Raw genomic sequence first — 52326 nt, 5'->3', positions numbered from 1 at the left:
CACCAAGACCGCAGCCAACCCCGCACCAACACGTTCCATCACCCCGAAAAACTGCTCCGCGACGGAGACGACGACGACGAAACGGAGTAACTCCGTCAACCCAGGGCCAAACCTGGCCGATCACCTGATCGGGGTCTTGTTGAGGTAGTGCACTGTGAGCACCGGTATCAGCACCCGCGCCGTGTAGGACAGCGCCGTCCGCTCATCGAGGGTGTGGGCTGCAGATCGTGGAAGCCGGTGAATTCTGTGCCAAGCCGCTGCATACCAGGACGTTCGACGGCCTTCGACGGCAATACATTACGCGGTGCCCATGATCGGCCCAGAACCCAGCCTGCCGACCTCGATGGATGGCAACTGGTCGTCGGCGGCCGCCACCGCGAAGGGGGTGGCGGCGGTATAGAACGCGTCCTCGGTCATCAGTCCTCGCTGCGCCAGCTCGATGCGGTTCACCTCGGTGCCCCATCGGTTGCCGAAAAGGCGTTTGAGTTGCCCGGGATCCGGGCGGCGCACGTTCAAATGCGGCTTCTGCCTGGCTAATTCGTCCCGCTGCGCGAGGGCGCGGGCGACCATGGCGCGCCATTCGGGCAGCCGAGGGTCTGCCCGCAGCAGTTCGAGGAAGTGCTGGACCGCGGGGAGCGACCGGGCGAAAAAGAGGGTGCGGGTGGTCAGGCGCGCCGAGACCGCAATCGGATTGTCGCGCAGGCTCTCGTTCTCCTCGGCGGTGAGCCAGTGTGCCCTGACGTGCTCGGGAAAGCCGGACTCGTCGATGATGCCGGTGGCCTGTGCATAGCGGTGGGCGACGGTCTCTAGCGAGCGCTCATAGCTGTCGGCCGCTACCTCGGCGGCGGCCCGCGCCGCCCGCTCGCACACCGTGCCGCCCTGGTCGGGGTGCGTCAAACTCCAGTGCCAGGCGGCCACCTGCTCCAGCGCCGGGACGTATGCCCATCGATCGCTGGCGCACACGCTCAGCAACGAAAGGACGTCAACGTCACCGACGTCGACGGCCGACTGGGCTCCGCTGTCGGTGGTGACGGGAACGGGTGTCGCAGGTGCCCACCGCTGTCGCCAGCGCTCCGACCATATCGTCGGAGGTGGGCCGGGCCGCACGGCGCCACCGCGCTTGCCCCGGACCACCTCGCGCAGGGCCAGAACCGCGTCGATGTGTTTGATGTCGACCCGCAGCGACTTCAATTGTGTCGTCAGGCTGCGGATTTCGGGAGCGCCGACAGCTTCGAGCAATCGATTCCAAGTGCGCTGGGTAAACGGGGTGCTGCGCGCGGTTTCGATCAACTGGTCAGCCAAAGTTGCTGATATCAAATCGGATTCGACAGCCCGCGCAACGGTATGGCGAATGTTGACCAGGGCATCGACAAATACCGGATAACCGTCGTCGGGGTCGCCGTGCACCATCCCGACTTCGTCGTCGGCCTCGAGCAGCCCGTCGCGGTAGCCCTCGAAGACCCAGCCGTAGCCCTCCATGCCGAACGGGTGCAGCTCTGCGGCGCGCAACGCTCCCATGCTCGACGAACCGACCACCCGCACCCCGCCGTCGATGAGGGTCAGCAGTTCCTTGTGCCGCACCGACGCCTGCTGGTAGAAGAGCCCGTCGACGATGAGCAGGGTGTCGCCGGGTCGCAACCCGTATCCGAGAGCCTGACCGAACGCGATCGGCGTCACCACTTCGGCATTGGGCACCACGGCATGAATATCGTCGGCGCCGATCGTTGGTCCCGCGGTCACGACGACCCGGCCGTGAGTTGTCATCCGTGCTCCTGTAACGGGGTTCGCAGCGGCGAATGTATGGAAGCCGACAGTCCGGGGGCGACGACCTTGACCACGGGCACGCAGGCGTCGTCGAAGTCGCAGACGACCGCGAGGGGCTCGACGCCCGACCGGACGGTCACGGCGGTCGCCGCCGCGGCGAGCAGCTCGGTCAGCGAGTTGCTGTAGTCGATGTGCCACGGCGTGGCGGGCGCGGCGGGCATCGGCTGCATCGATCGACGAGCCGGTGCATACGTGTGCACCCGGGCGAACCTGTGGTAAATCGCCGAAGGGAGATCTTCGCGAGCCCCGCTGATGGCCGTCAGGCGCGATTGCGCGGCCTCGGTGATCGCCCGGGACAGCGCCACGTTGGGGTCGTGGTGAAGTCCGCTGCCGCTGAAGGGAATCTCGGCCATGGGCGAGGTGATCTCGGCGGCAAAGCAGTAAAACCCGTCCCAGGTGTCGATCCGGGCAACTTGCAGTTCGCTTCCGGCGCGGTGAATCATCTCGACCAGTTCGGCGCACTCCGAGCGGGCGACGTCGTCCAGCGCTACCTCGAACAAGGTCGATCCCGGCGCGGCCGCGGCCATGCCATGGCGCTCCATGATCTCGTAGAGCCCGTGCAGGGTGGCTTCGTGGTAACTGTTGCCGGAGGCCAATCCCGTGGTGTCCATCCCGAACATCGGCGGTCCCCAGGAGTCGCTGACCGCCACGTTGACGACGGTGGCCAGCCACGGCACCAAGGTTCGGCGGCCGGTCAGCAATGTCGTCGCGACCATCCAGTCGAGTTTGGCGCCGGGATGGTAGAAGCTTCCGGCGGGCCGGTTGAGCTCGGCCGGGTCATAGGTCAGTTCCCGGACGAGATCGGTTGTGCTCCTGGATAAAAGGTCGGGAGTGATGCTCTCCACGTGCCAGTTTTCCAGCGATTCCATGACGGCCGAGACCTGGGCGGCGCGGTAGGTGGTGGCCTTGCCCTGACTGACCGACAGCGTCAGTGAGGCGGGCCGCACGGCCTGGACGGTGGGAATTCCGAGATCGTCCAGCCAGGTCAGGTCGGCGACGCGGGTGATCCCGGCCTGTTCCAGCACAGGCTGAACCGCCTGCCAGGTTTGATCGGGCGAGATGATCCGGTGAGTGCCCGCCCGATATCCGATTGTGGTGGGGTCGGCGTGACCCAGCACGCGTGGCGGCCAATGTGACCAGTCGGGGCCGGCGTTCATCAGTTGCTGGGTACCGAGCCCGGACAGTTCCGACATGGCTTTTCACGCTACTTAGTTGCCGGGTTTCCGGCGGGACATTGCGACGGGCGCAGAAGAAAATCCCAGCGGGATCTCATCGCGGAGGGGGAGGGGGGCAGCGATGAGACCCCGCTGGGCGGGTGATTCGGCGGGGATCCCAGACTTGGGGGGTGGGAGGCGATGGGACCCCCGCCGAAGTTCTAGTGGTTGGCGGCCTCGGTCTCGCAGTACAGGAGTTCGTGGAACATCTGGGAGAACCCCTCACTTCCTTGGCCTCAGAGCGGGTTCGTGATGTTTCGGTTCCCGCTTCGAGACCAATCTTCCGAGGCTTTGCAGCCCGCTGCTATCCCACAACTGGCTAATAACCGGGGGAAAATTCGTGTCCCCCAGTGGCAGGGTCCGCGTGTCCCCCGATCGGGGGACAAGGCGCCCGGCACGCCAGGGCCCGTGAAATCGCCGTCACTAGGCGTTCGTGGCTAGGCAGGTCGGCTGCGAAACGGGTTAGTGGGCAAACTTTTACCGCACCGTGTTGTGAATGTGACCGCCGCCCAGCAGTGTATTCAGCGATTTGTGTGGCACGTGTCCAAGAACCGACAGATGAGAAGGCGGAGATGACGGCATCGGTGATGACCCTTCGACTCTTGGCCTTGGCTGCCGGGGTGCTTGGTATGTCCGCGACCATGGCGGCCCCCACGCACGCCGACATGATGGGTAATGCCTTCCTGACGGCCTTGAACAACGCCGGCATCTCATATGGACAGCCGGCGGCGGCGATGGCGATCGGCCGCTCGGTGTGTCCGATGGCAGTCCAGCCGGACGGGACGTTCGATTCCGTCGTCGCCAGGATGGCCGAAGACAACGGGATGTCTCATGACGCGGCAGCTGCGTTCACCATTGTCGCTATCGCGACGTATTGCCCGGCGGTGCTCTACCCGCTGTTGCCCAATCGGCTACAGGCCTAGGCCTGGCATGGACCGACTGTAGACCGATTGTGAAGACCGATTGTGAGCTGATCGGATGTGCCCGTAACCTCTAGCAAGTGGTCGACGACAGGCATGACCGCAGCGGCGAGCGACGGCCGCGACCGGCATCGGATGGTGTGCCGCGGCGTGGCCCACAGCGAAAGCGTGACGTTGCCTGGTCGGGTCCGGGCCGGGCTCGCCCGGTTCAACCGCGGTCGGCACCTCCCGAGGCAACCCGCGAGTCCCGGGACGGGCCGGCCATTCCGCCGGGAGTGGACGCCAAGCAACTGGCGCCGGAGATCCGGCGCGAGCTGAGCACCTTGGACCGGGCCACCGCCGATGCGGTGGCGCGGCACCTGGTGGCCGCCGGGGAGCTGCTCGACGAGGATCCCGAAGCCGCCCTGAGCCACGCGCGTGCCGCCCGGGCGCGCTCCGGCAGGATCGCCGTCGTTCGCGAGGCCGTCGGGATCGCCGCCTACCGCTGCGGTGACTGGGCTCAGGCGCTGGCCGAATTGCGTGCGGCGCGGCGGATGGGCAGCCGGTCCCCGCTGCTGGCCCTGATCGCCGATTGCGAACGCGGTCTCGGCCGCCCGCTGCGGGCCATCGAACTTGCGCGGGGACCCGAGGCGGCCCAGCTCAGCGGCGACGACGCCGACGAGCTGCGTATTGTCGCCGCCGGCGCGCGCGCCGATCTCGGGCAGCTGGAGCAGGCATTGACCGTGTTGTCGACGCCCCAGCTCGATCCGGCCCGGACCGGCTCGACGGCGGCGCGGCTGTTTTACGCCTATGCCGAGACGCTGTTGGCGCTCGGACGTCGCGACGAGGCGCTGCGCTGGTTCTTACGCGCGGCGGAAGCGGACCTCGAAGGCGTCACCGACGCCGAAGACCGGGTCGCCGAGCTGGGTTGAGCATCAGGTGAAAAGTCTTGCGCAGCAGTATGATTGCCTGCTGATCGACCTGGACGGGACGGTATTTCGCGGCCGGCGGGCCACCGAAGGCGCGGTCCAATCGTTGGCGGAGGTGACCAGCCGCAAACTGTTTGTCACCAACAATGCGTCGCGCAGCGCCGACGAGGTCGCGGCGCATCTGCGTGAGCTTGGTTTCGATGCCGCCGGCACCGACGTCGTCACCAGCGCGCAGAGCGCCGCGCGGGTGCTGGCCGGAAAGCTCCCGACGGGTTCAGCGGTGCTGATCGTGGGCACCGACGCACTGGCCGCCGAGGTCGCGGCGGTGGGGCTGCGTCCGGTGCGTCGCTGGGACGACGGACCGGTTGCCGTGGTTCAGGGCCTCTCGATGACCACCGGCTGGCCGGAGCTTGCCGAGGCCGCACTGGCCATTCGCGCCGGCGCGCTGTGGGTGGCGGCCAACGTCGACCCCACCTTGCCCACCGAGCGCGGCCTGCTGCCGGGCAACGGATCACTGGTGGCGGCGCTGCGAACGGCCACCGCTGCCGAGCCGCAAGTGGCCGGCAAGCCGGGTCCGCAATTGATGGCCGACGCCGTAGTCCGCGCCGATTGCCACGCGCCGCTGGTGATCGGCGACCGGCTCGACACCGACATCGAAGGCGCGCACGCCGCCGGGCTGCCGAGCCTGATGGTGCTCAGTGGGGTCAACAGCGCGCGAGACGCGGTGTTCGCGCAACCTCGGCAGCGGCCCACCTACCTCGGCCACGATCTGCGCTGCCTGCACCAGGATGGCGAGCTGCTGGCGATAGGGTCACAGCCGGGCTGGCGGGTCGACGTGGCCGACACGACGGTGACGGTTAGCGCCACCGGCGACCCGGCCGGGGACGACCTGTCGGTGGTACGTGCCGTCGCGCGCGCGGTCTGGGACGCGCATCTGGACGGACGGCCAGTCAGCATCGGGGCCGGCGATGAGGCGGCCCGTGACGCATTGCGCCGCTGGTCCCTGGAGCACGGCGACTAGGCGGCAACTAGCGTAGGGAGTCCAATGACTATTGATCCTGATCAGATTCGCTTGGAAATCGAAGCCCTGGTAGCCCAGCTGCCCGACGTCGCCGACGCCGAGAACGGGCCGTCCCTTGCCGAGCTCGAGGACATCGCGCGCCGTCTGTCGGAGGCCCACGACGTGTTGCTGCGGGCGCTGGAGTCAGCGGAGAAGGGCTGAGGGCAACGGTGGCACGGCGTGCCCGCGTTGACGTCGAGCTGGTACGGCGCGGCCTTGCCCGGTCTCGTCACCAGGCCGCGGAATTGATCGAAGCCGGCAAGGTGCGCATCGACGGCCTGCCGGTGGTCAAGCCGGCCACCGCCGTGGCCGTCAGCGCGGCGTTGACCGTCGCGGCGGACGGCACCCGCGGCTGGGTGTCGCGGGGAGCTCACAAACTCATCGGTGCGCTGGACGCCTTCGCGCTTCCCGTTCAAGGCCGGCGCTGCCTGGATGCGGGCGCATCGACCGGCGGGTTCACCGAGGTGCTGCTGGACCGCGGTGCCGCCGAAGTGGTTGCCGTCGATGTCGGCTACGGCCAGCTGGCCTGGTCGCTGCGCAGCGATCCGCGAGTGGTGGTCCTCGAGCGGACCAACGTGCGTGACTTGTCGCCCGGGGCGATCGGCGGGCCCGTCGACCTCGTCGTGGCTGACCTCTCGTTCATCTCGCTGGGCACGGTGTTGCCGGCGCTGATTGAGTGTGCGTCGCCGGGCGCAGATATCGTTCCCATGGTGAAGCCACAGTTCGAGGTGGGGAAGGGGCAGGTCGGTCCCGGCGGGGTGGTTTCGGACCCACAGTTGCGGGCGGACGCGGTGCTGGCTGTCTCGCGGCGTGCGGACGAGCTGGGTTGGCACACCGTAGGTGTCGCAGCCAGCCCGCTTCCGGGCCCGTCGGGCAACGTCGAATACTTCCTGTGGTTGCGAGCACAGACCGATAGGTGGTTGGTGGGCGACGAACTGGTGGACGCGGTGCGGCGGGCGATGAGCATGGGTCCGCAGTGACTTCCCAGCAGAGCACCGAACGCACCGTTCTGCTGGTGGTCCACACCGGGCGCGACGAGGCGACCGAAACCGCGCGCCGCGTCGAAAAAGTGTTGGGCGACAACAATATTGGGCTTCGGGTACTGTCCGCCGAGGCGGTCAACCGCGGATCGCTGCGGCTGGCTCCCGACGACATGCGAGCCCGGGGTGTGCAGATCGAGGTGGTCAATGCCGACCCGCACGCTGCCGATGGCTGCGAGTTGGTGCTGGTTCTCGGCGGTGACGGCACCTTCCTGCGGGCAGCCGAGCTGGCCCGCAAAGCCAGCATTCCGGTGTTGGGCGTCAACCTGGGCCGGATCGGATTCCTGGCCGAAGCCGAGGCCGAGGCTATCGACCTAGTGCTCGAGCACGTGGTGGCACGGGACTACCGGGTGGAAGATCGGTTGACTCTCGATGTCGCGGTGCGCCACGGTGGCCGCATCATCGACCAGGGCTGGGCGCTCAACGAGGCGAGCCTGGAGAAGGGGCCCCGGCTCGGCGTGCTGGGGGTGGTCATCGAAATCGACGGCCGTCCGGTGTCGGCGTTCGGCTGCGACGGGGTGCTGGTGTCGACGCCGACCGGGTCCACCGCCTATGCGTTCTCGGCGGGCGGCCCGGTGTTGTGGCCGGATCTCGAGGCGATCTTGGTGGTGCCCAACAACGCTCACGCGTTGTTCGGCCGGCCGATGGTCACCAGCCCGGATGCCAGCATCGCGATCGAGATAGAGGCTGACGGTCACGACGCCCTGGTGTTTTGCGACGGCCGCCGCGAAATGCTGATCCCCGCCGGCGGGCGGCTTGAGGTGACCCGCTGTGACACACCGGTGAGATGGGCCCGGTTGGACAGCGCCCCGTTCACCGACCGTCTGGTGACCAAGTTCCAGTTGCCGGTGACCGGTTGGCGCGGGAAGTAACCGGTGCTCACGGAGATCCGAATCGAGTCGCTGGGCGCCATCAGCACTGCGACGGCCGAGTTCGATCGCGGGCTGACCGTGCTCACCGGTGAGACCGGCACCGGCAAGACGATGGTGGTCACCGGGTTGCAGCTACTCGGCGGTGCGCGGGCCGACCCGAGCCGGGTGCGGTCCGGGGCTGATCGTGCCGTTGTCGAAGGCCGTTTCGTCACAACCGATCTCGATGAGGCCACGGTCGCCAGGCTCGACGCGATGCTGGACACCTCCGGGGCGCAGCGCGACGAGGACGACAGCGTGATCGCACTGCGCTCGGTCAGCGGCAACGGACCCTCGCGCGCCTACCTCGGCGGTCGCAGTGTGCCCGCCAAGTCGCTCAGCGGTTTCACCAACGAGCTGCTGGCCCTGCATGGGCAAAACGACCAGTTGCGGTTGCTGCGACCGGAGGAACAACGTGGCGCGCTGGACCGCTTCGCGGACAGCGGCCCCGCCTGCGAGCGCTATCGCAAGCTGCGCAACGGGTGGCTGTCGGCGCGGCGAGACCTGTCTGACCGGCGTAACCGGGCGCGCGAGCTGGCCCAGGAGGCGGACCGGTTGCAGTTCGCCCTCAACGAGATCCACGCGGTCGACCCGCAGCCGGGCGAGGACGAGGCGCTGGTCGCTGACATCGTGCGGCTCTCCGAGCTGGACACCCTGCGCGAAGCCGCGTCGGTGGCGCGCGCGGCGTTGGCGGGCGCGCCCGACGACACCTTGGCCGTCAACGCGACCGAATGCCTCGGGCGTGCCCGGGCGGCTCTGGAATCGACCGATGATGCCACGCTGCGCGCGCTGGCCGGGCAAATCGGCGAGGCGCTGACGGTGGTCGTCGATGCGGCCGGGGAATTGAGCAACTATGTGGACGAGCTGCCGGCCGATGCCAGCACTCTGGATGCCAAACTGGCCCGCCAAGCCCAATTGCGCACTCTGACGCGCAAGTACGCCGCCGATGTCGACGGAGTGCTGCGGTGGGCGCGGGACTCCCACGACCGGCTGGGCCAACTCGACGTGTCCGAGGAGGGACTGGCGGCGCTGGAACGCCGCGCCGAGCAGCTGGAGCGCGAATTAGCCCAAGCAGCAGTCGATCTGAGCAAGATCCGGCGCAAAGCGGCCAAGAAGTTGGCCACCGAGGTCACGGCGGAGCTGTCGGCTCTGGCGATGGCCGATGCCGAGTTCACCATCGGCGTGACCATCGACCTGGCCGAGCATGACGACCCCGTCGCGTTGACGTTGCCGTCGGGCGAGCCGGCCCGCGCCGGTGCCGATGGCGTCGACCATGTCGAGTTCGGCTTCGCCGCACACCGCGGGATGAGTGTGCTGCCGCTGGCCAAGAGTGCATCCGGTGGTGAGCTGTCCCGGGTGATGCTGGCGCTGGAAGTGGTGCTGGCGACATCGCGGAAACAAGCAGTCGGCACCACGATGGTGTTCGACGAGGTCGACGCCGGGGTCGGCGGCAGGGCGGCCGTGCAGATCGGGCGGCGTCTGGCGAAGCTGGCGCGAACCCACCAGGTGATCGTGGTCACGCACCTGCCCCAGGTGGCTGCCTATGCCGATGTGCATTTGACGGTGCACGGCATCGGACGCGACGGCGCCAGCGGGGTGCGTCGGCTGAACGACGAGGAGCGGGTGGCGGAGCTGGCCAGGATGCTGGCCGGGCTGGGTGAGTCGGACAGCGGCCGCGCCCACGCCCGTGAATTGCTCGACGCCGCGCAGAACGACGAGATCTAGCCCACTGTGTGACAGTTGTGACTCCATATAACTTATGGGGCTGATGTTACGGCGCGCCTCCCGGCTCCGGCCGTGCTTCCCCGACAGAATCGCCCCCATGAAGATGTCCGCCCTGCTGTCTCGTAACACCGCCCGGCCGGGCCTGGTCGGCACCGCCCGCGTCGACCGCAACATCGACCGCCTGCTGCGCCGGGTCTGTCCCGGTGACATCGTGGTCCTCGACATCTTGGATCTGGACCGCATCACCGCGGACGCACTGGTGGAAGCTGACGTCGCCGCCGTCGTCAATGCATCGCCGTCGGTTTCGGGCCGCTACCCCAACCTGGGGCCGGAGGTACTGGTCAACAACGGCGTCACGCTGATAGACGAGACCGGGCCGGAGATCTTCAAGAAGGTCAAAGACGGCTCGAAGATTCGCTTGTACGAAGGCGGCGTGTATTCCGGCGACCGCCGGCTGGTTCGCGGTACCGAGCGCAGTGATCACGATATCGCCGACCTGATGCGGGAGGCCAAGAGCGGGCTGGCCGCACACCTGGAGGCGTTCGCCGGCAACACGATCGAGTTCATCAAGAGCGAGAGCCCGCTGCTGATCGACGGAATCGGCATCCCCGACGTCGACGTCGACATGCGCCGCCGGCACGTGGTGATCGTCGGCGAAGAGCCAAGGGCCGCCGACGACGTGAAGGCGCTCAAACCGTTCATCAAGGAATACCAGCCGGTGCTGGTGGGTGTCGGCACCGGCGCGGACGTGTTGCGCAAGGCCGGGTACCGTCCGCAGCTGATCGTCGGCGATCCCGACCAGATCAGCACCGAGGTGCTCAAGTGCGGCGCCCAGGTGGTCTTGCCCGCCGACGCCGACGGCCACGCGCCCGGGCTGGAGCGCATCCAGGATCTCGGTGTCGGGGCGATGACGTTCCCGGCCGCCGGCTCGGCACTCGACCTGGCGTTGCTGCTTGCCGATCACCACGGCGCCGCGCTGCTGGTCACCGCCGGCCACACCGCCAACATCGAGACCTTCTTCGACCGGACGCGGGCACAAAGCAACCCGTCGACCTTCCTCACCAGGCTGCGGGTAGGGGAGAAGCTGGTGGACGCCAAGGCGGTCGCGACGTTGTACCGCAACCACATTTCGGCTGGAGCCATTGCGCTGTTGGCGTTGACGATGCTGATCGCCATCATCGTCATCTTGTGGGTGTCACGCACCGATGGTGTGGTGCTGCACTGGATCGTCGACTACTGGAACCGCTTCTCGCTCTGGGTGCAGAACCTGGTGACCTGACCCCTTCGAGGACGGTGCCTCCATGATCTCGTTACGCCAACATGCGATTTCGCTGGCTGCCGTCTTCCTCGCGCTGGCGATCGGAGTCGTGCTCGGTTCGGGCTTCTTCTCCGATACGCTGCTGTCCAGCCTGCGTAACGAGAAGCGGGACCTGGCCGCCCAGATCAGCGGACTCAACGACCAGCGCAATGCGCTCAACGAAAAGCTCAGCGCGGCAAATACTTTCGACAACCAGGTGCTCGGGCGGATTGTGCACGACGCGTTGGCCGGCAAGGCGGTGGTGATCTTTCGGACCCCGGATGCCAAAGACGACGACGTCGCCATGGTGTCGAAAATCGTCGGGCAGGCCGGAGGTTCGGTCACCGGAACCGTGTCGTTGACCCAGGAATTCGTCGAAGCCAACTCGGCGGAAAAGCTGCGGTCGGTGGTGAATTCGTCGATCCTGCCCGCCGGCACGCAGCTGAGCACCAAGCTCGTCGACCAGGGTTCGCAGGCCGGTGACCTGCTGGGGATCGCCATGCTGAGCCCCGCCAACCCGGATGTGCCGCCGGTCGACGATGCCCAGCGCGGCACCGTGCTGGCGGCGCTGCGCGAGACCGGCTTCATCACCTATCAGCCCGTCGACCACTTCGCAGGGGCAACCGCCGCCATCGTCATCACCGGCGGGGGTCTGCCCGCTGACGCCGGCAACCAGGGGGCCAGCGTGGCGCGGTTTGCCGCTGCGCTGGCGCCGCACGGCTCCGGCACGGTGCTCGCCGGCCGGGACGGCTCGTCGACCGGCAGCGCGGCGGTCGCGGTCACCCGCGCCGATTCCGGCATGGCGGCCACCGTCAGCACCGTCGACGACGTCGACGCCGCGCCCGGCCGCATCACCGCGATCCTGGCCCTGCACGACCTGATCAATGGCGGTCACCCGGCCCACTACGGCACCGGTCACGGGGCCACCTCGGTGACTGTCCCGCAGTAGTCCCCAGTAGTCCCCCGGGTAGGACCGGTCGGGCGTGTTCGCCGCGAGCCGGCATCGCGGGTGTTAGGGTGGGATTCCGTGGGTCGGCAGGCCCAGCCAGGTCAGGCTAGAACAGCAAGCCCTGCCCGTCTTCACGGAGGTCGCCCAGTTGCGCAAGCATCCGCAAACTGTCACCAAGCACCTCTTCGTCAGCGGCGGGGTCGCATCCTCCCTCGGCAAGGGATTGACGGCCAGTAGCCTCGGCCAGCTGCTGACCGCCCGCGGGTTGCAGGTCACGATGCAGAAGCTCGATCCGTACCTCAACGTCGACCCGGGCACCATGAACCCGTTCCAGCATGGCGAGGTTTTTGTCACCGAGGACGGCGCCGAGACCGATCTCGACGTCGGCCACTACGAACGTTTCCTTGATCGCGACTTGTCCGGCTCGGCGAATGTGACGACCGGGCAAGTATATTCGACGGTGATCGCCAAAGAGCGCCGTGGCGAATACCTCGGTGACACCGTCCAGGTGATCCCGCATATCACCGACGAGATCAAACGTCGCATCATGGCGATGGCCCAACCCAACCCGGACGGACACCGCCCCGATGTCGTCATCACCGAAATCGGCGGCACCGTGGGCGATATCGAGTCACAGCCCTTTCTGGAGGCGGCGCGCCAGGTGCGCCACGACCTGGGCCGGGAGAACGTCTTCTTTCTGCACGTGTCGCTGGTGCCCTACCTGGCCCCGTCGGGTGAGCTCAAGACCAAGCCGACCCAGCACTCAGTGGCCGCACTGCGCAGCATCGGTATCACCCCGGATGCGCTGATCCTGCGCAGCGACCGCAACGTCCCCGAAGCGCTGAAGAACAAGATCGCCCTGATGTGTGACGTCGACATCGACGGCGTGATCTCCACGCCGGATGCGCCCTCGATCTACGACATCCCCAAGGTGTTGCATCGCGAGGAACTGGACGCGTTCGTGGTGCGCCGACTCAACCTGCCGTTCCGCGACGTCGACTGGACCGAATGGGACGACTTGTTGCGCAGGGTGCACGAACCACACGACACAGTTCGAATTGCCTTGGTCGGCAAGTACGTTGAGTTATCTGACGCGTACTTGTCGGTGATCGAGGCGTTGCGCGCCGGTGGGTTCAAGCACCGGGCCAAGGTCGAGATCCTCTGGGTGGGTTCCGACGATTGCCAGACCGACGGCGGTGTCGCGGCGGCGCTGGGCGATGTCCACGGGGTGCTGATCCCGGGCGGGTTCGGCATCCGCGGCATCGAGGGCAAGATCGCTGCCATCTCCTATGCCCGGTCTCGGGGCCTGCCGGTGTTGGGTCTATGTCTGGGCCTGCAGTGCATCGTGATCGAGGCCGCCCGGTCGGTCGGTCTGAGCCAGGCCAATTCAACCGAATTCGAACCCGACACCCCCGATCCGGTCATTTCCACGATGGCCGACCAGCAGCGCATCGTAGCCGGCGAGGAGGATCTGGGCGGCACCATGCGCCTGGGTGCCTACCCCGCGGTGCTCGAACCGGATTCCATTGTGGCGCAAGCGTATCAATCGGAGAAGGTGTCCGAGCGGCACCGGCACCGCTACGAGGTCAACAATGCCTATCGGGATCAGATCGCCCGAAGCGGCCTTCGGTTTTCCGGGACCTCACCCGACGGCCGCTTGGTCGAGTTCGTCGAGTACCCGCGTGACCAGCACCCGTTCCTGGTCGGCACCCAGGCTCACCCCGAGTTGAAGAGCCGGCCCACCCGCCCGCATCCGCTGTTCGTCGCATTCGTCCGAGCGGCCATCGACTACAAGGGGGGAGAGCTGCTGCCGGTCGACATCCCCGAGATGTCCGAGCCCGTGTCGAACGGAAATGAGCGGCGAAGCGAGCATCGAGACGGTGTCGCGCAGCCGCTACCTGAACCCGCCACCCGTGGCTGAGCACGATTTCGAGACGATATCGTCCGAAACCTTGCATACCGGAGCGATTTTCGCGCTGCGCCGGGACCGCGTGCGAATGCCGGGTGACACCACCGCCGTCCGAGAAGTCGTCGAGCATTACGGTGCGGTCGGTGTCGTCGCGGTCGACGACGACGGCAACATCCCGTTGGTCTATCAGTACCGCCACCCGTTCGGCCGGCGGCTGTGGGAGCTGCCGGCCGGATTGCTGGATGCGTCGGGGGAGCCGGCGCATCTCACTGCCGCGCGGGAGCTGCAGGAAGAGGCCGGCTTGCAGGCCGCTAGTTGGCAGGTGCTCGTCGACCTCGACTCCACGCCGGGCTTCAGCGACGAATCGGTGCGGGTCTATCTGGCCACCGGGCTCAGCGAGGCGGAGCAACCCGAGGCGCACCACGAAGAAGCCGACATGACGGTGCAATGGTTTCCGCTGACCGAGGCCGCGCGCAAGGTGTTCACCGGCGAAATCGTCAATGCCATTGCGGTGGCCGGGATTTTGGCCGCTCACGCGGTCATCGGCGGAGTGGCCCAGCCGCGTCCGGTGGACAGCCCCTGGATCGACAAGCCGACGGCCTTCATGGCGCGAAAGACCGCGCGGTGACGGCGCTGACCCTGGACACACAACTGCAGGGCTATCTTGACCATTTGGCGATCGAACGGGGCGTGGCGCCCAACACGTTGAGCTCGTACCGGCGCGACCTGCGCCGCTACACCAAGCACCTCGAAGACCGGGGGATCACCGACCTGGCCGGCGTCGGCGAGGATGACGTCAGCGAGTTTCTGGTGGCACTGCGGCGCGGCGATCCCGAATCCGGGGCGTCGGCACTGTCCGCGGTGTCAGCCGCCCGGGCGCTGATCGCGGTGCGCGGGCTGCATCGGTTCGCCGCCGCCGAAGGCCTGGCCGACCTGGACGTGGCACGCGCGGTGCGCCCGCCGACACCGGGCCGGCGGTTGCCCAAGAGCCTGACCGTCGACCAGGTCCTGGCCCTGCTGGAAGGCGCCGGCGGCGACAACCCGGCCGACGGACCGTTGACCCTGCGCAACCGGGCACTGCTGGAGCTGCTGTATTCCACCGGGTCGCGCATCTCCGAAGCCGTGGGTCTCGACATCGACGACATTGACACCCAAGCCAGGTCGGTGTTGTTGCGCGGCAAGGGCGGTAAGCAACGGCTGGTGCCGGTGGGACGCCCGGCCGTGCACGCGCTGGACGCGTACCTGGTGCGCGGGCGCCCCGACCTGGCCCGCCGGGGCCGCGGCACGGCGGCCATCTTTCTCAACGCCCGCGGCGGCAGGTTGTCACGGCAAAGCGCCTGGCAGGTGCTGCAGGACGCGGCCGAGCGTGCCGGCATCACCTCGGGTGTGTCGCCGCACATGCTGCGGCATTCGTTTGCCACCCACCTGCTCGAGGGCGGCGCCGATGTCCGGGTGGTGCAGGAACTGTTGGGTCATGCCTCGGTGACGACGACGCAGATCTACACGCTGGTCACCGTTCATGCGTTGCGGGAGGTGTGGGCCGGAGCGCACCCGCGGGCGACGTGACGGTCTGACGATGCGCTGCCCGCTGCCCGACCTAGACTGCTGCGGTGTTCTCCGAGACGCGCTACGCGCTGAACGGGAACCTGCGCGTGGCCTATCGCACGTCGGCCGATGGTGAACGCGACATCGTGTTCGAACTGGTTCTTTTGCTGCGAGGTGCTGCCGGAACTGCCGTCGGTTCAAGGGTGGGTCGAGGCGATGACATCGCTTGGCCGACTGATCTTCTTCGACCAGCCGGGCACGGGAGTGTCCGATCCGGTCACTGCGGGCGCCCGGCCGACGTTGGAGTCAAGCCCGGCGGCGGCCAGTGCCCCGGACAGCCGGACGGTTAGATCCTCGACGTCGAATCCGGTGCTGGTCACGGCGAGTACTTCGATACCGCTAACGGTGTGGTTCACCTGGTAGTCGATGGCATCCCGTGTCCGCACAGTAACGCACAGGTGTGCTATAGTGTGCGATATGAAAGGGTCTGCAGCTCCCGCGCTAGGCGCTCTACTCGCGAAACATCAAATCGGCCTCAGCGTCGACGAGGTCCTCCACGAGCTTGACTCTGCATTTGCAGCAATTCCTGCAGCGGCCACCTTGTCAGCGGCGGAAGTGGACTTCCTGCGCAAGCACGCCGAACCCAGCACGGCGACGGCTGTTGACCGATGGTCAGCTGACGACGAACGGCAGGCTCGGGCCCGCGTCGCGTTGCGGCAACTCACCAGCGCAGTCTCAGGATCCGTCAGCATAAAAGAAGCCGCCGTCCTCCTCGGCGTCGACCGGTCCCGCGTGTCACGACGCATCACCGGAAAACAGTTATGGGCCTTCGACCTCCAAGGAACCCGGCGCCTCCCCAAGTGGCAGTTCCTTGGTAATGAACTGCTTCCCGGGTTGGACTTGATCGTCCCGGCGATACCACCTGGCAGCACCCCCGCGGTGCTCGATGTGTTCATGCATACTCCGCAGCCCGACTTTGACGGCCGGACACCGATCGAACACCTGGCCGCTGGCGGTGACGCGTCATTAGTCGCCGGATTCATACGGGATCTCGGCCGCTGGTGAGTCCGCGCTCCAAACCCAAGGTCCCCAGGACGCCCCCAGAACAGCTCACCCGGCAACTTGACGACAGCACCAGCTACATCGGCACGCTCTGGCGGATCCACCGCACCGAAGGACAGAACGTACTGCCCTGGAACAAGCTACGCACCTTCGGGCCGCTGCCCTCAATGCGCTGGGATCCGCATCCCGACGCGGAACCCAGCATGCGCGCCGAGGGCGTCCTGTACGCGGCAGCCGATGTCACAACCGGCCTCGCGGAGGTGTACCAAACCACGCGCGTGATCGATACCCGTGCCGGCGCTCCAACTCTCACCGCCTGGAAGCCCCAACGGAAACTACGTCTGCTCGACCTGTCCGGAACGTGGCTGCTCCGCAACAGTGCATCAGCTGCGCTGCTAGCGGCACCTCGCTCCATATGCCGCCGGTGGGCCCGCGCTATCTACACGACCTGGCCCGAACTCGACGGGCTATACGTCCCGTCGACTATGACTGGCCGCCCCAACATTGTGCTGTGGACTGCCGCCGCGGACTCGCTACCCGCGATGCCTTCGTTCTCCCGCCCGCTCAGCCACCCGCTGGTCTGGTCGATCACGCAAGCAGCAGCCTCTGAGATCGGCTACCGCATCCTGTGATTCGGCAGTCCTGGTGGCTGTTGGCGACATTCTCGACCCTGAGCCTCGTTGCGGCACAACGATAGGCTGTTCTAACTGGTGCAACGTCGGTCGACTTCTACCGCAGTGCGAGCTGTCGTTCTGCGCCAGGTGGCCTAGGAGTCGCCTAGGAGTCGCAACGATTTCACTGGTGGTGCGGCGGCAGCAGTCGCTTCGAGTAGTCGCCGGATTGCCGTATGCCCGCTCAGTGATGGCCCAGCATCGGAAGTCCCAGCGGCTCAAGTATGCTCGGCGCACGCAACTCTGCGCCGCGCAACCTTGTCGCCGTGGTGCCCCCGAGCAATGGCGCTTCGTCGCCGGTGGGGTCGTCGGTGATCGACGAGCCGGTCCGCGAGGGTGCGCGCCGGATGCTGGCCGAGACGCTGCGCGCTGAGGTCGACGCCTACATCGACCCGTTCTCCGAGGTCCGTGACGACAACGGGCACCTCTCCGCGTGCCGAAAGTGCGTTCAGGGCAAACTTTCGTGCACGGTCAAGTCCTGGGACCTGGTGTATGACGTCGTCGTGTGATTCTTCGACGTGGTGATTCAGGCGGTCGGTGCCGCTGGGGTTGCCTCATGTTCTGGCTGGGCGTCGTGGTAACCCCTAGGGCGCCAAATGCATTCGGTCATGGCGCGCGGGTACGACGACAGCTCCCCAACTTCTGGCTGTGGATAATCGCCAAGCGCCCAGACCTCAGGTCAGCAGTCCGCGGATGTCGTCGGCGGTCAGCGCGGAGCCGAAAGCGTTGCCGTCGTCGATCACGCTGGCGAAGAGCTTGGCCTTGCGCGCATTGAGCGCGATGACCTTGTCCTCGATGGTGTCGCGGGCAATGAGCCGGTACACCATGACATTACGGTTCTGGCCGATACGATGGGTGCGGTCGATGGCCTGGGTTTCGGTGGCCGGATTCCACCACGGGTCCAGCAGGAAACAGTAGTCCGCCTCGGTGAGGTTCAGCCCGAAACCGCCGGCCTTCAGACTGATCAGGAAAACCGGCGCGGTCCCTTCCTTGAACTGTTGAATTACCTTGGGGCGGTTGCGGGTTCGCCCATCCAGATAGCAGTATTCGATGCCCTCGGTGCCGAGGCGATCCCGCACCCGGCCGAGAAAGCGGGTGAACTGGCTGAACACCAGAGCGCGGTGGCCGCCGTCGGCGACGTCGCGCAGGTGCTCGACCAGAGTATCGATCTTCGCGCACGCCAGCGTGTTATGCGCCGGGTCGACAAGCCCGGGATGCAGGGCCATCTGCCGCAGCACGGTCAAAGATTTCAGGATGGTGAATCGGTTGCGCTGGATGTCGTCGAGCAAGCCGAGCACCTTCTAACGTTCGCGTTGCAGCCGCTTGTCGTAGAGCGAACGGTGCCGGGAAGGCAGTTCGATGTCGAGGAGCTGCTCTTGCTTGGCGGGCAGCTCAGCGGCGACTAGTTCCTTGGTCCGGCGCTTGACGAGCGGTTTGATCCGTCGGCGCAGCAGAGCCAGCAACTCGGGGTCGCCGGTCTTCTCGATGGGTTTGGCGTAGTAGTCGGCGAATTTGGCCGGGCTGGGAAACAGTCCCGGGGCAGTGATCGATAGCAGCGACCACAGCTCCATCACGTTGTTTTCCATCGGCGTACCCGTGATAGCTACCTTGACCGGGGCGGGTAGCCGGCGCGCGCACTGGTAGGTCTTGGCGTGCCGGTTCTTCACGTACTGGGCTTCGTCCAGAATGAAGCCGGACCAGGTTTGGGCGGCGTACGCATCGAAGTCGAGCCGGAACAAGGTATACGAGGTAACGACGACGTTGGTGGACGCAACCAGCTCGTCGAGGTCGCTGCCGGCACGACGCAGGGTATCGCTGATCGCAACCACCGACAGTTCCGGTGCGAACCGCGCGGCCTCCGCGGCCCAGTTCGCAACCACACTCGAGGGCGCCACCACCAAAAACGGGGCCGGACTCGGATCCTCCTGCTGGACATGGCAGACCAATGCAAGCGACTGGAGCGTCTTGCCAAGGCCCATGTCGTCGGCGAGGATCCCGCCCAGCCCGTGGGCGTGTAGCGTCGCCAGCCACGAGAACCCGTCGGCCTGGTAAGGCCGCAGCTCGGCGCGCAGGCCGCTGGGCACCGGCACCGGTTCAACTCCCTGTAGTGCGCGCAATCCGCGGACCTGCCGACGCCACTCCTCGGCCTGCTGGGTGACCACTCCTAGTGCGGCGAGCTCGTCGAACAGCCCGGCCTGGAACCGGCTGATCCGGGGTGGGCCCTCTTCGGCATCGGTCAGGGCGCGGGCTTCCTCGATCAGCCGGCGCAGCTTCACCAGCTCCGGCTTGTCCACCGCAAAGTAGGCTCCGTCGGCCAGTAGCACATGTGACTGACCGGAGGCCAGCGCGGTGAACATGGTGACGAACGGAATTTGTTTGCCCTCAACGCTGATCGTGATGTCCAGGTCGAACCAGTCCGTCTCACCGGGAGCCACGTCCGTGGTTACTCCGATGACCAGGGACTCGCCCGCCTCCCGATAGTCGACCGGGTCGCCGGTCATCTCCAGCACCACCTCGGGCAGCCCGGTCAGCAGTGGCTGGAGTTCGGTGGTGAACCGCATGGTGTCCAGGCCGGACAACCGCGTGCGGGCGATGAGCGTGCCGTCGGCGGCGCGCAGCCCGAATCGCTCCAACGGGGCATCGATGCCGCGCGCAAGCCCGTTTTCCGCATCGAGATCGCGGTAGCCCGGGTTACCAGGCGTCGCGACGCCGACCCAAAACTCGCTGTCGCCCACCCGGTATGCCCACTGCAATGTCAACTCGACCTCGTGCCCATCCCGGTAGTCGGCGCGCAGCACCAACGTCGGCCCGGTGATCGCCGGCGGCGTGAACGAGGTGTCCGACGATGTGATGGCCGCGATGCGCCGCAGCTTCGGGTAGTACTCGGCTGCGAACTGCGCCGCCTCATCCGCCGGGATGGTCAGGATCTGATCGCCAAGCGCCATCCGCTGCAACGTCACCGAGACCGGCTGGTCCAGCCGCGCCAGCCGCAACCCGCCGTCGGTGCAGACAACACCATGGCCCGAGGAACCGATGAACGCGACGGCTCGTGCGGCCGCTCCGTCGACTTCAAGCAAGGGCATGACCGTGAGGTTGCCCGACGGGTCGGCGGTGACGTCGAGAGATAGGCGGGCCGTGGCATGCGGCAGCACGTCGTGGTGGTCCTGCGCCTGCACCAACCGCACGCCGACTCGGCGCACCTCGTCCAGCAGCGGCCATAACTGGGGTGACTCGAACTTCAGCAGCGAGATCGTCTTCACGTCCCCATACGGGGTATATGAATAGCTGTGGTAGCCAGTCGGATTCGGCGTCCCTGCGCGGTAGGCGGCATACAACTCTTGCAGCACGTGGATGTGGGCGTCGGGATAACCGTAGTGCCGCAGCGCGGCCAAGCGGCTCCAGCTCAGGTCGGCGGCGACCCAGCCACCGCGCTTACCCGGGCGCACCACCCGCGCGTCCAAGCCGCTCGCCGACAGGTTCAGCTCGATAGCCAGTGGCGTGCCGACGACGCTGCCGGGCGAAGATGTGGGGAACAACGAGTCCAGTGACTTGCGCCATGCCGCTGGAGCCGGCGGCACGGGCGCGCGTTGCGACCGTGTCTTCGTGGACCCGCTGGCCGCGATGAGGATTGCGGCCACATGTTTACAGTCCACTTGCATGGGGCAGGTGCACAACCCGACCTCGAGGTTCCAGGAGTCGGCGTAATCCGACGACAGTTCCACGGTGGTGGTGTAGGTGCGGCCCCGGTTACCGCGAACGCTGCCGACCAGACTGTCGTCGTTCGGGTTCCATGAACACCGCACGACGCGGCCTTCGCGCGCGTAGTCCAGGCCGCGCCTATACGTGTCTGCGCCCAGATGCGATTCGGCGTCGTCGAGGTCGATCAAGGGATACATCAGCGATTGCACGTCCGCACCGTAACGACCCGGTCCGACAGAACCCCGGAGCCACGCCTGCGCTAGACGCAAAATGGTGCGGGTGAGGCTCAGGATTCGGGTGTGACGACCCGGGCGTCACGGCGACTAACCCACGACTAACCCAGGTACTCCGATTCCAGCACCAGGTCGGGCACCAGCGTCTGGTATTCCAGGTGGGCCTTGTGCTCCAGGGTGTTCCACAGCCTGCCCTGCTCACGCCGCATGTAGGCGCGATACTTCGGCGCGCCCGGCACCAGGACGTTGTCGGCTACCACGATCGAGCCCGGATGGAGCCAGTCCCGGTCCAGGATGCTCTGCAGGTCGTCCAGGTAGACCTTCTTGTCGTGGTCGATGAACACGAAATCCAGAGTGCCGGAGGCGAATCCGTGCTCACTTGCCAGCGTGTCCAGGGTCCGGCCGCCGTCGCCGATGGTGCCTACCACACAGGTCACCCGGTCGGCGACGCGGGCATGAGCCCAGATCTGGCGGGCATTGGCGGCGTTGGCTTCGGCCAGCTCGACCGAGTACACCCGGGCCGTCGGCGCCGCCCGGGCGATTCGCAGCGCGCCGTAGCCGCAGTAGGTGCCCAACTCGAGTGCCAGCGCCGGGCTGGCGCGCCGCACCGCGGCGTCGAGTATCAGCCCCTTCTCATCACCGATGTTGATCAGCATCGACTTCTCGTAGGCGAACTTGTCGATGGTGGCCAGCACGTCGTCGATGTCGCCCGCACGGGCGTGCCGAAGTACGTACTCGACGGCGGCTGCTTCACGACCGTCACCGATCTGACCCGTCCTGGTGAGGTTGCGGATTCCGGGCGCCATGCGCCAGACCGACCACCGCAACGGGGCAATGCGTGCTCTGAAGCTCATTGTTGCCAGCATACGGACAGCCATTGACCAGCCGAGACCAATGCGCGGTGCTAGCATCCTCTGCTTAGAAAAACCAGTTTGCCACGCTCGATACATCAGATTTTTACTGCGTTCGGCGGTCGAGGACGGCGCGATGGACCACGACGACACCACATCCCGGGTGGCCGCGGGGCCGCGCTGCGGCCTGTGGCTCAGTGGTGCGCGGGGGTCGGTGGCGACCACGTCGATCGTGGGTCTGTATGCGCTCAGCGCCGGGCTGATCCCCGAAACCGGCTGCGTGACGGCGACTGCCGACTTTGCCGGCGTCCCCTTGCCGAAGTATGCCGATTTCGTGGTCGCCGGACGCGACCTTTCGACCGCCCCGCTGGCCAAGCGCGCCGAGGCTCTGGTCGAGGCGGGACTGCTGCCGCACCGAGTGGTCGCGGCGGTGTCAGATCGCCTGGCAGCCACCGAAGATGAGATCGTCGGTCCGTCCTGCGTGGCCACGCCGGATCCGTCCACCGTCGGTGCCAGCACCCAAGCCGAACTGATCGACCGGCTCAGTGACGCGATGGGCTCGTTCATCTCGCGCAACGCACTTGACGTCTTCGTGGTCATCGACGTGGCATCGACGCAGCCGCCGGTGCCGGACCGCCCCGAGTACCACGATCCTGAGCTGTTGCGGGCCGCGCTGTGCGAAAAGGACCGCATGGTGCTGCCGGCGAGCGCGCTGACCGCCCTGGCGGCGATCCGCAATGGCGCGGCCTACTCCTGCTTCACCCCGTCTCCCAGCATGGCGGTTCCCGCGTTGCGCAGCTTGGCCGACGATGCCGACATTCTCTACGCCGGCCAGGACGCCAAGACCGGCCAGACTTTGCTGCGCACCGTGCTGGCGCCGATGTTCGCCAGCCGGGCGATGACCGTACATTCCTGGGCGGGAACGAATCTGTTGGGCGGCGGCGACGGCGCCACGCTCGCCGACCCGGTCGCGGTGAAGTCCAAGCTCGCCAGCAAGCAGCGTGGCATCCAGCAGATGCTCGGTGGCGCCGTCAATGCTCCGCTGCATATCGACTACGTGCCCGACCTCGGGGAAACCAAGGTTGCGTGGGACCACATCCACGCCACCGGCTTCCTCGGCGGTCAGATCACCCTGCAAACCATCTGGTCCGCACCGGATTCCGCATTGGCCGCGCCCTTGGTTCTCGACGTGGCTCGCCTGCTCGCGATGGCCCGAATACGCGGTGCCCACGGTGTCGTCGGGCAGCTCGGCTTTTTCTTCAAAGAACCGTGGGGCTCGTCGACGCATTCACTTGCGGCGCAACACGAGGCGCTGGTGCAGTGGGCCAGGTCTTTTGCGACGCCGGTTTCGGCCGGACAGTGAAGGTCAAGGCGTACCTGGACCTGATGCGGGCACCTGCTGCGCTCACCGTGCTGGGTGACACTGCGGTAGGCGCCATTTGGGCGGGGTATCCGCTGACCGGCCGCCGGCTCGCGCTACCGCTGGCGTCGGCGCTGCTGTATTGGAGCGGCATGGTGCTCAACGACTGGGCCGACCGCGAGCGCGACGCCGTCGAACGCCCCGAGCGGCCGATCCCGTCGGGTGAGGTGTCGGCCGGCACGGCGCTGGCGGTCGCAGCCGGCCTGGCCGGGGCGGGGCTGGCGACCGCAACGGCGGTCAGCGGCCGCCACGGCCTAGCTGCCGCGGGCCGAATCACGTTGTGCGTCGCGGCTTATGACCTGGTTGCCAAGGACACCGCCGCGGGGCCGTTGGTGATGGCGGGCTGCCGGTTCCTCGACGTAATGCTCGGCGCCGGCCCGAATTATCGGCCCGCGCTGGTTCCGGCGTCGGTGATCGGCGGGCACACCACGGCGATCACGGTGCTGTCGCGCAGTGAGGTCACGGGTTCGGAACGCCGATTGCCGGCAATCGTCGGGGGTATGGCGGCAGCGGTGGCCGGCTCGGCGATGGTGAGAACGCCGGGGTTTCGCGCCGCACCGGCCGCGGCCGTGTACGCGTGGTCGTTTGGCCCCGGTTTGTGGAAGGCGTGGCAGCAACCGACCGCCGAGGTCCTTCGCAGCGCGGTGCGCAGTGGCATCGCGTCGACGATCGCGGTCCAGGCCATGTTGGCCGCCCGGGCACCGCGCACCATGCTGGCGTTGTGTGGGCTGGCAATTGGCTTGCGGCTCAAAGTTTCCGCGCCCCGACCCACTGAGGTGACCTGATGCACGTTGGCTACAACACGAATGGCTTGACCGATCACCCGCTTGCCGACGCGCTCGCGCTGATCGCCGATCACGGGTATACGGCCGTCGCGCTGACCATCGGCTACCCGCATGTTCGACCGTTCGACTCCGATCTGGGCGCCCAGCTGGGCGCGTTGCGCGCGCTGCTGGACACCCATGGATTACAGGTGGCGATCGAAACGGGAGCGCGTTATCTGCTGGATCCGCGCGCCAAGCACAAACCCGCGCTGGTCGATATCGCTGCCGAACCACGTGTCGAATTCCTCCGGCGGGCAATCGATATCGCCGCGGACCTCGGGGCCACCTGTGTGTCGCTGTGGTCGGGCTACGCCGTCGACTACAGCGACCCCGACACCACCCGGGAGTTGCTCGTCAGCCGGCTGGCGCAGATTGTCGACTATGCGGAACGCAAGGCGGTGACGCTCGGATTCGAGCCCGAACCCGGGATGTTCGTGGAGACGGTGGCACAAGCCCGCGAGGTGTGCCGGGCATTGGGTGATCCGCCGCGGCTGGGCATCACGCTCGACGTCGGTCACTGCGTGATGACGGAGGCGGGCGGTGCGCACGCGGCGATCGCCCATCTGGGCGACAAGCTGGTCAACGTCCACCTCGACGACATGACACCGCTCAAACACGAACACCTCGAGTTCGGCCACGGCGATCTCGATCTCGGGGCGGTGATGGATGCCCTGCACAGCACCGGCTTCGCCGGTGTCGCCTCGGTCGAGTTGCCTCGCCATTCCCACGACGCACCGAATGTGCTGCGGCGCAGCATGTCCGCAATCAATCGCGCCAGACTGCCGATCGCGGCGCGCTCGTGGATAACCGATGCTGCAGCCGAGATCCGTGACAACCCCGACAAGATTCTGGAAATCTTCCCCAAGGCTGAGCGCTGGATGTCCCAGGTTTCCGGTGATGCGCCGCTGATGGCCCGAGTACACCTGCTGACCACGCTGGTGGTCGAAAATCCCGACGACACAGCGGGTCCGCTCGTCGAAAGGCTGTACCAGTGGGGGGATAGCGACGAACGCCTGGCGGTGCTGCGCGGCCTGGCGACGGCGGCCCTGGACGCCAATCTGGGACCGGTTACCACAGCGGCCGGCGTGACAGTGGCCGAGGATGCGTTGCGGTGCAACGATCCGCGGCTGGTCGGCGCGGCGCTCGGCGGATTCGGTGGCCGTTTTCTGGCCCAGCACACCTGGCGCCATGGGGTGATGAAGCTGATTTTCATGGACGTGCCGTTGAGCGCCGTATATGGCCTTAGTATCCGCGCCGATGCGGAATTGAGCCGGATGGCAACCGACTACATCAGCGAACGCACTGCGGCCGGACGCCCGGTGCCGGCCGACGTGCGGATGCTGCAGCAGCTGACCGCCACGATGACGGAGGTGCCGGAGTGAGGATATTCGACCCGCACATTCACATGACGTCACGGACCACCGACGATTACGAGGCGATGTATGCCGCGGGTGTGCGTGCCATCGTCGAACCGGCCTTCTGGATGGGTCAGCCCCGCACCAGCGCAGGATCGTTCATCGACTACTTCGACAGCCTCATCGGTTGGGAGCGTTACCGCGCATCCCAGTTCGGTATCGCCCACAACTGTACGATCGCGCTGAATCCCAAGGAGGCCAACGATAGCCGCTGCCGGGCGGTGCTGGAGCAGGTGCCGCGGTATCTGTCGAAGAGCGGTGTGGTCGCCGTCGGTGAGATCGGCTACGACTCCATGACACCGGAGGAAACCTCGGTATTCCAAACGCAATTGGAGATGGCCGCCGAACATGGGCTTCCCGCGCTGGTGCACACCCCGCACCGGGACAAGCTCGGGGGCACGCTGGCCAGCATCGAACTGGTGAAGCGCGTCGGAATTGATCCGGGAATGGTGCTGCTGGACCATCTCAACGAAGTGACCATCGAGCCCGCCCGAGACAGCGGATGCTGGATGGGCTTCTCCATCTATCCGGACACCAAGATGGACGAAGCGCGGATGGTCGCCCTGATGCAGCGTTTCGGGCTCGAACGGATCATCGTCAACTCGGCCGCCGATTGGGGGCGATCCGATCCGCTCAAGACGATCAAGACCGCGAAGGCGATGCTGGCGGAATCGTTCAGCGAAGACGACGTCGACCGGGTGATGTGGCGCAACCCGGTCGAGTTCTACGGCCAAAGCGGGCAACTTCGCCTGCTGAGTGAAGAGCAGCAGGCGGCCTTTGCCGGCAACACCATCAACCGCGGAGAAAAGCGCTGATGCTGTCCTACTGCAGCAATGTCGTCGCTGCCGACAGTCTGCTGGCGCTGGAGCACCAACTGCTGTCGGTGTTCGCGCCGGCTCGGCAACGCGCCGGCCTGGAACGCCTCGGCGTCGGTCTGTGGTTGCCGGCCGCCACCATGGCCCGGTTGGCCGCTGATCGAGCAGCGCGCAGCCGGCTGGCCGCGATTCTGGCCGACAACGGGCTTGCCGTCGTGACCATGAACGCTTTCCCCTACGGGGTCTTTCACGGCGACTCAGTGAAACATAAAGTATACCAACCGGATTGGACAACACCGGACCGGCTGGAATACACCCGCCACTGTGCTGAGGTGCTCAGTGACCTGCTGGCCGGCACCGAACACGGCACCATCTCGACACTGCCGCTGGGCTGGAGCAACCCATGGGACGACTCAGCCGATGACCGGGCCCGGCAGACGCTGGCCGCGCTCAGCGGCGCTCTGCGGCGCATCGAACAGGAGTCCGGGCATCGGATCAGGATGGCCATCGAACCCGAGCCCGGCTGCGTGATCGGATCATGCCGCGACGCCATCGATTGGTTCGGCCACGGCAACGTCGATACCCGCTACATCGGGCTGTGCCTGGACACCTGCCACCTGGCCGTGATGGGTGAGAACCCGGCCGAAGTGGTGGCCGGCCTGGCTGATGTAGGAACCGACGTGGTGAAGATCCAGGCCTCCAACGCAATTCAGATCGACGACCTGGCCGCCGGCGGGGTGGCTGAAGCCTTCGCCGAGTTCGCGGGCTCTCCGTATCTGCATCAGGTCAACGGCGTCGATGCCGACGGTCACCAGTGGTTCCGCGACGACTTTTCCTTCGCGGACCCGTCGACACCCCGATCCGGCAGCGCCCGCGTGCACTATCACGTCCCGCTGCACCTGGATCCGCCGGCACCGTTGAGCAACACGTCGCACGTGCTGGCCGACGTGATGGCGATGCTGGGGGCGGGGGCGCTACCCGAGCCCGTCGACATCGAAATCGAAACCTACACGTGGGAGGTCCTGCCGTCATCGCTGCGGATGGGCAGTCTGGCCGATGACATCGCGGCCGAAATCCGTTGGCTCAAAGATCTTTTGTGCGAACAGGACGCGGCATGACCCGACGAGTTCTACTGGTCAACGTCGTCGGGCTCACCCAACCGCTGCTGCGGCACATGCCGAATCTCGCCGCGCTTGCCGCCCAGGGTGCGATGCGACAACTGGCGCCGGTGTTCCCGGCGGTCACCTGCTCGGTGCAGTCGTCGATGGTCACCGGCCTGATGCCCAACCAGCACGGAATCGTCGGCAACGGCTGGTATTTCCGTGACCTGGGCGAGGTGCTGCTGTGGCGGCAGAGCAACAAGCTGGTTGCGGGGGAGAAGGTTTGGGAGACCGCTGCCGGGCGCTTCGACGGGTACACTTCGGCGAACGTCGGCTGGTGGTATGCGATGAACGCGAGCCATGACGTGATCGTCACGCCGCGGCCGGTGTATCACCAAGACGGGCGCAAATCGCCGGACTGCTACGTCGTGCCGTCGGATCTGCACGACATCCTGACCGACAAGCTGGGCGTTTTCCCGCTGTTCCAATACTGGGGCCCGACGGCCGACATCACGTCGTCGCGCTGGCTGGTGGACGCGTCGATAGAGATCCTGCAACGTTATTCGCCCACCCTGCTCACCGCGTATATCCCGCACCTGGACTACGACTTTCAGCGCTACGGCCCCGGGTCACCGCAGGCCATCACGGCGGCCGCCGACGTCGACGCGGCGCTGGCCCCCTTGCTGGCGGCGGCCGCCGAGCACGACATGACGACCATCGTCGTCTCCGAGTACGGGATCGCGCCGGCCGATCGCCCGGTGGATATCAACCGTCAACTCCGGCGGGAAGGGTATCTGAATGTCTACACCCAGCAGGGCCGGGAGTACTTGGACCCGTGGACATCGCGGGCGTTCGCCGTCGCCGACCATCAGGCCGCCCATATCTACGTGCGCGACGAGTCCGACATCACCCGGGTAGCGGGCCTACTCGAAGCGCTCGACGGCGTGGACCAGGTCTTGGATCGAAACGCGCAGCAGCGCTTGGCAATTGATCATCCGCGGGCAGGTGAGCTGGTGGCGGTCGCCGAACCGGGCGCCTGGTTCACCTACTACTACTGGCTCGACGACGCCCGGGCTCCGGAGTTCGCGCCGTGTGTGGACATTCATCGCAAGCCGGGATACGACCCCGCCGAGTTGCTGATGAACCCCGACGATCGGACCGTCAAAGCCAAAGCTGCTGCGGCATTGGCCAAGAAGGCGCTGGGCCTTCGATACACCATGGGGGTGATCGCTCTCAACGGCAAGCATGTCGGCGGCACCCACGGCAGGCTGCCGGACTGCGACGAGGACACGCCGCTGATCATCGCCTCGTCACCGGAACTGCTGCCGAATCAGGCTGCGCCCATGCCGGTCACCGCGGTGCGTGACGTGGTTCTCGACGCGCACGGCTCACGGCAACACTGAGCGCTCGCCGCCGACGGGAACACCGGGCGCTCGTCGGCGCACCACCAACCAACCCAGCGTGAGGACCGCGAACCAGAGCGGGACCAACGCCAACGCGACCGCCGTTTCGGTCTCAGTGGTGAGGGTCCAGATCACGAATACAAAGAAGGCCAGCACCGCCCAACACATGCTGACACCGCCGGGCATCTTGTAGATGGAACCGGCGTGCCGGTGTGGGTGCCGACGGCGGTACACGAGGTAGCTGACGACGATCGTCGTCCACACGAACATGAAGAGCAGCGAGGCGACGGTGGTGATCAGTGTGAAGGCGCCGATCACCGAACCGCCCGCGTAGAGCAGCGGGATGGAGGTCAGCAGCAGCGGAGCCGTGAACACGATGGCCGACGCGGGCACGCCCCCGCGGTTGAGCCGTTGGAACACTGCCGGCGCGCTGCCCTCGTCGGCCAGGCCGAACAGCATCCGGCCGGTGGAAAACACCCCGGAGTTCGCCGAGGAGGCGGCCGCGGTGGTCACCACGAAGTTGACGACCGACGCCGCCGCGGTCAGACCCGCCAGCGAAAACATTGTCACGAACGGGGATTGGCCGCTGGCGAAGCGCCGCCAGGGCACAACGGCCAGGATTGCCAGCAGCGCACCGACGTAGAAGATCGCCACGCGCACCGGAACGGCATTGATCGCGCGGGGAATGGTGCGGCGCGGGTTTGCCGTTTCGCCGGCGGCGGTGCCGACGAGTTCCACACCGATGTAGGCGAAGAACGCGATCTGGAAGCCACTGGCCAAGCCCATGAAGCCCCGGGGGAACAAACCGCCGTCGTTCCAAAGGTTTTCGATCGTCGCCCGATCACCTTGCGGGGAGACGAAGTTGGTCACCACCAGGAATGCGCCCAAGAGGATGAGGCTCAGTATCGCCACGACCTTGATCAACGCCAGCCAGAATTCCATCTCTCCGAAATGGCCGACGCTGAACAAGTTGACCGTCAGGATGAGGCTGACGGTGATCAGAGCTGGTAACCACACCGGCGAGGCGGGCCACCAGAACCTGGCGTAGCCGGTGATCGCGACGAGGTCTGCGATGCCCGTGACGACCCAGGCGAACCAGTACGACCACCCCAGATAAAACGCTGCGGCGGGTCCCAACAGGTCGGCCGTGAAATCGACGAACGACTTGTAGTTCAGGTTCGACAGCAGTAATTCACCCATCGCCCGCAGGACGAAAAAGACGAAGAACCCGATGATTGCGTAAACCACCAGCACCGCGGGGCCGGCAAGGGAGATGGTGCGTCCGGATCCCATGAACAGGCCGGTGCCGATCGCGCCCCCGATCGCGATCAACTGGATGTGCCGGTTGGAAAGCCTGCGCTGCAGGTGCGGCATGTGGGGTCCTCGTCACGTGGTGGATTGGATTGTGCACCACAGCAGCGGCGGTCACCCCGCAAATGGCGGTCGGGACATCACGGTAACCCGAAACCCATATTTGGGGCCCGCGCCCGCGGCGGCGCCGGGGCCGGCCAGTGGCATTCCGCCCAGCAGGCTTCCCGGCGCACCGACCTCCGGCGGGTTGACGATGTCGCTGGCCAGGGGTGCGGTGTCGGGCCTGACGACCGGACCCGGGCCCGGGTCGACGGCGGTCCACGCGGGCGGCACCGACAACTTGCCGAGGGCGGATGCACTTCCCAGGCCCGCCGCTATCGGCCCGGCGCCGCCGAGAGCCGCCGGCGCGGCGACCGCTGCCGCAGCTGAGGCCGCCCCGGCCGCACCGGCCGAGGTTTCCGCGGCCTCCGGGCCGATCCAGCCGAGCGCCCGCCACGACGTGATCAGGCTGTTACCGATACCAATGGCGAAATAGGGCAGACCCACGGTGTTGTAGATGAGCTGCGATATCGGCATATACCAGTCGATGAGCCACTGCAGCCATCCCGGATTCGAGGTCACACCCGCCGTAGACAAGGCCGACGAGATGGGCGATGCGAGTCCCAGCAGCATGCTCGGCAGCTCGGAAATCAGTCCCGACAACGTGTTCTGCGCCGCTCCTGCCGAGGTGGCGGCGGCCTGGGCGACCGCGGAGGGGCTGGTGATGTGCGGCGGCGGGGTGTACGGGGTCAGCTGCGCCGCGCTCGCCGAGGAACCCGCATAGCTGTACATCGCCCTGGCGTCGCGCGCCCACATCTCGGCGTATTGAGCTTCCAGGGCCGCGATGGCGGCGCCATATTGCCCGTACACGTTTTTCGCGATGAGCGATGCCAGCTGAGCACGATTGGCGGCAATGAGCGGTGGGGGCACCACGGCGGCAAACGCCGTCTCGAAGGCGGCCGCCGCGGCCCGCGCCTGACTTGCGGCCTGCTCGGCCTGCGCGGCGGCGGTTCGCATCCACGCCAGGTACGGTGCGACCGCCTCGATCATCAGCGTCGACGCCGGCCCCAGCCATTCTTCGGCATGCAGCGTCATCACCACCCGCTCGTAGCCGTCGGCGGCCAAACTCAACTCGGAAGCCAGCCCGCTCCAGGCCGACGCCGCCGCAACCAGCGGGGCTGATCCCGGTCCGGCATACAAGCGTCCGGAGTTGACCTCCGGTGGCAGCGCCCCGAAATCCATCGCTATGAGCTCCTTACGTTACGACGGCTCGCCATGTCGATCACCGAACCGGCTATCCGGCGTTCGGTGGGCGACACGTCACCCGGATTCGTGATCCATACCGGCGGCCGAAGTTGCCGCCGGCCTCAGCTGCTCTCGACCGTGACGGTGATACGCCCGGCAGTAGGCCCGACAATTCACCGGCCCGGACGGCGGCGCGGACGCCACGAGCGGATATCGTCGCCACCTTGGCGCCGGCGGCCGAGGGCAGCGGGCTCCACCCCGGTGGCACCGACATCGGTCCGATCTTGACGGCCAGACCGGCACTGATCGCCACCGGCCCGGCGCCCACTTGCGACAAGCTCCACGCCGCGGCGGCGCCGGGGACGCCGGCCGCGGCGGCGTTGGAAGCGTTGGACCACAACATCGCTCCGGCGAGCTGCAGGCCATTGAGGGTCAGGCCGCCGGCGTCGTAAATGAACGCCTCGGAGATGGCCAAGGCGTCCAGAACCGTCGTCCAGTAGTTGAGCACGGTGTCCCAGGGAATCGACGCCAGCGATGGGTCGGCGACCTTCGGTGGCGTCGTGAACGGCGTCAATACCGAGGCGAGCGCCGCGGCGGCGGCGTATTCGTGCATGGCGGTGGCGTCTTGTAGCCACATCTCGGCGTAGTGAGCTTCGGCGGTCGCGATCGCCGGGGTGTTTTGCCCGAACCAGTTGGTCGCGACGAGTGCCACCAATAAAGCCCTGTTGGCCACGATCACCGGCGGCGGTACGATCAGCGCAAACGCCAACTCGAAGGCGGCTGCGGCCGCGCTGGCCTGCATTGCGGCCTGCTCGGCAAGCGTCGCTGTGGTACTCAGCCAGCTGACAAACGGCAGAACGGAAGCCACCATCGCATCGGCTGCCGGACCGCGCCACGGCAGACCGGTCAGCTCCAGGACCAGCGAACCGTAGGCGCTAGCCGCAGTCTCCAGGTCATCGGCCAAGCGGTCCCACGCCGCCGCCGCAGCCATCAGGGAGCCCGATCCGGGGCCGCTGTACATCCGCCCGGAATTGATCTCGGGCGGTAATGCCGCGAAGTCGGATAGCAGACACGGGCCGATGCTGCCGGCCACGAGGCGACTCCCGGCAGCAGGGGAAATCTGTACGCCGAGCAAGGCCTACCGGCCGATCGCGATGGCCGATGGCCCGCCGCCGACCCGGGCTGAGCGTGGGGAAGCGACGTGACGAGAGCAATCAACGTCGTTGGCAGAAAAATTGACGGTCATTGATACCACCTTGCGCTGGGGACTGACGCGGCCGGTCGCGACGTCGATGTCGGCAAGATGTCGGCAATCAGTGCATTAGTTTGTATCCGCCGTCCCTGCGGCGCGGAGGCCGAACTGAAATTACCGCTTTGTTAACCCCCCGGTAGGAGTAGTTAACGAAGATAAAATCACCGCTCGTCTAATGTCTGGCCCGGGTGTCGGTCCGGCAATTAGCGGCATACGTTCAATAGTGACGCCTGGTGCTTCACAAGACTTCTTGATAGGTGCCGCCCGCAACGGCCGGCGCGGCTTGCGGTGGAATCGCCAACCGCTCGCGAAGCTCCGCCACCGGCACCTCGGCGTAGTGTCGCCAGTCCCAACTCCCGTAGGTAAGGTCAGCATTGCATTCGAGGCCGCGCCGAAACGCATCCATATAGCCGGCGGGATCAAGTGATCCGGTCAGCGCCTCGGACCGAAAGTCAATTTTTATGCCGGCCTGAAACTGCAGAAGCACCAGCAGCAGCGGTGCAAATGGATTGCGGGCCTTGTATCCGACCGTGAACGCTCCAGCAAGGATTTCACCGGCAGGCTCCGTCGAATAGGCGGACAAGACATGAGCCACGTCATGCGAAACAATGAATTCGCCCGTGGTGCCTTTTTCACCGGGAAACCTCAGGTTGTTCCGAACATAGTGGGCCCAGAGTTCGCGTCCGAGCAACCCCGGTTCGAGCAGGCCCAGCTTGTGATAGGACGCAGCCAGCACCGGGTCGGTCGAAAGCCCGAGATAACCGGACATGTTGTCCCAGAAGCCCTTCAGCACCTGAATACGGGACGTGCCGTGGCTGCTCATAAGCTTTGCCCTGATTCGCATCGCCCCAATGAATTCGCGTCCGCGGGCAATGTCGAGGAGGTCGTCGAGGAACCCCTCGTGGCAACCGAGCGCCCTCGCGATCTTCAGGCTCGCCTCGACTCTCGGCAGCTGAACGCTCCCGTGCGCGAAAATTGCGGCGGTCATCAGGAACAACACGCAGCGTTTGGCAACATCGGATTCGAGTGTGGCCGATATTTCGTCGGCCGGTCGCTCGGCAACCTTCCTCCAGTCGATGTCGTCGTCAGCTAGATACCGGCGTGCGGCTTCCAGGAGGCTCTCGTCGACTGCTGAGATACCGTCGGACTTGGCAACATTCGCCATTGCGGCAATGCTGGTTTCCACGTCGCGTTTCGTCGGCAACCGTTGCGGATTTTCGCTGGCTATGTGCGACGGTCCTTCCCGCGAAGTCATCGTGCAAGCATATCCACCAAGCGCCGTGTTGGGGCGCCGGCGCGTGGCCCGGGTGAACCCGGCCGGGTGCTGGCGGCGAACGAGCGGCAGGTTAATTCACCCTCGTCGGCAGCTGGCCCGCGGGCTTGCGCGGCAGAAACGCCACCGGGACCAGTGTCAGCGCCACCAGCACCACCGCCGCCGCGAAAACCACGCTGTATGCATACGAAAGGTCATGCAGCACATTGCCTTTGAAGTCAGGGCCTTTGAAGTCAGGGTTGAGTGCCTGCGGCGGTATCGACGACGGGTCGACCGGTACCCCGCGCCGGGCCGCGTCCTCTTGCAGGACCGCGATCTTGCGTGCGGCGGCGACGTTTGCGCTGCGATTGAACTGGCTGGTCAGGATCATCGACATCAAGGCGGTTCCCACCGATGCGCCCACCTGCTGATTGACACTGATCAGCGTCGAACCCCGCGCGATGTGATGCGGGGCCAGGGTCTGCACCGCGGCGGCGGAAAGCGGCATCATCGTCAATCCCATGCCCAGGCCCATGATCGTCAATCCGATGAGCAGTGTCGGCAGGTAAGCCGCTTGTCTGGCAACGCCGTAGGCGAAGATGCCCATGCCCGCGGCGATCAGCGCCACACCGGCCAGCAGGATCTTGCCGGGTCCGCGTTTGTCCATCATGGATCCGGCCAGCGGCATGGTCACCATGGCGCCGATTCCCCTCGGGACCATGCTCATCCCGGCCCCTAACGGCGTCTGGTGCAGCAACTCCTGAAAGTAGCTCGGGAATAGCAGCCCGGCGCCGAAAAACGAGACGGCGAACAGAAACATCGCCGAGTTGGCAAGTGCGACCACGCGGTTGGTGAACAACCGCAGATCGATCAGCGGATGCTCGGCGCGGTAGCCGGCATGTAAGACAAACCCGACGATCAACGCCAGACCGAGCGCGGCCGGTATCCACACATGGCGATCGGTCACCGTTCCGCGCGCGGGAACGACGGACACCCCGTACAGGAATGTGGCCAGGCCGGGGGAGAGCAGCAGCATGCCGAGGACGTCGAACGACTCCGACGGTGTCGGCCGATCCCCCGGGAAGACGACTGCCGCAAGCAGCAGCGTGACCAGCCCGATCGGCAGGTTGATCCAGAAGATCCATTGCCATCCGTAGCTGTCGATCAGCCAGCCGCCCAGCACCGGACCGAAGACCGGTCCGAGCAGCATCGGAATGCCCAAGATGGCCAGCACCCGCCCGAGGCGGCGGGGGCCCGCCTCTCGGGTCAGGATGGTGAGAACCAGCGGCATCAGCATGCCCCCGCCGAGGCCCTGCACCACCCGAAACACGACCAACAGAGTGATATTGGGCGCCATCGCGCACAGCAGTGAGCCGAAGGTGAACGCGAGCAGCGAACCCATGAAGGGCCGCTTGGTACCGAACCGGTCGGCCACCCAACCGGCCAGCGGGATCACCGCCGCCAAGGCGAGGGTGTAGCCGGTCATGGTCCAGGCAACCATGGCTTGAGTGGTATGGAACGTGGCGACGAAGGTGCGCTGCGCGACGGTGACCACCGTCGTGTCCACGATCGACATCATCGAACCGAGCACACACACCCCGGCGATCCGCAGTAGCCGGGCGTCGAGTTGATCGGCGTGGCTTCGTTGGCCGGTGCTCGTGTCGTCCATAGCAGCTCCCAAGAAATGCGCTTGCCGGAGAAGCATGTCACAGCGCCGCGGTCCTGCGGCTGCCGACAATGGCATAGCTCCCATAAGTTGCCCGCGGGTCTCCCGGCGCAGGCGGACGGAGCCGTTAGACTTTCCTGCGATGTCCACCCTGACGCCCGTCACCCTCAGCCACGACCGGGTATGACCGACCATCCCGACAGCGGCATCCAAGTCGGCCTGACCGGACGGCCGCCGCGGGCGGTTCCTGACCCGGTGCCGCGGACCGCGCACGGGCCGGCCAAGGTGGTGGCGATGTGCAACCAGAAGGGCGGCGTCGGGAAAACCACGTCGACCATCAACCTTGGTGCCGCGTTGGCCGAGTACGGCCGGCGGGTGCTGCTGGTGGACATGGACCCGCAGGGCGCGTTGTCCGCGGGCCTGGGTGTCCCGCACTACGAACTGGAAAAGACTATTCACAACGTGCTGGTGGAGCCGCGGGTGTCGATCGACGACGTGCTGATTCACACCCGGGTCAAGGACATGGATCTGGCGCCCAGCAATATCGACCTGTCGGCCGCGGAGATCCAGCTGGTCAACGAGGTGGGCCGGGAGCAGACCCTGGGCCGGGCGCTGTACCCGGTGCTGGACCGCTACGACTATGTGCTCATCGACTGCCAGCCGTCGTTGGGTCTGCTCACCGTCAACGGGCTGGCCTGCGCAGACGGTGTGGTCATTCCGACCGAGTGCGAGTTCTTCTCGCTGCGCGGCCTGGCGTTGCTGACCGACACGGTCGACAAGGTGCGCGACCGGCTGAACCCCAAGCTGGAGATCAGCGGCATCCTGCTGACCCGGTATGACCCGCGCACCGTCAACGCCCGCGAGGTGATGGCCCGCGTCGTCGAGCGGTTCGGTGACCTAGTGTTCGATACCGTGATCAGCCGTACGGTTCGTTTCCCCGAGACCACCGTTGCGGGCGAACCCATCACGACCTGGGCCCCCAAGTCCGGCGGTGCCGTGGCCTACCGCGCCCTGGCCCGCGAGTTCATCGACCGATTCGGCGTGTGAACGACACCGCGAACCCAGACACCGCACCCCAGAACGGCTTTCAGGTCCGGCTGACCAACTTCGAGGGGCCGTTCGATCTGCTGTTGCAGCTGATATTCGCCCACCGGCTCGATGTCACCGAAGTGGCCTTGCATCAGGTCACCGACGACTTCATCGCCTACGCCAAAGCCATCGGCGCCCAGCTGGACCTGGAGGAGACCACGGCGTTTCTGGTGGTCGCCGCGACCTTGCTCGACCTCAAAGCGGCCCGGCTGTTGCCGGCCGGGCAGGTCGATGACGAAGAGGATCTCGCCCTGCTCGAGGTGCGTGATCTGCTGTTCGCGCGGCTGCTGCAATACCGGGCGTTCAAGCATGTCGCGGAGATGTTCGCCGAGCTGGAGGCCACCGCGTTGCGCAGTTACCCGCGCGCGGTGTCACTGGAAGACCGGTTCGCCGGCCTGCTGCCCGAGGTGATGCTGGGCGTCGACGCCGAGCGCTTCGCCGAGATCGCCGCGGTCGCCCTGACTCCGCGGCCGGCACCCAAGGTGGCGACCGCGCATCTGCACGAGCAGACCGTCTCGGTTGCCGAGCAGGCCAAACACCTACTGGCGATGCTGCAAGCGCGGGGCGGTGGCCAATGGGCCACATTTTCTGAGCTGGTCGCAGACTGTCAGGCGCCGATCGAGGTCGTCGGGCGCTTCCTGGCGCTGCTCGAACTGTATCGATCGCGGACGGTAGCATTCGACCAGTCAGAGCCTCTTGGGGTGCTCCAGATTTCGTGGACCGGGCAACGGCCGACCAACGAAGCTTTGGTGGAAGTGCGAGACCAATGATGACCGGCGCCAGTGACGATGCAGATCCCGATCAAGATCTGGGCTATGACATTCCCTCGGGCATCCCGGATATCGCCGAGCCCGCCGAGATGGATCCCGACGAACTCGGGCGGGTGTTGGAGGCATTGCTGCTGGTCGTCGACACCCCGGTGACCGCCGAGACGCTGGCCACGGCCACCGAACAACCGGTCTACCGGGTCGCGGCGAAACTGCGGTTGATGGCCGACGAACTCACCGAACGCGACAGCGGCATCGATTTGCGGCACAGCAGCGAAGGCTGGCGGTTGTATACCCGCGCCCGATTCGCGCCCTACGTCGAGAAGCTGCTTCTGGACGGAGCGCGAACCAAGCTCACCCGGGCCGCGTTGGAAACCCTTGCCGTCGTGGCTTACCGTCAACCGGTGACGCGTGCCCGGGTGAGTGCGGTTCGCGGGGTCAACGTGGACGCCGTGATGCGTACCCTGTTGGCGCGCGGCCTGATCACCGAGGTCGGTACCGACGAGGACACCGGCGCGGTGACGTTCGCCACCACCGACTTGTTCTTGGAGCGTTTGGGATTGACGTCGTTGTCCGAGCTGCCCGATCTCGCGCCACTGCTTCCCGACGTCGACACGATCGACGACCTGAGCGCCTCGCTGGACAGCGAGCCGCGTTTCATCAAGCTCGCCGGCGGCCAGCCACCCGACCAGACATTGACGTTCGACGTGGACAACTGATGGTCGAACTTGAGCAGTCGCCGGGTATTCGTTTGCAGAAAGTGTTGTCGCAGGCCGGAATTGCATCCCGGCGGGCTGCGGAGAAGATGATCATCGACGGCCGGGTCGAAGTCGACGGAAAGCTGGTGACCGAGCTGGGCACCCGGGTGGACCCGGACGTCTCGGTGATCCGGGTCGACGGGGCCCGGGTGGTGCTCGACGAGTCGCTCGTCTACCTGGCGCTGAACAAGCCGCGCGGCATGCACTCGACCATGTCCGACGACCGCGGCCGGCCGTGTATCGGCGACCTGATCGAGCGGAAAGTCCGCGGGAACAAGAATCTTTTTCATGTCGGGCGGCTGGACGCCGACACCGAAGGACTGATACTGCTGACCAACGACGGCGAGCTGGCGCACCGGTTGATGCATCCCTCGCATCAGGTGCCCAAGACCTATCTGGCCACGGTGGCCGGGACGGTGCCCCGGGGGGTGGGCAAAAAGCTCAGGGCGGGAATCGAATTGGACGACGGGCTGGCCCGGGTCGACGGTTTCGCAGTGGTCGACGCGATTCCCGGCAAGACGTTGGTGCGGGTGACACTGCACGAAGGACGTAACCGAATCGTGCGCCGGCTACTGGCGGCGGCGGGATTTCCGGTGGAGGCATTAGTGCGCACCGATATCGGCCCGGTGACGCTGGGCAAGCAGCGTCCGGGCAGTGTGCGGACGCTCGGCCGCGACGAGATCGGACAACTGTACCAAGCGGTGGGCCTGTGAGTGACGCAAGCCAAGCGGGTCATCGACCTGTGGCGCAGGCGGTTATCGCCATCGATGGTCCGGCCGGGACCGGAAAGTCCTCTGTTTCAAGGGGATTAGCGCGTAAGCTGGGAGCTCGTTTTTTGGACACCGGCGCGATGTACCGGATGGTGACGCTGGCGGTACTGCGTGCCGGCATCGACCCGGCAGACGCGCAGGCGGTCGGGGACTGTGCGTCGACCACGCGGATGTCGGTCGGCTACAGCCCGGACGTCGGCAGCTTTTGCCTTGCCGGAGAAGATGTTTCGGCGCAGATCCGGGGAGATGACGTCACCCGGGCGGTGTCGGCGGTGTCCGCGGTGCCGGTGGTGCGTGAGCGGCTGGTCGAGCTGCAACGTGCCATGGCCGAGGGGCCGGGCCGCATCGTCGTGGAAGGCCGCGACATCGGGACCGTGGTGTTTCCCGATGCGCCGGTGAAGATCTTTCTGACCGCGTCGGCCGAAACCCGCGCCCGGCGCCGCAACGACCAAAACGTCGCGGCTGGGCTGGCCGACGACTACGACGCGGTGCTGGCCGACGTCCGCCGGCGCGACCATCTGGACTCCACCCGCGCGGTGTCGCCGCTGCGAGCGGCCTCCGATGCGATCGTCGTCGACACCACCGACATGAACGAGGCCCAAGTCGTCGATCACCTACTGCAGTTGGTGACGCAGCGTAGCGGAGCCCTGCGGTGACCCACGACGGCACCTGGTCCGACGAAAGCGACTGGGAGCTAGACGATTCCGATCTGGCCGAGCTGTCGGAGTCGGCGCCCGCGCCGGTGGTGGCGATCGTGGGCCGGCCCAATGTCGGCAAATCGACTCTGGTCAATCGGATCCTGGGCCGGCGGGAGGCGGTGGTGCAGGACGTTCCGGGCGTGACGCGTGACCGGGTGTCCTACGATGCCCTGTGGAGCGGACGCCGGTTCGTCGTCCAGGACACCGGGGGATGGGAGCCGGACGCCAAAGGCCTGCAACAGCTGGTGGCCGAGCAGGCATCGGTGGCGATGCGCACCGCCGATGCGGTGATTTTGGTGGTGGACGCCGCTGTCGGCGCCACCACCGCCGACGAGGCCGCCGCCCGCATCCTGCTGCGCTCGGGCAAGCCAGTCTTCTTGGCTGCCAACAAGGTTGACAACGAGAAGGGCGAAGCCGACGCGGCCGCGTTGTGGTCGCTGGGACTTGGCGAGCCGCATGCGGTCAGCGCGATGCACGGTCGGGGTGTGGCCGATCTGCTCGACCAGGTGTTGGCCGCGCTGCCCGAAGTGGGGGAGTCGGCCTCGGCCGGCGGCGGCCCGCGGCGGGTGGCCCTGGTCGGCAAACCCAATGTCGGCAAGAGCTCGTTGCTGAACAAGCTGGCCGGCGATCAGCGGTCGGTGGTGCACGAGATCGCGGGGACGACGGTCGACCCGGTGGATTCGCTCATCGAAATGGGCGGCAAGGTGTGGCGTTTCGTCGACACCGCGGGCCTGCGGCGCAAGGTCGGCCAGGCCAGCGGACACGAGTTCTATGCGTCGGTGCGCACCCACGCGGCCATCGATTCCGCCGAGGTGGCGATCGTGCTGATCGACGCGTCACAGCCGCTGACCGAACAGGATCAGCGGGTGCTGTCGATGGTCATCGAGGCCGGACGGGCCCTGGTGCTGGCATTCAACAAATGGGACCTGGTCGACGAGGACCGGCGCGAGCTGCTGGAGCGAGAGATCGACCGCGAACTGGCGCAGGTGCGCTGGGCGCAGCGGGTCAACATCTCCGCCAAGACGGGTCGGGCGGTCCAGAAGCTGGTGCCGGCGCTGCAGAGCGCGCTGGCGTCGTGGGACACGAGGATAGCGACCGGGCCGCTGAACGCCTGGCTGAAGGACGTGGTGGCCGCGACGCCGCCCCCGGTGCGCGGCGGCAGGCAACCCCACGTCCTGTTCGCCACCCAGGCGACCGCGCGGCCGCCGACGTTCGTGCTGTTCACCACCGGTTTCCTGGAGGCTGGCTACCGGCGGTTCCTGGAGCGGCGGCTGCGCGAGACATTCGGCTTCGAGGGCAGTCCGATCCGGATCAACGTGCGGGTGCGCGAAAAGCGGGGCGCCAAGCGCCGCTGAGCGTGTCATCCGCATACGGTTTCTCGTTGGCACACCGTTTCTGCGTGCCCCCGACGGTGGGAGTTTGTGGATACGGTTCCCCAACTCTTGCGCCCCGACAGCGCACTCACATTGCTAAGGGCATCAGTGCGAATGCCGGACAAGCTGGTAGCGGCCCAACTACTTTGTAGATGAGGGCCGAGGGCTGTGCGCGCGATCCCGGGTGGCGTCGCCGGAACAACAGAGTTGTGGGCTGAGTATGGCCCTGGTCGTGGAGGATCTGCTCGATGACGTATGTGACCGTCCAACCGCAGATGTTGGCGGCAGCTGCCGCGGACGCGGCACAGATTGGTTCGGCGATCACCGAGGCGAATGCGGCCGTGGCGGGCCGGACGACCGGTGTGGTGGCAGCGGCCGCCGACGAGGTGTCGACAGTCGTCGCGAAGCTGTTTAGCTCGTACGCCCTGGAGTGGCACACGGTACTCGAGCAGGCGTCAGCGTTTCACGATGAGTTCACTCGGGCGTTGGCCGCCGCGGGGAGCTCCTACGCGCAGGTCGAGGCGGCTAACGTTGCCGCGGTCTCCGGCACATTGGAAGCGCTCAGATCGTCGGTCCGAGCGATTCTCGCCGACGCAACGAGCGGCGCTGCCGGGACCGGCTCGGCGAACGTTGGAAGCGCACTCGCGGCAGCCGATGTCACCTTGGCCATGGGCGGCAGCGGTCTGCCGTTACCGCCACAAAGTTATGTGGACGCCGTTGTCTCCAAATACATCACACCCAATTACCCCGGCTTCGGCGTGGCCAACGCGCTAGCCCTCTTTACTCCGGAGCGCTTCTATCCGCTTACGGGCATCAAGGATTTGACGCCGGATGTGTCGGTGGCCCAGGGCGTTGCAATCTTGGACCAGGCTATCCGTCAGCAACTCGACGCCGGCAACAACGTTGCCGTGCTGGGCTTCTCGCAGAGTTCCATACTGTCCTCGCTGGTGATGCATCAGCTCAGTCCCAGCAATACACCAAGCTCGCTGCCGGTGGTTTTCACGCTGCTCGGTGATCCCATGAATCCCAACGGCGGACTGCTGGCACGCTTCCCCGGTCTGACCATGCCGAGTCTGGGCTTCACGTTCTACGGCGCGACACCGGACAATTCCTTCACGACGAAGATTTACACGATTGAATACGACGGCTTCGCCGACTTCCCGCAATACCCGATCAATCTGCTGGCCGACTTCAACGCGATCGCGGGCATCTACTACGTGCACGGCACCTATGCAGATCTGACACCCGCGCAGATTGCTACGGCTATACCGCTGACCAACACCGTAGGTCCCACGCTGACCAGTTACTACATGATTCCCAACCCGCATCTGCCGCTCCTGGAGCCGCTGCGGGCAATCCCGGTTATTGGGAATCCGCTGGCCGACTTGGTCGAACCGGACATGAGGGTGCTGGTCAACTTGGGCTACGGAAGCCCCGATCAGGGCTGGTCGACCGGGCCGCCGAATGTGCCCACCCCGTTCGGGCTGTTCCCGCAGGTCGACCCCGGCGTTGTCGTTGACCGTCTGGTCATCGGCACCCAGCAGGGAATCGGCGCTTTTGTCAGCGATGTCCGCGCCGAGGCATCGGGAGCGTCGCTGTCCGGCCTGTTGCAGGCGCTGTCGTCGATTTCGTTGCCCTCGTTGGGCCCGCCGCCGACGTCGATCGACGGTTTCATTGACTTCATTGACGCCCTGGAAGCGGCGAATACCCGGATCACCGATGTCATCTCCAGCGCGGCATCGACGGGGTACTCAGTTTTGCTGCCGACGGCAGACTTCGTGAATGCCGCCGTAACTGCCGTCCCCTACTACGACGCCCAACTCTTCCTGAACGGGATTTCGCAAGCGATCAACGGTGACCCGTATGGGCTGATCAATGCGGTCGGCGACCCCATCGCCGCTGACATCGCGCTGTTCACGATCGCCACCGGTTTCGAAGCCATAGTCCTCACCAACGCGGCCAGATCGATCGTCGACGATTTCGCCAGTCTGTGACGTAGTGGCTGTCGGCGATCAGCGCTAACCGGACGCGCCGGAATTGCCGAACAACAGCCCCCGGCGCCCTCGTTGCCGCGGACCCCGATAGACGGAATTCCTCCCGTGGTGCCGGCGGTGCCGCCGGCACCCCCGAAGCTGAACGTGCCAAGGGTGCCGAGCCCACCGGTCCCGTCTTGCATCCGGTCAGCATACCGATCAAATCCCACAATACGGGCATAGCGGCCTATATCACAGGAGTATCCGGTTGACGCTGGCATCGCGCGGCTCTTAGGATCTCTCACATAACGAGCGAAGAATCCCGCACTGCAGGAACAAGTGAGAGACGGTGACGATGGCACAGCAAGCGCCAAATCCGGGCTTGACGCGGTTCAGCGTGCAAGACAAGTCCATCCTGATCACCGGCGCCACCGGTTCGCTGGGCCGCGTCGCCGCCCGGGCGCTGGCAGATGCGGGTGCTCGATTGACTCTGACCGGCGGCAACGCTGCCGCCCTGGCCGAGTTGGTTGAGAACGCCGGCATCGACAACGCGGTGGTGGTCGAGCGTCGGCCCGAGACTCCGGCCGACGCCCAGGCCATGGTGGCTGCGGCCATTGCCCGCCACGGCCGCCTCGACGGGGTTCTGGTGGCGTCGGGCATGAACCACGTCGCGCCCATCACCGAGATGGCCGTCGAGGATTTCGACAAGGTGATGGACGCCAATCTGCGGGGCGCCTGGCTGGTCTGCCAAGCGGCCGGGCGGGTGCTGCTCGATCAGCGCGACGGCGGCAGCATCGTGCTGGTCTCATCGGTCCGCGGAGCGCTCGGTCACCCCGCCGGCTACAGCGCCTACTGCCCGTCGAAAGCGGGCACCGACCTGCTGGCCAAGTCCCTGGCGGCCGAATGGGGTGCCGACGGAATTCGGGTAAATGCCCTTGCACCAACGGTTTTCCGATCCGAGCTGACCGAGTGGATGTACGCCGACGACGAGAAGGGACGCGCCACCCGCGAGGCGATGTTCGCCCGGATCCCGTTGCGCCGCTTCGCAGAACCCGAAGACTTCGTCGGCGCGCTGATCTATCTGCTCAGCGATGCGTCAAGCTTCTACACCGGCCAGGTGATGTATCTGGACGGCGGATACACCGCATGCTGAAGGCGCACGGGTTTTCTCGCGCCGCCGTCGTCGGCGCCGGTTTGATGGGCCGGCGCATCGCCGGCGTGCTGGCATCGGCGGGGCTCGAGGTCGTCATCACCGACACCAACGCCGAAATCCTCGACGCCGCAGCGGCGGAAGCCGCCCAAGTGCGCGGCGCAGAACGCGGATCGATCACCGCCACCGGTGATCTGGCGGCGGCCGCGCACAACGCCGACCTGGTGATCGAGGCCATCGTCGAAAACCTGGCCGCCAAACAGGAACTCTTCGAACGCCTGGCGGGCCTGGCCCCCCATGCGGTGCTGGCGACCAATACGTCCGTGCTGCCGATCGGCGGCGTCGCCGAGCGCGTCGACGACGGCAGCAGAGCGATCGGCACCCACTTCTGGAATCCGCCCGACCTCATTCCCGTCGTCGAGGTGGTGCCCAGCGATCGAACCGCCCCGGACACGATGGAACGCATCGTGGCGCTGCTGACCGAAGCCGGCAAGATGGCGGTGCGGGTCGGACGCGATGTCCCCGGATTCATCGGCAACCGGCTTCAGCATGCGCTGTGGCGTGAGGCGATGGCGCTGGTCGCTGAAGGCGTGTGCGACGCCGAGACGGTGGATCTGGTGGTACGCAACACCATTGGGCTACGGCTGGCCACACTGGGACCGCTGGAAAACGCCGACTACATCGGGCTCGACCTCACCTTGGCCATCCACGACGCGGTGATCCCCAGCCTCAACAGCGACCCGCATCCCAGCCCGCTGCTGCGCCAACTGGTTGCCGAGGGGCAACTCGGGGCGCGCACCGGACACGGTTTCCTCGACTGGCCCGCGGGCGCCCGCGAGCGCACGGCGGCACGGCTTTCCCGGCACATCAGTGCACAACTCGACCAAGACCCCAATAGGAAAGGAAGTAATTAGCCATGACTTTCACGTGGCCCCTCGGTGATGCCGAGTCCAAGCTGGAGTTCTATGACCTGTCGCACCCGTGGGGACACGCAGTGCCCGCCTGGCCGTACTTCGAAGACGTCAAGATCGAACGGCTGCACGGCATGGCGAAAAGCCGGGTGCTGACGCAAAAGATCACCACCGTCATGCATTCCGGCACCCACATCGACGCCCCGGCGCATGTGGTGGAGGGAACGCCGTTCCTGGATGAGATCCCGCTGAGCGCCTTCTTCGGCACCGGGGTGGTCGTGTCGATCCCGAAGACCAAGTGGGGTGTGGTTACCGCCGAGGACCTGGAGCAGGCCAGTCCCGAAATCCGGCCCGGCGACATCGTCGTGGTCAACACCGGCTGGCACCACAAATACGCCGACAGCGCCGAGTACTACGCCTACTCGCCGGGGTTCTACAAGGAAGCAGGGGAGTGGTTTGCTGCCAAGGGCGTCAAGGCGGTAGGCACCGATACCCAGGCGCTGGACCATCCGCTGGCCACCGCGATCGCGCCACATGGCCCGGCGGCGGCTCAGGGTGGCCTATTGCCCTGGGCGGTAACCGAATACGAGCAGGAGACGGGCCGCAAGGTGCTGGACGACTTCCCGGAGTGGGAGCCCTGCCACCGGGCGATCCTGTCGAAGGGCATCTACGGATTCGAAAACGTGGGCGGCGACCTGGACAAGGTCACCGGCAAGCGGGTCACGTTTGCCGCCTTCCCCTGGCGCTGGGTGGGTGGCGACGGCTGCATCGTTCGGCTGGTGGCGATTGTCGACCCCACCGGGAGCTACCGCATCGAGACGGGGGCCTGATGAACGTGACCAGGGTGTCGCAGGCACCGGAATACGTTGCCGCGCTGCACCGTGACGTGCTCACGCTGCGGCTGCAGGGCCACGAAGCCGGACACACCGAACGGTTCTGGGTGGGGCTGTCCACCTACCAGCCGGGCGGGATCGCCGAAAAGGCCTCAGCCCGAGAGGAAACCGTCTACGTGGTGCTCGACGGTGAGCTGGTCGTCACCGCCGAGGGAACCGAAACGGTCCTGGGCCGGCTCGACAGCGTGCATTTCGCCAAGGGCGAAGTGCGGTCGCTGGAAAACCGTTCCGGGCGTCCGGCGATGCTGCTGGTGGCCATCGCTCATCCGCAGGAGGCCGGGGCGTGAGCGTCGTCATTACCGTCGCACCCACCGGGCCGATCGCGACCAAGGCCGACAACCCGGCGTTGCCCACGACGCCGGAAGAAATCGCGAACGCGGTCGAACAGGCTTATGCCGCCGGCGCCGCGGTGGCACACATCCATCTGCGTGACGAAAACGAAAGGCCCACAGCAGATCTCAACATCGCGCGGCGGGCAATGGATCTGATCGCCGAGCGTTGCCCGATCCTGATCCAGCTGTCGACCGGCGTCGGCCTGTCGGTGCCGTTCGAGGAGCGCGAAAAGCTGGTCGAACTGCGGCCGCGGATGGCCACCCTCAATCCGTGCTCGATGAGCTTCGGTGCCAGTGAATTTCGCAACCCGCCCGATGCCGTGCGGCGACTGGCGGCACGGATGCGCGAGCTGGACATCAAGCCGGAACTGGAAATCTATGACACCGGGCATCTGGAGGCTTGCCTGCGATTGCAAGAGGAAGGTCTGCTGGCCGAACCTTTGCAGTTCAGTATCGTCCTCGGGGTGCGCGGCGGAATGGCCGCCACCGCCGATAACCTGCTGACGATGGTGCGTCGGCTTCCTCCCGAAGCGATCTGGCAAGTCATCGCGATCGGCCGGGCCAACCTGGAATTGACCGCGATGGGCCTCGCCCTGGGCGGTAATGCGCGAGTGGGCCTGGAGGACACCTTGTACGTGCGTAAGGGTGAGCTGGCGCCGAGCAACCTGGCGCTGGTGTCGCGCACCATGCGCCTGGTCCAGGCCCTGGATTTGCCCGTCGCCTCCGTCGAGGAAGCCGAGGCGTTGCTTCGGCTGCCCGGAGTTCGGCGATGAGCGCCAAGGCCGAAGACGGCGACGTCCGCAGCGGCGGCATCCAGGTGATTGCCCGCGCGGCCGAGATCTTGCGGGTGCTGCAAGCTCACCCCGGCGGGCTCAGCCAAGTCGAGATCGGGGAGCGGGTCGGCATGGCCCGGTCCACCGTGAGCCGGATCCTCAACGCTTTGGAGCACGAGGGTCTGGTGGCCTCGCGCGGGGCGCGGGGACCCTACCGGCTGGGGCCCGAAATTGCGCGCATGGCCAGCACCGTGCGGCTCAGCGTGGTGGCCGACCTGCACCCCTTCCTGGCGCAGCTGTCGCGGGAACTCGACGAGACGGTGGACTTGTCGATCCTGGAGGGGGATCGCGCCGATTTCATCGACCAGGTGGTTCCGCCGCGGCGGTTGCGCGCGGTGAGCGCGGTGGGAGATTCCTTTCCGCTGTACTGCTGCGCCAACGGCAAGGCGCTGCTCGCGTCGCTGCCGTCGGAACGGCAGGTACAGGCGTTGCCCAGTCGGCTGATGCCGTTGACCGCCAACACCATCACCGATCGGGCAGCGTTGCGCGCGGAGCTTGCTCAGATCAGCCGCGACGGCATCGCCTACGACCGGGAGGAGCAGACCGACGGCATTTGCGCGGTCGGGACGGTGCTGCATGGCGTGACCGATCAGCTGGTGGCCGTCAGCGTGCCAGTGCCGGCGCAGCGGTTCTACGGCCGCGAGGAAGAGCTGGCGCAGGCATTGCGGGCGTGGGTGGCGAAAGTGAACAGCTGGTTCGAAGCGTCGTGAGGAGCATTGGAAATGGCAAAAGCATTGCGTGACAAGCTTGTTGGAGCCTGGGAGCTGGTGTCCTACGTCGAGCGGGACAGTCCCGACGGCCCGTTGCGATACCCCCATGGTGCGGATGCGCAGGGTTTGATCATGTACACCCCGGACGGGTACATGTCGGCACAGATCCAGTCGTCGGGCCGGCCGGACTACGACCGGCCGGTGGCCAGCGGCGGCACCACCGCGCAGGCGGCGGCCGCGGCGCTGGGGTACCTCGCCTACAGCGGACGGTACTTCGTCGACGAGTCCACGGGCGACATCCGTCATGAGGCGAAGCTGTCGCTGGTGCCCAACTACCTGGGTAGGTTTCATCTACGGCACTGCGACCTCGACGGCGACCAGCTGACCCTATCGTCGGAACTGACCTTGCCTGACGGGCGGACGGTGTACTCGTCATTGGTGTGGAAGCGTGCCGAGCAGGCCGGCCCGCAGGTCGCCTAGGCGGTGGCCGCGCTTGGCGTTGGTCTGCGGTAGGCTTTCGACCTGCCGCCGCGTCGTTTCGGTGGCACCGGGCTGTGGCGCAGTTTGGTAGCGCACTTGACTGGGGGTCAAGTGGTCGCAGGTTCAAATCCTGTCAGCCCGACATGAGAGAATAGGCTCTGAGCTGCTGCGATCGTCCTTAGATCGCGGAGCCGTCTGGAATGTCTGGGACCACTTTGGGACCAGTTGTAGATGCGCGCTACTTCCTGAGATCCCTCGGACCTGCTTGCTCAGTGAGCGGCGGCTCCTACCCCGATGGTGTCGAAGGCTCAATCGGGCGAATCAGGGCCAGGAATTCCGGCAGGTCATTCCAGCTGTCGAGCCACACGGTGTTCACGCCGAGCGACCGAAGATAGCGCTCCTTGATCGTGTTACGACGCCCCTGCACGGTGTAAGAGGCCGGCAGGTTCATGCCGTATACGAGGCGGATGTCGTCGTGGATCAGGTTGAAGTTGGGGTCGCTGAGGCTGAAACCGACGAACAGAAATGCCGTCTCAGCCATCTCGTTGCGTAGCGAAGTCAGCATTTCCGTGCGGCCGGCGCGGGCACGGGCGTAGTCGAGTCGGGTCAACACAACGGTGTCGGGTTGATCGATGGAGCCATGAAGCTTCACGAGATGGGGCTGCGGCTTCTCGGAGCGCCGTGCCTTGAACTGTTCTTCCTTGATACTCACCCGCAGTGGTTGGCCCGCATCCAAGTACGCGGCTTCAATCAGTTCGTCGTAGTTCGTGGTGAACAGCAATGGAAGGTCCAGGCGGACCAAAGCGCTGTGGCTGGGCGTCGTGCGAATAAATGGCTGGCGGGATGCATCGAACTGTGCCACTAGAAATTCCCGATAGTTGGCCTCGCCGACGGTTTGGCGAAACAACTGGGCGCAGTCGAGCGGTCCCTCCTCGATGAAAAACGCACGCAATGATGCGTGTTCCTCCTGTGGTGACTGGCTCACGATCTCGCGGCACATACGGTTGATCAACCACGGCCAAGAGGGCAAGGGTAAGCCATCGTCGTCTGGGGTGAGATCGGCGAACGGAAAATCGTGCGGCCACCAGCGGTCGTAGCGGTCGTAATCGAACGAAGCTCGGCTCTGAAGCCGCGCCGCGCCAAACGACAAGCCTGCACCGAGAAAGACCATCAGCCGGCCACCTTCTGCGATCGCGCCCCGAAGTCGATGGACGAGGGCTGCGTTTCCGGGATCTTCGTGCCAGACGGTCACGCGCCTGATTCTGTCAGCGATGCAACCGCTTCATAGGGCTTCGGCAGAATTCCCGCGGATCACAGCACGGCTTACCCGGTACACTCCTATCAGTCGCGCAGCAAACCGAAGGTGGTCTACTTGACCGAATAATCCGACTCGCTGGACCCGCTGGACAAGCCACAGGATTACGCTGGTTAACGGGCCGAACTAAGTAGCCTTGCAATCGATTACGACTCTATAGCGGATGAATTGTGGCCGCGCTTGGAAGACCACAAGCACCGAGGGGAACTGCACAGCTACGGATTGCCCAGCGGATACGGCAAGCAAGTTGTCGCCGACATCGTCACATTGCTAAACGAGGCCCTCAAGAGCATTGGCGTCGCCAACAACAAGCTCGTCGCGGCTTCCCTCGCGGCGGACGGTCACTGTCCCGATGACGGCGGCTCCCCGTGAGTTGTTCCCTCGATTTGGAGTGTCTGGCCTCCCAATCGGCTGCGTAAAGGGCGCCTGCGGCGTGACCATGTCATGGCTTCGCCACCCTTGACTCAACCGATCGGCGGCGCAGGATCGTCATTTATCGGGAAGCAGGGAAGTCCAGACCGCATCCAAGAATGGGGAATCGGAACGCGGCCCTAGCGATTGTGCTAGACGACGCGCAAGTCGCGCCTAGTCGTGGACGACAGATGCCGTGTCAGCAGCTCACCGGCGTCGGCGACCGACTGCCGATCGGGATGGAGGTAGCGCTGCGTGGTCGTGATGCTGCCGTGGCCGGCGATCTTGCGAAGACTGTGTAGGGGGACACCTGCGTCGGCCATCCATGTCAGCCCGGTGTGTCGCAGGCCATGGCGCTTGAGCTGCTCGTAGCCGACGTTGGTCACCACCTCATCCCATGAGGTCGCGTCACGAAGGGTGGCGGTAGTAATTCGCCCGCCTCTTGGGCCGGTGAATAGCCGGGCATCCGGTTCACCGCCGGCAAGTTCGATCCGACGCTGAATGAGATCGCGGATCGATTCGATCAACGGCACCTGACGCGCTCGCCGACCCTTGGTGTTCTTGTCGACCAGGCCCCCACCAGATGCGGTGGTGCCGCCGTGCGTGAGTTCGCCGGGGGATGGGGTCGTCTGGCGGCATACGGTCCAGATCCAGTTCTCGGAGTCGATGTCGCGAACGAGACAGCCGGAGACTTCACCGATGCGCGCCGCGGTGCAGGCTTCGAAGATGACCGCGTCGCCCCAGCCCTGGTACTTGTCTGCGGAGTTTGCGACCAATGCGTCAGCGAGGGTCACCAGCGCGGACCAGTCCGGTAGCGCCAGGGAGCGCGGGTCATCCAGCTCATCCTCGGCCAATTTGTATTCGCGCTGCCAGCCGCTGATACGCGCTGGGTTCCGGTCGATGATGCCGTCGCGGTGAGCCTGTTCCATGACCCGGACCAGCACCGCGAGACTGTTCTTGACGGTTGACCGGCCGCAGTCGTCGGCAATCCACGCGTGGACAGCCCGATCAACCGCCCCGTTGGTGATCATGGTTACCGGTAGGTGGCCCAGCGATGGCACGACTCGCTTGCGCCACCCGGCAAGGTAAGGGTCGGTGGTCTTGCCTTCCAGGCCGCGAAGCGCCAGTTTCATGTTGATCGTGCCGTACTCCGAGAGAGTCGTCGTCGCCGTGTTGGGATCGATACCGCGACCGGCGGACTGACGCATCCTGTTGATCCAGTCTTCCGCCGCTTCACGGGTAACGAACGTCTCAGACTTGGAGACTCGCTTCTTGGCGGCCGGATCGACCCATCGGACACGCGCACGGTACGCCCCGCCGGAGCGCGCCTCGATGTCAGCAGCTAGCGAAATACCCAGTGGCAGAGCTACTTTGTCAGCCATCACGCCACCTCGCCGGGATCGACGCGCCGACTAGCGAGCCACATCTCAACGTCGTCCGAGTTGTACATGAACACCCGATCAGAAACTTGAACGAATGCCGGACCCTGCGGCGGTCGTGCGGTTCGCCAACGCCGGATGGTCGAGCCGTCAACGTGAAGGAGTTCGGCAAGCTCGTTGCTACTGTACCAACGCCCATCCAGCAGCATCCTCCGTTCACGCCCCTTCCTTCAACGCGCCACGCCCGATAAGGCGCTGCTCGCGCGCACGAGTAGAAGCCGAAATGACCAGCAGGCGGTCACCGAGGTTCTCGTATCCCGAGCGTTCGAATTCCCACATCAGCTGCTGGACCGTAGCGGCTTCAGGCCCCGAACCTGCCCGCTCCCGCCGCCAGGCAGCCCGATGCTCGCGTAGGGCCTTCATGGTCGTCGAGAACTGTCGCGACTTGCTGGTCACGTGCCCTCTGAAGCCGAGTGTGTGCAGCCAGAGGGTCATCTCCTGATATTGCTCTTCGCGGGCGACGGAAACGATCGTCTGGAGTATTCGGCGCATGTGGTCCGTCACAACGAGCTGATCGATTCCTTCCTCGCTGAGACGCCGGACATCGATACCGAGGTCTGCGACGGACTTGGTGACGTACTTGGCGAGATAGCCGGCAACATGGCGGTTGTAAATGTCGGCGTCGGAGCCGACCGTGCTGGCCCCACTGATGGGCTTGATGTCCAGTTGCTCGCCAAAGCGCAGAACGGCGTCTTTGCCTATCGCGAGCTTGGTATCGACCGTTGCCCGCCTTACCAATTCGACGAAGTCGGCCATATCGAGATTGGTGGCCGGGGGAGAAGGTTCTTCCTGAACCGTCCCGGGTTTTATGCGCACCTTCCTTTGAGGGAAGGATGGCGCGATGGCGATCAGGTACGACGAGAACAC

Annotated in this window: 51 protein-coding genes, 1 tRNA gene and 1 pseudogene; 38 read left to right on the top strand and 15 right to left on the bottom strand. The window is 66.0% G+C overall.

Annotated elements, in window-relative coordinates; translation table 11 throughout:
• Positions 1-297: 297 nt before the first annotated feature.
• Positions 298-1764 carry a TfuA-like protein gene (locus AWC07_RS22950; protein ID WP_036416605.1) on the bottom strand — a complete coding sequence of 489 codons (1467 nt, stop codon included), beginning with the start codon at positions 1762-1764 and terminating at the stop codon, positions 298-300.
• On the bottom strand, positions 1761-3017 hold the full coding sequence (locus tag AWC07_RS22945) for a YcaO-like family protein (protein ID WP_036416603.1): 1257 nt from the start codon (positions 3015-3017) through the stop codon (positions 1761-1763). The genes AWC07_RS22950 and AWC07_RS22945 overlap by 4 nt, the downstream gene beginning before the upstream one ends.
• 593 nt (positions 3018-3610) lie before the next feature.
• On the opposite strand from AWC07_RS22945, the gene AWC07_RS22940 reads away from it, so the two are divergent.
• From AWC07_RS22940 to AWC07_RS29075, 13 genes and pseudogenes are all read left to right on the top strand, one after another.
• A complete protein-coding gene (locus AWC07_RS22940; RefSeq protein WP_036416601.1) occupies positions 3611-3961 on the top strand; it encodes a DUF732 domain-containing protein in 351 nt (116 codons plus the stop codon).
• Positions 3962-4038: 77 nt separating this feature from the next.
• The gene (locus AWC07_RS22935) at positions 4039-4869 is read left to right on the top strand and encodes a tetratricopeptide repeat protein (RefSeq protein ID WP_139829838.1); all 831 of its coding nucleotides are present in this window, start codon (positions 4039-4041) and stop codon (positions 4867-4869) included.
• Between the two features lie 7 nt (positions 4870-4876).
• Complete coding sequence (locus AWC07_RS22930) at positions 4877-5887, top strand: HAD-IIA family hydrolase (RefSeq protein ID WP_036416596.1); 1011 nt, start codon at positions 4877-4879, stop codon at positions 5885-5887.
• A 24-nt stretch (positions 5888-5911) separates the two neighbouring features.
• Entirely contained in the window at positions 5912-6088 is a 177-nt protein-coding gene (locus AWC07_RS27185) for a hypothetical protein (RefSeq protein ID WP_139829837.1), read from the top strand.
• A gap of 8 nt (positions 6089-6096) precedes the next feature.
• Positions 6097-6906: a TlyA family RNA methyltransferase gene (locus AWC07_RS22925; RefSeq protein ID WP_036416593.1), complete on the top strand. Its 810-nt coding sequence runs from the start codon at positions 6097-6099 to the stop codon at positions 6904-6906.
• On the top strand, positions 6903-7838 hold the full coding sequence (locus AWC07_RS22920) for an NAD kinase (protein ID WP_036416590.1): 936 nt from the start codon (positions 6903-6905) through the stop codon (positions 7836-7838). Before AWC07_RS22925 ends, AWC07_RS22920 begins: the two co-directional genes overlap by 4 nt.
• 3 nt (positions 7839-7841) lie before the next feature.
• Positions 7842-9599: a DNA repair protein RecN gene (gene recN / locus AWC07_RS22915; protein ID WP_036416588.1), complete on the top strand. Its 1758-nt coding sequence runs from the start codon at positions 7842-7844 to the stop codon at positions 9597-9599.
• Positions 9600-9696: 97 nt separating this feature from the next.
• Positions 9697-10878, top strand: a complete 1182-nt coding sequence (gene steA, locus AWC07_RS22910) for a putative cytokinetic ring protein SteA (RefSeq protein WP_036416585.1) — start codon at positions 9697-9699, stop codon at positions 10876-10878.
• A 22-nt stretch (positions 10879-10900) separates the two neighbouring features.
• The gene (locus AWC07_RS22905; protein ID WP_036416583.1) at positions 10901-11845 is read left to right on the top strand and encodes a copper transporter; all 945 of its coding nucleotides are present in this window, start codon (positions 10901-10903) and stop codon (positions 11843-11845) included.
• Positions 11846-11993: 148 nt separating this feature from the next.
• Positions 11994-13766, top strand: a complete 1773-nt coding sequence (locus AWC07_RS22900) for a CTP synthase (protein WP_036416581.1) — start codon at positions 11994-11996, stop codon at positions 13764-13766.
• Positions 13759-14382, top strand: a complete 624-nt coding sequence (locus tag AWC07_RS22895) for an NUDIX domain-containing protein (protein WP_036418607.1) — start codon at positions 13759-13761, stop codon at positions 14380-14382. Before AWC07_RS22900 ends, AWC07_RS22895 begins: the two co-directional genes overlap by 8 nt.
• Entirely contained in the window at positions 14379-15320 is a 942-nt protein-coding gene (xerD, locus tag AWC07_RS22890) for a site-specific tyrosine recombinase XerD (RefSeq protein ID WP_036418597.1), read from the top strand. The genes AWC07_RS22895 and xerD overlap by 4 nt, the downstream gene beginning before the upstream one ends.
• A gap of 44 nt (positions 15321-15364) precedes the next feature.
• A pseudogene (locus AWC07_RS29075) lies at positions 15365-15605 on the top strand (adenylate/guanylate cyclase domain-containing protein); the annotation flags it as partial.
• Here the strand turns inward: AWC07_RS29075 and AWC07_RS27795 are convergent.
• Positions 15497-15745, bottom strand: coding sequence for a hypothetical protein (locus AWC07_RS27795; RefSeq protein WP_036418595.1), 249 nt, complete (start codon positions 15743-15745; stop codon positions 15497-15499). The pseudogene AWC07_RS29075 and the gene AWC07_RS27795 sit on opposite strands and share 109 nt — an antisense overlap.
• Positions 15746-15899: 154 nt before the next feature.
• Between AWC07_RS27795 and AWC07_RS22880 the strand changes: the two genes are divergently transcribed.
• The 3 genes from AWC07_RS22880 to AWC07_RS22870 all read left to right on the top strand — a co-directional run bounded on the left by AWC07_RS22880 (position 15900) and on the right by AWC07_RS22870 (position 17541).
• A complete protein-coding gene (locus tag AWC07_RS22880; protein ID WP_244187670.1) occupies positions 15900-16364 on the top strand; it encodes an antitoxin Xre/MbcA/ParS toxin-binding domain-containing protein in 465 nt (154 codons plus the stop codon).
• The gene (locus AWC07_RS22875; RefSeq protein ID WP_036418593.1) at positions 16361-16993 is read left to right on the top strand and encodes an RES family NAD+ phosphorylase; all 633 of its coding nucleotides are present in this window, start codon (positions 16361-16363) and stop codon (positions 16991-16993) included. Before AWC07_RS22880 ends, AWC07_RS22875 begins: the two co-directional genes overlap by 4 nt.
• 305 nt (positions 16994-17298) lie before the next feature.
• Positions 17299-17541 (top strand): hypothetical protein, encoded by a 243-nt coding sequence (locus AWC07_RS22870; RefSeq protein WP_139829836.1) that lies wholly within the window; start codon positions 17299-17301, stop codon positions 17539-17541.
• 165 nt (positions 17542-17706) lie between these two features.
• Here AWC07_RS22870 and AWC07_RS29600 read toward each other — a convergent pair whose 3' ends face one another.
• The 3 genes from AWC07_RS29600 to AWC07_RS22860 form a co-directional block, all read right to left on the bottom strand.
• A complete protein-coding gene (locus AWC07_RS29600; protein WP_341865277.1) occupies positions 17707-18321 on the bottom strand; it encodes a DEAD/DEAH box helicase in 615 nt (204 codons plus the stop codon).
• A 12-nt stretch (positions 18322-18333) separates the two neighbouring features.
• Entirely contained in the window at positions 18334-20940 is a 2607-nt protein-coding gene (locus tag AWC07_RS22865) for a DEAD/DEAH box helicase (protein WP_341865276.1), read from the bottom strand.
• A gap of 125 nt (positions 20941-21065) precedes the next feature.
• Positions 21066-21818: an O-methyltransferase gene (locus AWC07_RS22860; protein WP_036418602.1), complete on the bottom strand. Its 753-nt coding sequence runs from the start codon at positions 21816-21818 to the stop codon at positions 21066-21068.
• Between the two features lie 133 nt (positions 21819-21951).
• Here AWC07_RS22860 and AWC07_RS22855 point away from each other — a divergent pair, with 133 nt between their 5' ends.
• The 6 genes from AWC07_RS22855 to AWC07_RS22830 are packed head-to-tail and all read left to right on the top strand — an operon-like array spanning position 21952 to position 28792.
• Positions 21952-23178, top strand: a complete 1227-nt coding sequence (locus AWC07_RS22855) for an inositol-3-phosphate synthase (protein ID WP_085105245.1) — start codon at positions 21952-21954, stop codon at positions 23176-23178.
• Positions 23136-24020 (top strand): SCO3242 family prenyltransferase, encoded by an 885-nt coding sequence (locus AWC07_RS22850; protein ID WP_244187669.1) that lies wholly within the window; start codon positions 23136-23138, stop codon positions 24018-24020. Before AWC07_RS22855 ends, AWC07_RS22850 begins: the two co-directional genes overlap by 43 nt.
• On the top strand, positions 24020-25441 hold the full coding sequence (locus AWC07_RS22845) for a TIM barrel protein (RefSeq protein ID WP_036418376.1): 1422 nt from the start codon (positions 24020-24022) through the stop codon (positions 25439-25441). Before AWC07_RS22850 ends, AWC07_RS22845 begins: the two co-directional genes overlap by 1 nt.
• Positions 25438-26289: a TatD family hydrolase gene (locus tag AWC07_RS22840; protein WP_036419635.1), complete on the top strand. Its 852-nt coding sequence runs from the start codon at positions 25438-25440 to the stop codon at positions 26287-26289. The genes AWC07_RS22845 and AWC07_RS22840 overlap by 4 nt, the downstream gene beginning before the upstream one ends.
• Complete coding sequence (gene eboE / locus AWC07_RS22835) at positions 26289-27407, top strand: metabolite traffic protein EboE (RefSeq protein ID WP_085105244.1); 1119 nt, start codon at positions 26289-26291, stop codon at positions 27405-27407. The genes AWC07_RS22840 and eboE overlap by 1 nt, the downstream gene beginning before the upstream one ends.
• A complete protein-coding gene (locus AWC07_RS22830; protein WP_036416201.1) occupies positions 27404-28792 on the top strand; it encodes an alkaline phosphatase family protein in 1389 nt (462 codons plus the stop codon). Before eboE ends, AWC07_RS22830 begins: the two co-directional genes overlap by 4 nt.
• On the opposite strand, the gene AWC07_RS22825 is transcribed toward AWC07_RS22830, so the two are convergent.
• The 5 genes from AWC07_RS22825 to AWC07_RS22805 all read right to left on the bottom strand — a co-directional run bounded on the left by AWC07_RS22825 (position 28778) and on the right by AWC07_RS22805 (position 35560).
• On the bottom strand, positions 28778-30166 hold the full coding sequence (locus tag AWC07_RS22825) for an amino acid permease (RefSeq protein WP_051508119.1): 1389 nt from the start codon (positions 30164-30166) through the stop codon (positions 28778-28780). The two genes, AWC07_RS22830 and AWC07_RS22825, sit on opposite strands and share 15 nt — an antisense overlap.
• 51 nt (positions 30167-30217) lie before the next feature.
• Positions 30218-31384, bottom strand: coding sequence for a PPE family protein (locus AWC07_RS22820; protein ID WP_085105243.1), 1167 nt, complete (start codon positions 31382-31384; stop codon positions 30218-30220).
• 52 nt (positions 31385-31436) lie between these two features.
• On the bottom strand, positions 31437-32408 hold the full coding sequence (locus AWC07_RS22815) for a PPE family protein (RefSeq protein WP_051508254.1): 972 nt from the start codon (positions 32406-32408) through the stop codon (positions 31437-31439).
• Positions 32409-32877: 469 nt separating this feature from the next.
• Positions 32878-33894 carry a hypothetical protein gene (locus AWC07_RS22810; protein WP_036419225.1) on the bottom strand — a complete coding sequence of 339 codons (1017 nt, stop codon included), beginning with the start codon at positions 33892-33894 and terminating at the stop codon, positions 32878-32880.
• Positions 33895-33985: 91 nt separating this feature from the next.
• Complete coding sequence (locus AWC07_RS22805; protein WP_085105242.1) at positions 33986-35560, bottom strand: DHA2 family efflux MFS transporter permease subunit; 1575 nt, start codon at positions 35558-35560, stop codon at positions 33986-33988.
• 180 nt (positions 35561-35740) lie between these two features.
• Between AWC07_RS22805 and AWC07_RS22800 the strand changes: the two genes are divergently transcribed.
• The 15 genes from AWC07_RS22800 (at position 35741) to AWC07_RS22730 (ending at position 48436) form a co-directional block, all read left to right on the top strand.
• Positions 35741-36604, top strand: a complete 864-nt coding sequence (locus AWC07_RS22800; RefSeq protein ID WP_036408923.1) for a ParA family protein — start codon at positions 35741-35743, stop codon at positions 36602-36604.
• Entirely contained in the window at positions 36601-37416 is an 816-nt protein-coding gene (locus AWC07_RS22795) for a segregation/condensation protein A (protein ID WP_036408920.1), read from the top strand. Before AWC07_RS22800 ends, AWC07_RS22795 begins: the two co-directional genes overlap by 4 nt.
• Positions 37416-38132, top strand: a complete 717-nt coding sequence (scpB, locus tag AWC07_RS22790) for an SMC-Scp complex subunit ScpB (protein ID WP_051507765.1) — start codon at positions 37416-37418, stop codon at positions 38130-38132. Before AWC07_RS22795 ends, scpB begins: the two co-directional genes overlap by 1 nt.
• Positions 38129-38884: a pseudouridine synthase gene (locus tag AWC07_RS22785; protein WP_139829834.1), complete on the top strand. Its 756-nt coding sequence runs from the start codon at positions 38129-38131 to the stop codon at positions 38882-38884. The genes scpB and AWC07_RS22785 overlap by 4 nt, the downstream gene beginning before the upstream one ends.
• A 29-nt stretch (positions 38885-38913) precedes the next feature.
• Entirely contained in the window at positions 38914-39597 is a 684-nt protein-coding gene (gene cmk / locus AWC07_RS22780) for a (d)CMP kinase (protein ID WP_036408914.1), read from the top strand.
• Complete coding sequence (der, locus tag AWC07_RS22775) at positions 39594-40994, top strand: ribosome biogenesis GTPase Der (RefSeq protein ID WP_036408911.1); 1401 nt, start codon at positions 39594-39596, stop codon at positions 40992-40994. The genes cmk and der overlap by 4 nt, the downstream gene beginning before the upstream one ends.
• A 266-nt stretch (positions 40995-41260) precedes the next feature.
• Positions 41261-43006 carry a PE family protein gene (locus AWC07_RS22770; protein ID WP_036408908.1) on the top strand — a complete coding sequence of 582 codons (1746 nt, stop codon included), beginning with the start codon at positions 41261-41263 and terminating at the stop codon, positions 43004-43006.
• A gap of 334 nt (positions 43007-43340) precedes the next feature.
• Positions 43341-44138 (top strand): SDR family NAD(P)-dependent oxidoreductase, encoded by a 798-nt coding sequence (locus AWC07_RS22765; RefSeq protein WP_036408935.1) that lies wholly within the window; start codon positions 43341-43343, stop codon positions 44136-44138.
• Positions 44132-45049, top strand: coding sequence for a 3-hydroxyacyl-CoA dehydrogenase family protein (locus tag AWC07_RS22760; protein WP_036408905.1), 918 nt, complete (start codon positions 44132-44134; stop codon positions 45047-45049). Before AWC07_RS22765 ends, AWC07_RS22760 begins: the two co-directional genes overlap by 7 nt.
• Before the next feature lie 2 nt (positions 45050-45051).
• On the top strand, positions 45052-45876 hold the full coding sequence (locus tag AWC07_RS22755; protein ID WP_036408901.1) for a cyclase family protein: 825 nt from the start codon (positions 45052-45054) through the stop codon (positions 45874-45876).
• Positions 45876-46226, top strand: coding sequence for a beta-D-galactosidase (locus AWC07_RS22750; RefSeq protein WP_036408898.1), 351 nt, complete (start codon positions 45876-45878; stop codon positions 46224-46226). The genes AWC07_RS22755 and AWC07_RS22750 overlap by 1 nt, the downstream gene beginning before the upstream one ends.
• Positions 46223-47044 carry a beta-keto acid cleavage family enzyme gene (locus AWC07_RS22745; RefSeq protein ID WP_036408895.1) on the top strand — a complete coding sequence of 274 codons (822 nt, stop codon included), beginning with the start codon at positions 46223-46225 and terminating at the stop codon, positions 47042-47044. Before AWC07_RS22750 ends, AWC07_RS22745 begins: the two co-directional genes overlap by 4 nt.
• Entirely contained in the window at positions 47041-47814 is a 774-nt protein-coding gene (locus AWC07_RS22740) for an IclR family transcriptional regulator (protein ID WP_036408892.1), read from the top strand. Before AWC07_RS22745 ends, AWC07_RS22740 begins: the two co-directional genes overlap by 4 nt.
• 12 nt (positions 47815-47826) lie before the next feature.
• Positions 47827-48294: a lipocalin-like domain-containing protein gene (locus tag AWC07_RS22735; RefSeq protein WP_036408889.1), complete on the top strand. Its 468-nt coding sequence runs from the start codon at positions 47827-47829 to the stop codon at positions 48292-48294.
• A gap of 68 nt (positions 48295-48362) precedes the next feature.
• Positions 48363-48436, top strand: a tRNA-Pro gene (locus AWC07_RS22730).
• A 144-nt stretch (positions 48437-48580) separates the two neighbouring features.
• On the opposite strand, the gene AWC07_RS22725 is transcribed toward AWC07_RS22730, so the two are convergent.
• Positions 48581-49546 (bottom strand): SIR2 family NAD-dependent protein deacylase, encoded by a 966-nt coding sequence (locus AWC07_RS22725; protein WP_036408888.1) that lies wholly within the window; start codon positions 49544-49546, stop codon positions 48581-48583.
• Positions 49547-49789: 243 nt separating this feature from the next.
• Between AWC07_RS22725 and AWC07_RS22720 the strand changes: the two genes are divergently transcribed.
• Positions 49790-49981 (top strand): hypothetical protein, encoded by a 192-nt coding sequence (locus AWC07_RS22720; protein ID WP_244187668.1) that lies wholly within the window; start codon positions 49790-49792, stop codon positions 49979-49981.
• 191 nt (positions 49982-50172) lie between these two features.
• On the opposite strand, the gene AWC07_RS22715 is transcribed toward AWC07_RS22720, so the two are convergent.
• The 3 genes from AWC07_RS22715 to AWC07_RS27790 all read right to left on the bottom strand — a co-directional run.
• A complete protein-coding gene (locus tag AWC07_RS22715; RefSeq protein WP_036408885.1) occupies positions 50173-51402 on the bottom strand; it encodes a tyrosine-type recombinase/integrase in 1230 nt (409 codons plus the stop codon).
• The gene (locus AWC07_RS29595; RefSeq protein WP_036408883.1) at positions 51402-51608 is read right to left on the bottom strand and encodes a helix-turn-helix transcriptional regulator; all 207 of its coding nucleotides are present in this window, start codon (positions 51606-51608) and stop codon (positions 51402-51404) included. Before AWC07_RS29595 ends, AWC07_RS22715 begins: the two co-directional genes overlap by 1 nt.
• 7 nt (positions 51609-51615) lie before the next feature.
• Positions 51616-52326: replication initiator (locus AWC07_RS27790; RefSeq protein WP_167380122.1), on the bottom strand; the 711-nt coding region annotated here is incomplete at its 5' end.

This window comes from Mycobacterium gastri (assembly GCF_002102175.1).
In the GTDB taxonomy this organism is placed as follows: Bacteria; Actinomycetota; Actinomycetes; order Mycobacteriales; family Mycobacteriaceae; genus Mycobacterium; species Mycobacterium gastri.
This window is presented reverse-complemented; position numbering and strand designations above follow the sequence as displayed.

Coding starts and splice junctions, on each gene's coding strand:
- AWC07_RS22855 (WP_085105245.1), top strand. CDS start 21,952: ATGGACCACGACGACACCACATCCCGGGTGGCCGCGGGGCCGCGCTGC.
- AWC07_RS22760 (WP_036408905.1), top strand. CDS start 44,132: ATGCTGAAGGCGCACGGGTTTTCTCGCGCCGCCGTCGTCGGCGCCGGT.
- AWC07_RS22945 (WP_036416603.1), bottom strand. CDS start 3,017: ATGTCGGAACTGTCCGGGCTCGGTACCCAGCAACTGATGAACGCCGGC.
- AWC07_RS22825 (WP_051508119.1), bottom strand. CDS start 30,166: ATGCCGCACCTGCAGCGCAGGCTTTCCAACCGGCACATCCAGTTGATC.
- AWC07_RS29595 (WP_036408883.1), bottom strand. CDS start 51,608: ATGCTGCTGGATGGGCGTTGGTACAGTAGCAACGAGCTTGCCGAACTC.
- steA (WP_036416585.1), top strand. CDS start 9,697: ATGAAGATGTCCGCCCTGCTGTCTCGTAACACCGCCCGGCCGGGCCTG.
- AWC07_RS22860 (WP_036418602.1), bottom strand. CDS start 21,818: ATGAGCTTCAGAGCACGCATTGCCCCGTTGCGGTGGTCGGTCTGGCGC.
- AWC07_RS27185 (WP_139829837.1), top strand. CDS start 5,912: ATGACTATTGATCCTGATCAGATTCGCTTGGAAATCGAAGCCCTGGTA.
- AWC07_RS22735 (WP_036408889.1), top strand. CDS start 47,827: ATGGCAAAAGCATTGCGTGACAAGCTTGTTGGAGCCTGGGAGCTGGTG.
- AWC07_RS22770 (WP_036408908.1), top strand. CDS start 41,261: ATGACGTATGTGACCGTCCAACCGCAGATGTTGGCGGCAGCTGCCGCG.
- AWC07_RS22820 (WP_085105243.1), bottom strand. CDS start 31,384: ATGGATTTCGGGGCGCTGCCACCGGAGGTCAACTCCGGACGCTTGTAT.
- AWC07_RS22940 (WP_036416601.1), top strand. CDS start 3,611: ATGACGGCATCGGTGATGACCCTTCGACTCTTGGCCTTGGCTGCCGGG.
- AWC07_RS22750 (WP_036408898.1), top strand. CDS start 45,876: ATGAACGTGACCAGGGTGTCGCAGGCACCGGAATACGTTGCCGCGCTG.
- AWC07_RS22830 (WP_036416201.1), top strand. CDS start 27,404: ATGACCCGACGAGTTCTACTGGTCAACGTCGTCGGGCTCACCCAACCG.
- AWC07_RS22815 (WP_051508254.1), bottom strand. CDS start 32,408: ATGTACAGCGGCCCCGGATCGGGCTCCCTGATGGCTGCGGCGGCGGCG.
- AWC07_RS22950 (WP_036416605.1), bottom strand. CDS start 1,764: ATGACAACTCACGGCCGGGTCGTCGTGACCGCGGGACCAACGATCGGC.
- AWC07_RS22755 (WP_036408901.1), top strand. CDS start 45,052: ATGACTTTCACGTGGCCCCTCGGTGATGCCGAGTCCAAGCTGGAGTTC.
- AWC07_RS22800 (WP_036408923.1), top strand. CDS start 35,741: ATGACCGACCATCCCGACAGCGGCATCCAAGTCGGCCTGACCGGACGG.
- AWC07_RS22845 (WP_036418376.1), top strand. CDS start 24,020: ATGCACGTTGGCTACAACACGAATGGCTTGACCGATCACCCGCTTGCC.
- AWC07_RS22740 (WP_036408892.1), top strand. CDS start 47,041: ATGAGCGCCAAGGCCGAAGACGGCGACGTCCGCAGCGGCGGCATCCAG.
- AWC07_RS22810 (WP_036419225.1), bottom strand. CDS start 33,894: ATGACTTCGCGGGAAGGACCGTCGCACATAGCCAGCGAAAATCCGCAA.
- eboE (WP_085105244.1), top strand. CDS start 26,289: ATGCTGTCCTACTGCAGCAATGTCGTCGCTGCCGACAGTCTGCTGGCG.
- AWC07_RS22805 (WP_085105242.1), bottom strand. CDS start 35,560: ATGGACGACACGAGCACCGGCCAACGAAGCCACGCCGATCAACTCGAC.
- AWC07_RS22715 (WP_036408885.1), bottom strand. CDS start 51,402: ATGGCTGACAAAGTAGCTCTGCCACTGGGTATTTCGCTAGCTGCTGAC.
- AWC07_RS22765 (WP_036408935.1), top strand. CDS start 43,341: ATGGCACAGCAAGCGCCAAATCCGGGCTTGACGCGGTTCAGCGTGCAA.
- AWC07_RS22905 (WP_036416583.1), top strand. CDS start 10,901: ATGATCTCGTTACGCCAACATGCGATTTCGCTGGCTGCCGTCTTCCTC.
- scpB (WP_051507765.1), top strand. CDS start 37,416: ATGACCGGCGCCAGTGACGATGCAGATCCCGATCAAGATCTGGGCTAT.